Origin of the sequence: Mycobacterium sp. IDR2000157661, assembly GCF_022317005.1 — a bacterium.
Classification (GTDB): Bacteria; Actinomycetota; Actinomycetes; order Mycobacteriales; family Mycobacteriaceae; genus Mycobacterium.
Genome location: NZ_CP081006.1, coordinates 4498382 through 4553426 on the forward strand (window position 1 = coordinate 4498382; position 55045 = coordinate 4553426).

The window sequence follows — 55045 nt, forward strand, 5'->3', positions numbered from 1 at the left end:
AGGGCCGGCGAGGTTCGTCGCGTATGCGCGCGATCGTCGCGTCGTCCACCAGTCCGGCCAGTGCCGTCGGCTGCGCCGGAAGGCCCTGCAGCGTGCCTGCGGGCAGCGGGTGCAGCGCCGCCTGGCTGTAGATCAGCGGCCGCGCGCCCGTCGTCCCCACCTGCCTGTCCGCCAGCCCGAGTTCGGCCAGCAGCGCGGGCACCTCCGGTCGCCGCGCGACGAAAGCCTCCGCCCCGACGTCCATGGGCTGGCCGCCGATTCTCTCGGTGCGCAACACCCCGCCCAGCCGGTCGGCGGGGTCGAACAGCGTGATCGACGCGTCCGGTCCGGCGGCCACCCGCAGGCGATATGCGGCCACCAGACCCGAAATACCACCGCCCACAACGCAATAGGAGACAGTCATAGCGAGTGCACCAACGCCACCAGGTCGGTGATGATGTCGGGATCGGTGCCGGGCAGCACCCCGTGACCGAGGTTGAAGACGTGTCCGGCCGCACCGGCGTCGACCGCACGGCGACCCTCGTCGACGACGGTGCGCGCGGCCTTCTCGGCCACCGCCCAGCCGGCCAGCAGCACGACCGGATCGAGGTTGCCCTGAAGCGCCACGCCGGCCTGCACCCGGGCGGCGGCGTCGGGCAGCGCCGTGCGCCAGTCCACGCCGACGACGGCCGGGGCGCCGTGCCCGCAGGCGGCCTGCGACATCACGCCCAGCAGTTCGGCGGTACCCACCCCGAAGTGGGTCATCGGCACGCCCGCCGACGCCAACGAGGCGAACACCCTGGTGCTGTGCGGCAGCACATGGCTGCGGTAGTCGGCCAGCGAGAGCGTGCCGGCCCACGAGTCGAACAACTGGATCGCGTCGACTCCGGCGTCCACCTGGGTCTGCAGGAACGCGATCGTCACGTCGGTCAGCGCCGTCATCAGCGCGTGCCAGGTGTCGGGTTCGCCGAGCATCATCGCCTTGGTGCGCTCGTGGTTGCGGCTGGGCCCGCCCTCCACCAGATAGGAAGCCAGGGTGAACGGTGCCCCTGCGAACCCGATCAGCGGCACGGCGCCGAGTTCGGACACCAACATGCTCACCGCCTCGGCCACCGCCGCCACCTGCTCGCGCTGCAGCGGTTGCATCGCCTGCACATCGGCCAGGGTGCGAATCGGGTTCGCGATCACCGGGCCGACGTCGGGCACGATGTCGAGGTCGATTCCCGACGCGCGAAGCGGCACCACGATGTCGGAGAACAGGATCGCGGCGTCCACGCCGTGCCTACGGACGGGCTGCAGCGTGATCTCGGTGATCAACTCGGCGTCGAAGCAGGCCTGCATCATCGTGTTCTTGGCCCGCAAGGCGCGGTACTCGGGTAGCGAGCGGCCGGCCTGCCGCATGAACCACACCGGCACGCGGCCGGGTTTGCGGCCGCCTGCGGCGGCCAGGTAGGGCGACTCGGGCAGGTCACGGCGGGTGTTCATCGTCTTCAATGCTGCCATGCCGATGCGGCGGCCCCCGTCACGCCTCGGGCGATCGGATGCGGCGGAGAATCGGCGCGCCACGCGCACAGACCTGCCCGAATCCGCTAGCGTCAAATGTCGTGACCACCGCCGAACCGGCTCAGTTCCGCGAAGCGGTGGCGGCGATGAATGCCACCACCGTGCGACCGGAGATCGAGCTGGGTCCGATCCGCCCGCCGCAGCGGCTGGCACCGTACAGCTATGCGCTGGGCGCCGAGGTCCGCCACCCCGAGACGGCTATCGTCCCGGAGCGCTCGGAGGGTGACGCGTTCGGACGGCTCATCCTGTTGCACGATCCCGAAGGCGCCGAGGCGTGGGACGGCACCATGCGGCTCGTCGCCTACGTCCAGGCCGACCTGGACTCCAGCGAGGCCGTCGATCCCCTGCTGCCCGAGGTGGCATGGAGTTGGCTGGTGGACGCCCTCGAGCAGCGGGCCGAGCACGTCACCGCGCTTGGCGGCACCGTCACGGCCACCACGTCGGTGCGCTACGGCGACATCTCGGGTCCGCCGCGCGCCCACCAGCTCGAGCTGCGGGCGTCGTGGACCGCGACGACGCTCGAACTCGGGCCGCACGTCGAGGCGTTCTGCGAGGTGCTCGAACACGCGGCCGGCCTGCCGCCCACCGGGGTGACCGACCTGAGCTCCCGCACCCGCGCCTGACGATGCCCGAGGCAACCGAACCCGAGCACTCCCAGGCTGACCCGCCCGAACCCGCTGAACCCGAGGCCACACCGCTGCTGGCCCCGCGCGACGGCGTGCCCGCCCTGTCGGTCAGCTCCAGCGAGATCCACCGAGCCGCGGAGCTTCTCGACTCCGGGCACGGGCCCTTCGCGGTCGACGCCGAGCGCGCGTCGGGGTTCCGGTACTCCAACCGTGCCTACCTGGTGCAGATCCGGAGGGCCGGCGCAGGGACCGTCCTGATCGACCCGGTCAACCACGGCGGCGATCCCGTTGCCACCTTGGCACCGGTCGCCGAGGTGCTGGCCACCGACGAGTGGGTACTGCACGCCGCCGATCAGGATCTGCCGTGTCTGGCCGAACTCGGCATGCGGCCGACCAAGCTGTACGACACCGAGTTGGCCGGTCGGCTTGCCGGCTATGACAAGGTCAACCTCGCCGCGATGGTGCAGCGCCTGCTGGGCCTGCAGTTGACGAAGGGGCACGGCGCCGCCGACTGGTCCAAGCGGCCGCTGCCCGACGAGTGGCTGAACTACGCCGCTCTGGACGTCGAGGTGCTGATCGACCTGCGTCACGCCGTCGCGGCCGTGCTCGAGGAACAAGGCAAAACCGACTGGGCGGCACAGGAATTCGAGCACTTACGCACCTACGTGGCGCCACCGACCCGGCGCGACCGTTGGCGACGCACCTCGGGCATCCACAAGGTCCGCGACCAGCGTGCCCTTGCGGCGGTGCGCGAGATGTGGACCGCCCGCGACACCATCGCCCAGCGCCGTGACATCGCGCCGGGCCGAATCCTGCCCGACGCCGCGATAGTCAACGCCGCCACCGTCGACCCCGACACCGTCGAACAGCTGACCGCTCTGCCGGTCTTCGGCGGCTCCCGGCAGCGCCGCAGCGCCAGGGTGTGGCTCGACGCGCTGGCGCGGGCCCGGACCACGCCGGACCCGCCGACGATCCATGAGCCGCCGAACGGTCCGCCGCCTGCGTCCCGCTGGGCCCGACGCAAGCCGGAGGCGGCCGTCCGGCTCGAAGCGGCGCGTGCGGGACTTGTACAACTGTCGCAACGGGTTTCGACTCCCGCGGAAAATATTCTGGCGCCTGACACCGTGCGCCGGCTGTGCTGGGACTGGGAGCCCGTCGACGACCGTGCAGGCGTCGTCGAGGCGTTCCTACGCAATGCGGGCGCGCGTCAGTGGCAGCGCGAGTTGACGGTGCCGGTGCTGGCCGGTGCGCTGGCCGCTGCCGACGCGAAGGTCCAGACCGGCGAACAGACCTGAACCGAGCCGACACGCGCGCCGGCCGGGATCAGTCGAGGCGCTCGCTGATCTCGCTCTCGCTGGCCTCGCCGACGGAGCTGCCCTGTGCGGCCACCCAGCCGGTGATCTGACGGGCGATGTTGCGATCGGTGAGCCCGACCTCGGCCAGCACCTCACCGCGTGAGGCGTGCGCGAAGAACTCCTGCGGCAACCCGACGTCGCGACACGGCACATCGACCTCGGCGCGCCGCAGTGCCGCCGACACGGCGGACCCGACGCCCCCGTTGACGCCGTTGTCCTCGAGCGTCACCACGAGTTTGTGTGCGCGCGCAAGGCCGATCAGCGCCTCGGGGACGGGCAGCACCCAGCGCGGGTCGACGACAGTCACACCGATGCCCTGGTTGCGCAGCAGCTCGGCCACCGACAGTGCCATGGCCGCGAAGGGCCCGACCGCCACCAGCAGGACGTCGTCGGACAGGTCGTCGCCGGGGACGGCGAGCACGTCGACACCGCCGCGGCGTTCGACGGCCGAGATGTCCTCGCCCACGTCGCCTTTGGGGAAGCGGATTGCGGTCGGACCGTCGTTGACGTCGAGCGCCTCGCCGAGTTCCTCTCGCAGGCGCGCGCCGTCGCGCGGGGCGGCGACCCGCATGCCCGGCACGATGCTCAGCATCGACAGGTCCCACATGCCGTTGTGGCTGGCGCCGTCCGGGCCGGTGACACCGGAGCGGTCCAGCACCATGGTGACCGGCAGTCGGTGCAGCGCGACGTCCATCATCAGCTGGTCGAAAGCGCGGTTCAGGAACGTCGAGTAGATCGCCACGACCGGGTGCAGGCCGCCCATCGCCAGGCCGGCCGCTGAGGTCATCGCATGTTGTTCGGCGATGCCGACGTCGAAGAACCGGTCAGGGAAGCGGTCCCGGAACTTCGTCAGCCCCGTCGGACCCGGCATCGCGGCGGTGATCGCGACCACGTCTCGCCGCCGGGCCGCGTAGCCGATCAATGCGTCGGAGAAGGCCGAGGTCCACCCGGGTCCTGGAATGGACGTCGCCAGACCGGTCTCGGGGTCGATGACGCCGCACGCGTGCATCTGGTCGGCCTCGTCGTTCTCCGCGGGCGCGTATCCCATGCCCTTGCGGGTGACGACGTGCACGATCACCGGCATGTTGAAGCCACGGGCGTGTCGCAGCGCGGACTCGACCGCCTGCTCGTCGTGGCCGTCGATGGGGCCGACATACTTCAGGCCCAGGTCGGTGAACATCACCTGCGGCGACAGCGCGTCCTTGATGCCGGCCTTCATGCTGTGCATGAACTGGTAGCAGATCTCGCCGATGAGCGGGACCCCGCGCACGGCCTTACGGCCCTCTTCGAGAACGCGCTCGTATCCCGGCTGCAGCCGCAGCGCGGCCAGATGTTCGGCGAAACCGCCGATCGTGGGCGCATAGCTGCGGCCGTTGTCGTTGACGACGATGACGACCGGGCGGCGCGCCGCGGCGATGTTGTTGAGAGCCTCCCAACACATGCCGCCGGTCAACGCGCCGTCACCGACGACGGCGACCACGTGGCGGTTGCGGTGCCCGGACAGCTCGAAGGCCTTGGCCAGCCCGTCGGCGTAGGACAGCGCCGAACTGGCGTGGCTGGACTCCACCCAGTCGTGCTCGCTCTCCTCGCGGGAGGGATAGCCCGACAGACCGCCCTTCTTGCGTAGCGAGTCGAACTCGTGGCTGCGACCGGTGAGCATCTTGTGCACGTAGGACTGATGTCCGGTGTCGAAGATGATCGGATCGTGCGGCGAGTCGAACACCCGGTGCAGCGCGAGCGTGAGCTCGACGACGCCGAGGTTCGGGCCGAGATGCCCGCCGGTTGCAGCGACCTTGTGAATCAGGAACTCGCGAATTTCGCGCGCCAAATCGCTCAGCTGCGACTGTGTCAGGTGCTGCAGATCAGCGGGACCGCGGATCTGTTCAAGCATTCCGTCAGTCTACGCACGCATATCGTGGTCAGTCGTCTCGAGACTGGTAGACGTCGGGCACACCGTCGCGGTCCGAGTCGAGGGTCTCCTGCTCTTCGATGGCGCGATAGTGCCTGTTGCGCATGCGTAACAGCACTGCTGCGCAGGCGGCGGCGAGCAGCGAGCCGGCAAGCACTCCGACCTTCACGAATTCGTCACGTTCTGTGCCCTGCCCGTACGCCAGATCACCGATCAACAGCGACACCGTGAACCCGATGCCTGCCAGCATCGCGATGCCCAGCACGTCGACCCAGCGCAACGCCTGGTCCAGTTGGGCCCGCGTGACGGCGGACAGGATGCGGGTGGTGAGAAAGATGCCGACCGGCTTGCCCACCACCAGCCCGAGCACGATGCCGAGGGTGATCGGGTCCGTCATCGCCCGGGTGAGCCCGTCCAGCCCGCCGATGTGCACCCCGGCGGCGAAGAAGGCGAAGATCGGCACGGCCACGCCCGCCGACAGCGGACGCAGTCGGTGCTCGAAGTGCTCGGCGAGCCCGGGACCGGCCTCGGGACCGCCCGCGGCGGCCGAACGCAGCACCGGCACGGCGAACCCGAGCAGCACCCCTGCCACGGTCGCATGCACACCGGACTCGTGCATCAGCACCCACGTCGCGCCCGCCAGGGGCAGCAGCAACCACCAGGACTGAATCCGGCGCTGCACACAGAACGCGAATAGCGCCAGCGGGACGAAGGACAGCAACAGTGCCGTCGAATTGATGTCGTCGGTGTAGAAGACGGCGATCACGGTGACGGCGAGGAGGTCGTCGACGACGGCGAGGGTCAACAGGAAGGTGCGCAGCGCCGCCGGCAGGTGGGTCGAGATGACCGCGAGCACCGCGACGGCGAACGCGATGTCGGTAGCCGTCGGGATGGCCCACCCCCGCGTCGCGCCGTCACCGACGTGGGCCGTCACCGCAACGAAGATCAATGCGGGCGCCACCATTCCGCCGACAGCCGCCGCGATCGGCATGGCCGCGCGGCTGGGGTCGCGCAGATCGCCGGCGACGAATTCGCGCTTCAACTCCAGACCGACGACGAAGAAGAAGATCGCCAACAAGCCGTCGGCCGCCCACGTGCCCAGGCTCAGTTGCAGATGCAGACCGAACGGCTCACCGCCGACCTTCAGATCGCGCAGCGCGAAGTATGTCTCCGACCACGGCGAGTTCGCCCACACCAGGGCCACCGCCGACGCGACCAGCAGCACGGCGCCGCCGACGGTCTCCTTGCGCAGGATCGACGACACCCGCCGGGTCTCCGCCCACGAACCGCGGGCGAGCAGACCGCGCTGGGCGAGTCTGCGGATGGGGTTGTCGGTCATGGGCTGCCTTGGAGGAGTCGCGAATGTCGATCAGTACCCGCCGACCAGACTTCCCGGCACACCATTGGGCACCACCCTATTGCATCCGGGCCCGCTCGGCGCTGCGCTGTCGGTCAAGTACGCGCTCACCGGCGATCAACCATCGGCTAACATCTACGGCGGCGCGCCGGGAAGCCTGGTCGGCAACGGTCTGTCGTGCACCCGACTCGGGACGTGCGACAGAGGTCGTCGATCAGAGGGGCCGCCGGTGCACGCAGCCACATCACCGCAGCCAGGCTCGGTACGAGCGCGCGGACGAACACCCATTGAGCGCATCTATCTCGTCGCGCCGAGCGGCAACCCGAATTACGGCGACGAGTTCATCCTGCGCACCTGGCTGCGCCATCTGGCCGTGGTCCGGCCCGATGCCGACGTCGTGGTCGACTGCCACACCCCCGGTCAGGCGGCCGTTCTACTCCAGGGCAGTCATCCGCGGTTGACGTTCGTCGACACCATCTGGCGGATCTGTCTCGCGACCTCTCACCTCGCGTCGGCCGAGGCCGCGGTCGTCGCCGCCGACGTCGTCAACGATCCGGGCCGCATGCCTAGAATCGTCTCGGGCATCGAATTGCTTACCGCCGCCGATACCGTGCACCTCGTCGGCGGCGGCTACATCAACGCGGTGTGGCCCCACCACATGGCGTTGTTGGCGGCGGCGGCCGCAGCAGCCGAGCGGTCGGGCGGCCGGGTGCTGGCGACCGGGCAAGGCCTCGTCCCCGTCGGCGAGCCGGACCGGTTGGGGCTGCTGCGCGAATTGCAATCCCGCTTCGCGCTGTTCGACGTGCGAGACCGCCCGTCGTTCGCTTTCCTTGCCGGAGAGGAAGGTTCGGTCGAATTCACCGGCGACGACGCTTGGCTCGGCATCGGGCCCGACGCCTATGACGCCGGGTCGGAGGCGGCAAAGCGACCGATCGTCTTCTGTCTTCAGTCGGACCTGATGGATGACTTCGCCGACGGCCGGGGTATCGAGGGCCTCACCAGCGCCATCACCCGGCTGATCGAGCGGTGGAGGTTGAGTGGCCGAGACGTAGCGGTGATCGAGGGGATCCCCGGGGCGGACCGCATCGTGTTCGACCGGATCGCCCATCTTCTGACCGGCGCCGAGTTCGTCCCCTTCAGCGCGGTGTGGGCCTGTGGGCTGCCGGCCACAGCCGAACAGGTGTGGGTCAGCACCCGGTTCCACCCGCACCTGTTGGCCGCCGCAATCGGGGCGAGCGGTCTGGCGTTGTCCGGCCGCGCCGACTACTACCCGAACAAGCATCAGTCACTCGTCGAGGCGGGATCGAGGTGGCGGGTCGCCGATTCGACCGACCTGCCGGACACCCCGGTGCGTGACGGCGGATTCGCCGCGGAGGCAGTGCAGCTCCACCGCAGCAGAAAGGCGGCGCTGGCCGCCGAGATCTACCCACCCGCACCGTCGTTGCTCCACCGCGCGCGCAACAGCCTGCGGTTGACCGGAAGCCGGTGGGTGGACATGTCACCCCTGCGCCGGTGAGCGGCGGCGCCCATCCGATGCCCCATTCGATGCTCATCGTTCCCGTCGCGGCGTCACGTCGGGGGCGGGGCCGACGGCGATGCGTCGCGGCCGGTCGGAACCCGGCCAGACGTAGGGCAGGTCGTCGGGAACGTCGGGGAAGAAGCGTCGGTAGTGGTCGGGGTCCTTGCGTACCAGCACCGACTGGTGGCTGCGGTGAAACACCGGGTCGCCGAGCCAGGGTGGCAGTTCGCCGGCGTCGGCCAACTCCGCCTGGGTACGCGGGACGCCCAGACCGGTCGCCTCCGTGAGGTCGGCGAGCATCGTGGTCGCGCAGGTGTCGGCGTGCCCGAGTCGGCACCAGGCCGCGCACACGTCCAACCCGTAGCGCACCAGAGCCTCCTCGTAGCCGGCCCACATCGCCGCGGCCGGATGGTGGCGCCACCCGTAGCCGGGCCGCGTCAAGGCCCGTACCACCTGGATGGTCTCTACCCGTTGCTTGCCCAGCCGTCTGGTGTCGAGGACACGGGCCGAGTCGTCGAACGCCGGGCACGGCAGGAATGTCTGCATCGCGGGTGGGGATACCCGCTCCCGGGCTTTCACTCGGCACCGTCGCCGCGAAGTCAAGTCGACTCGAGAATCGCCTTCAACCGTTCGAGGTCCTTGGTGGTCGCCCGCTTCATCGCCCTGCCGATCACCGGGGCCGCCAGACCGGCGAAGCCCGACGGCTCGCCCTGGTTGCGCAGCGTCATCCTGGTTGCAGCCGCGTCGGCGTCATCCCACTCGTAGCTTGTCTGCATGGGGAACGGGCCTTCGGCGGTGCGCATGACGAACCGGCGCTCGGCGCAGTACTCGATGACCTCGTAGGTGTAGGCCAGCGTGCGTCCCAAGAAGCGCGCGACGAAGGCGAACCTCGACCCCACGGCCAGCGGCGGCGGCGTCTCCCGTCGCACGCTGACGATGTTGGCGTACCACGCTGTGGCGTTGCCGGGATCGGCGGCGTATGCGGCCACCACCGAACGCGGACGACGGATGATGATCTCGACGCTGACGTCGACTCGTGCCATCGGAACTCCCCTGCCGCGACAGGATTTTACGGCTCAGCGGGTGAGCACCGCCACGCATTCGACATGGTGGGTCAGCGGAAAGGAGTCGAAGACCCGGACGTCCTCGACCGTGTAGCCGTGGGCGCGGTAGAGCCCGACGTCGCGCGCGAACGACGCCGCCTCGCAGCCGATGTGCACGATCCGCGGTGTCGCCGCGGCGGCCAGCAGATCGACCACCTCGCGCCCGGCTCCCGACCGCGGCGGGTCGAGCACCGCCACGTCGGCGCGATCGCGCTGCGCAGACAGCGCCCGGCGCACGGAATCGGTGACCACCGACACCTGCGGCAGATCGGCCAGCGCGGCGCGTGCCGCACGCGAGGATGCACGCGACGTGTCGACGGTGAGGACCTGGCCACTCTCGCCGACCGCTTCGGCCAGCACGGCGGCGAACACCCCCGAGCCGCCATACAGGTCCCAGGCGGTCATCCCCGCCGACAGCTGCGCCCAGCCGGCGACCAGGTCGCTGTAGCAGCGGGTCGCGTCGCGGTGGGCCTGCCAGAACGCCGTCACCGGCACCCGCCAGCTCCGCCGCCCGATCCGCTGGACCGCCTCGTAGTCGCCCTCGACCACCCGGGTGGCGCCCCTGCGTGCGGCCCGCGGCCCCGTCTGCACGACGTGCCGCGCGCCGTCGTCGTCGAGGGCCACGTGCAGCTGCGCTCCGGGTAGCCATGTTCGGGCGTCCAATCCGTTGACCATGCCGTCGGGCAGCTGCGCACAGTTCAGGTCTGTGACGAGTTCGGCGCTGTGGAAGCGGTGGAAGCCGGCGCGGCCGTCGGCGGTGGTGTCCAGCCGGATCCGGGTGCGCCATCCCGTCGCGCCGACGTCGCCGACCGGCTCAGCAGCCGCGTCGGCCTCGTCGCACCAAAGGTAGCCGCCCAGCCGGGCCAGCTGATTGGCGACCACGGCGCCCTTGAGCCCGCGCACCGCGGCCGGTTCGGCGAACGCCATGTCGCAGCACCCGGCGCCGTCGAATCCCGCGATCGGACAGATGGACTCGACCCGGTCGGCGGACGGCTCCAGCACCTCGACGGCGTCGGCGTTCCAGTAGGAGCCGCGCTCGGCGACCACCCGGGCCCGGACCGTCTCCCCCGGCAACGCGTAGCGCACGAAGACCACGCGGCCCTCGTGTCGGGCCACGCAGCTGCCGCCGTTCGCGGGCGGGCCGACGGTCAACGTGAGTTCGGCCGCACCGCCGGCGGCGGGTACCCCGTCGGCGCTCAATCCAGGAAGCCCCTGCGCGCGTCACCCGGCGCCGACTGCGGTTGCAGGGTTCTGAGCCGTTCCGACGAATTCAGTTGCCACGGAACCGAAGTCACCATCACGTTCGGTTCGAACAGCAGCCGGCCCTTGAGCCGCAGCGCACTCTGGTTGTGCAGCACCTGTTCCCACCAGTGCCCGACGACGTACTCGGGGATGAACACGGTGACGACGGTGCGCGGCGAATTCTTCGTCGCTCGCTTGACATAATCGAGCACCGGACGGGTTATCTCGCGGTAGGGCGAGGCGACGACCTTGAGCGGCACGCTGATGTCGCTCTCCTCCCACCTGTGCACGAGTTCGCGTGTCTCGCCGTCGTCCACGCTGACCGTGATCGCCTCCAAGATGTCGGGGCGGGTCGCCCTGGCATAGGCGATCGCGCGCAGGGTGGGAAGGTGCATCTTCGACACCAGCACGATCGCGTGGTTACGGCTGGGCAGCACCATGCCGTCGTGCTCGGTTTCTTGCTCCTCGAGCTCACGAGCCACCGTGTCATAGTGGCGGCGGATCATCTTCATGAGTACGAAGAGGCCCCCCATGGCGAGCACGGCAATCCAGGCGCCGGCAATGAACTTCGTCAAGCCCACGACGATCAGAACCGAACCGGTCGCGATGAATCCGACGGTGTTGATCGCGCGCGAGCGCTGCATTCGGCTGCGTGCGTCGCCGTCGGTCTCGGTGCGAAGCAACCGCGTCCAGTGCCGCACCATGCCGATCTGGCTGAACGTGAACGACACGAACACCCCGACGATGTACAGGTGGATGAGCGCCGTCACCTCGGCGCGGAATGCGACGATGAATGCCATTGCGGCCAACGCGAGGAACACGATGCCGTTCGAGAAGGCCAGCCGGTCGCCGCGGGTGTGCAGTTGGCGCGGCAGGTAGCGGTCCTGCGCGAGGATCGAACCCAGAACCGGAAATCCGTTGAACGCGGTGTTGGCCGCCAGTACCAGTATCAGCGCCGTGACACCGGTGATCAGATAGAGACCCAGCGGGAAGCCGTGAAAGATCGTCTCGGCGAGTTGAGCGACCAATGTCTTCTGCTGGTAACCCTCGGGTGCGCCGATGAGTTGTTCATCCGGGCGCTCGGCGACCTTCACACCGGTTGCCATGGCCAACAGGATCATGCCCATGAACAGCGACACGGCGATGACGCCCAGCATGAGCAACGTCGTGGCGGCGTTACGGGACTTGGGCTTGCGGAAGGCCGGCACACCGTTACTGATCGCCTCGACTCCGGTCAGCGCGGCACAACCGGACGAGAAGGCGCGCGCCACCAAGAACACCATGGCCAGTCCGAACAGGTCGTCGTGCTCGGAAGTCAGTTCGAAGGCGGCGGATTCGGCTTGCAGCGGCTCACCCAGCACATAGAGCTGGATGACTCCCCAGCCGATCATTGCGTACATCCCGAACAAGAAGGCGTACGTCGGAATGGCGAAGGCCGTCCCCGACTCTCGGATCCCACGGAGGTTGATCGCCGTGAGCAATACCACCGCGGTCACCGCGAACATGACCTTGTGTGTGTCGACGAACGGCACGGCCGATCCGATGTTGGAAGCCGCCGACGAGATTGATACCGCCACCGTGAGGATGTAGTCGACCAGCAGAGCGCTGGCGACGGTCAAGCCCGCATTGGGCCCGAGGTTGGTGCTCACCACCTCGTAGTCCCCGCCGCCGGACGGGTAGGCGTGAACGTTCTGGCGGTAGCTGGCGATCACGATCAGCAGCACGACAGCCACCGCCACACCGATCCACGGCGCCATCGAATAGGCGGCAAGCCCGGCTACCGAGAGCATCAGGAAGATCTCCTCGGGCGCATAGGCGACCGAGGACATCGGGTCGGAGGCGAACACCGGTAGCGCTATGCGCTTCGGCAGCAGCTGGTGCGACAGCTTGTCACTGCGGAACGGCCGGCCGAGAACCAGTCGCCGTGCGGCGGTCGAAAGCTTGGACACGAGAGCCAAGATTAAGCGCAGGACGGCATGCTTGTAGCGTTCCGGGTGGGTGGTTACGACGAACACCGTGTGACACCGCCACGGTGAGAGCCCGCCAAGGAAAGGGGCCGTCAGATGCGTGTGGTCGTGATGGGGTGCGGCCGCGTCGGCGCGTCCCTGTCGGACAGTCTGGCGCGGATCGGCCACGACGTCGCGGTGATCGACCGCGACGGCACCGCCTTCCACCGGCTCTCACCGGAGTTCTCCGGTGAACGCGTCCTGGGCATGGGCTTTGACCGCGATGTGCTGCTGCGAGCCGGGATCGAGGAGGCGGGCGCGTTCGCGGCGGTGTCCTCCGGCGACAACTCCAACATCATCTCGGCAAGGGTGGCGCGCGAGACCTTCGGCGTGGAGCGCGTGGTTGCGCGCATCTATGACGCCAAGCGTGCAGCGGTCTATGAGCGGCTGGGCATTCCCACGGTGGCCACCGTGCCGTGGACCACCGACCGGCTGCTCAACGTGCTGACCCGCGAGACCGAGACCACCCGGTGGCGCGACCCCACCGGCAATGTCGGAGTGACCGAATTGGCATTGCACGAGGGGTGGGTAGGTCGGGGACTCAGCGAGTTGGAGGCCTCGACCGGCGGCAGGGTCGCATTTCTGATCCGGTTCGGGGCCGGTCTGCTGCCCGACGCCAAGACCGTCATCCAGGCGGGCGATCAGGTGTACATGGCCGCGATCGCAGGCCATATCTCCGAAGCGCTCGCCATCGCGGCGCTGCCGCCCAGCGAGGACCTCGAGAGCGCATGACCGGCGCCTGCGGCACTATCGGGTACATGGAGGAGCGACACCGATGAAGGTCGCCATCGCTGGAGCCGGCGCGGTAGGCCGGTCCATCGCGCGCGAGCTCGTCGACACCCACGAGGTGACGCTGCTCGAGCGCAGCCCCAGCCACATCGACGTCGACGCCATCCCCGCGGCGCAGTGGCGGCTCGGCGACGCATGTGAATTGAGCGTGCTGGAGTCGGTGCGGCTCGAGGAATTCGACGTGGTGATCGCCGCGACGGGCGACGACAAGGTCAATGTCGTGGTCAGCCTGCTGGCCAAGACGGAGTTTGCGGTGCCGCGGGTGGTCGCCCGCGTCAACGATCCACGCAACGAGTGGCTGTTCGACGAGAGCTGGGGCGTGGACGTCGCGGTGTCCACCCCCCGCATGCTGGCCTCACTGGTGGAGGAGGCCGTCGCGGTCGGTGACCTGGTGCGGTTGATGGAGTTCCGCAAGGGGCAGGCGAACCTCGTGGAGATCACGCTTCCCGACGACACGCCCTGGGGGGCCGCGCCGTCAAGCGGCTCGAGTTACCCCGGGACTGCACGCTGGTGACAATCCTGCGCGGGCCGCGGGTGATCGTGCCGGAAGCTGACGAGCCCTTGGAGGGCGGTGACGAACTGCTCTTCGTGGCGGTTGCCGAAGCCGAGGACGACTTGCGGCGATCGCTGCTCGACGGCGCGCGATAGGCGGCCGGACCGACACCGGACGTAGCATCTGCCAGTGGCCGGCAGCGCGGAGAGGTTCCACCCTGCACGGGTGATCGTCGTCGCTTTCGCGGCGGCGATCGCGCTCTGCACGGTCCTGCTGTTCCTACCGTTCGCCACCGAAACCGGACAACGAGCGCCGTTGTTGGATGCGGTGTTCACCTCAACCTCGGCCGTCTGCGTCACCGGCTTGGTCACCGTCGACACGGCGACCTATTGGTCGGCGTTCGGGGAAACGGTCATCCTGGTCGGGATTCAGCTCGGTGGGCTCGGAATCATGACGGTGGCGTCGCTGCTGGTGGTGCTGCTGTCCCGTCGACTCGGCCTGCGCGCCCGGTTGATCGCCCAGGCGCAGACCCGGACTCTCACCGTTCGGGACATCGGTCGGCTGATGCGCAATGTGACGCTCTTCAGCGTGGCGTGTGAGCTTGTCGTCGCAATCGTGCTCGTGACGCGCTTCGCCGGGCGTTACGGCATGCCTGTCTCAGATGCGTTGTGGCACGGCGTCTTTCACGCCGTATCAGCGTTCAACAACGCCGGGTTCGCACTGTATCCTGACAGCCTCGTCCGTTATGTCGACGACTCCGTGATCATGTTGACGATTGCTGCGGCGGTGATCATCGGCGGACTGGGGTTCCCGGTGGTCTTCGAATTGGCGAGGTCCTGGCGCCGTCCGCGCACCTGGTCGGTGACCACCAGGATCACTGTCGTTGTCACGTCCGTTCTTCTACTCGTCGGCACGCTGCTGATAGCGACCATCGAGCATGACAACCCGGGAACGCTCGGACCGCTCTCGATGGGTTCTCGCCTCGTCGCCGCCGTGTTCACGGCCACGATGCCGCGCACGGCCGGCTTCAACGCAGTCGACATCGCCGCGATGACTCCCGAGGGCCTCATGTTCACCGACGTGTTGATGTTCATCGGCGGCGGCAGCGCCAGCACGGCCGGTGGCGTCAAGGTGACCACCGTCGGACTGCTGGCCTTCGTGCTCTGGGCCGAGATGCGTGGCGAGAGCCGGGTCAACGTCGGAGTGCGGCAGGTTCCCGCGGACAACCAGAGGCAGGCGCTCGCCGTATTCATGCTGTTCGTCACGCTGTCCGGGCTGGGAACCTTCGCACTGCTGGCGATGAGCGATTACAGCCTCGACCAAGTGCTGTTCGAAGCGATATCCGCCCTGAGCACCGTCGGGCTGTCCACCGGAATCACTGCAGCTCTGCCTGATTCGGCGACGTGGTTGTTGGTGGTGATGATGTATGTCGGCCGGCTTGGCCCCCTCACTCTTGCCTCTGCCCTGGCACTACGCCAGCGAGAACACCGCTACGAGCGGCCTTCGGAAAGGACAATCATTGGCTGAGACGAGAAACGAACCGGTGGTGGTCATCGGTCTCGGTCGGTTCGGTAGCGCCATCGCCTTGGAACTGACCAGAAGGGGCACCGAGGTCCTGGCGATCGACGAGTCACCGAAGCTGGTTCAAAGCCTGTCCGGTCAGCTCACGCAGGTGGTGGCAGCCGATTGCACGGACATCGACGCGTTGCGGGAACTCGGTGTCGACGAGTTCTACCGCGCGGTGGTCGCAGTCGGCACGGGCATCGAAGCCAGCATTCTCATCACGTCACTACTCGTAGAGCTCGGCATCGAGGACATCTGGGCCAAGGCAATCACCGCCCACCACGGCCGCATACTCGAACGCGTGGGCGCCACCCATGTGGTGTTTCCCGAACGAGAGGCCGGCGAACGGGTCGCTCACCTGGTGTCCGGGCAATTGCTCGACTACCTGCAAGTCGATCAGGACTTCGCCATCGCCAAGATCGTGCCGCCCAAGGCCATGACAGGGCTACCGCTCGGTGGCACGAAGGTTCGCTCCAAGTACGGCATCACCGTGGTGGCGGTGAAAAGCGGCGAGAACGATTTCACCTACGCGTCGGCGGAGACCGAGCTGACCTACGACGACGTCATCCTGGTGACCGGCCGGCCACGGGACATCGAGAAGCTGGCACGCCTGGACTGACGCATGAGAGCGGTTGGCTCGGGCTCAGCGGGACTCCGGCTGAGTGACATCCCCGTACTCGGTGTGCAACTCGCCGTCGTGCTCGCCCGATTGCTCGTCGGCACGCATGGCGCGTTGCGCGGTGCGGATGGCCAGGTAGGTCACCAGCGCGGCGACGGCGGTCAGCGGCCAGCCCATGGCGATGCGGGCCACTCCCAGCCACCCGGTCTGGTCGGCGTCGTAGAGATGGTTCTGCACCAGGAAGCGGGAGGCGAACACCGCCACCCACACCAGCGTCGCGATGTCGAAGGCCGTCACGGCCTTGCGGACCCGTCGCCACCCTGGACCGTGCCCGCTGATCCAGCCCCACAGGTAACCCACCACCGGACGCCGCACGAGCACCGACAGCGCGAACACCGTCGCCCACAGCAGCGACATCCAGATGCCCCACAGGAAGTATCCTTTGGACTCCCCCGTCACATAGGCGATCAGGGCGCATATACCCACACCGAAGAACCCGGAGATCGCGGGCTGGGCGGATTCCCGCCGCGCCAGGCGCCACACCAACACCAGGGCGGCGACGCCCAAGGCGGCGGCGATGGCGGGCATCAGCCCGAAGAGCTGAGACACCGGGACGAACGCCACGATGGGCAGCGAGGAGTAGATCAGGCCACTGATGCCGCCCATCTGGTCGAGAATGGCGTGAGCCTTGGAGTTCGGCGTGGTGGGCTGCCCCGGTTCGGTTCCGGGTGCGCTCACTTCTGGATCTCGTAGTGCGGGTTGTAGATGGCCTTGGAGCCGTTGTCGAGTTTGCCGACACGGCCGTGCACTCGCAGCGTTCGGCCCGATTCGATGCCGGGGATGCGGCGTTGACCCAGCCACACCAGCATGACGGAGTCGGTGCCGTCGAACAGCTCGGCTTTCACGCCGCCGGCGCAACCCTTGCCGTTGCACTCGACTGTGCGCAGGGTGCCGACCATCGTGACTTCTTGGCCGCGTTGACAGTCGATCGCCTTCTGTGCGCCGGTCATCGCGGCTTCGTCGCTGAGCTGCTCCACGTCAAGTTGTTCGGGGTCTTCCGTCAGCCGCCGAGTGAGCCGACGCAGATACCCTTCGGCCGTTGCCATGGCCTCTCCTGACCTATCGCAGATCCACCATGGATCTACCCAATCCAACGCCACGTTAGACCTGTTGGTTCCGAACTGCCACGCAGGGTCGGGTCGGCGCGCCGGGCGGGTGCCGGGCCGGGCACGATCAACGTATGGCGGTCGATCTGCGCGGGGTTTCGGCGGTCCTTCTGCCCGGCACGGGTTCCGACGACGACTTCGTCTACCGGGCGTTCTCGGCGGCCCTGCACGACGCCGGCGCCGTCGTCGTCACCCCGGCGCCGCAGCCGCACCGCCTGGTCGCGGGCTACCGCGACGCGCTCGGCGAGGCGGCGCTGGCTGGGCCGATCGCGGTGGGCGGGGTGTCGATCGGCGCGGCCGTGGCCGTCGAGTGGGCGCTCGCCCATCCCGGCCGCGCTGTCGCGGTGCTCGCCGCGTTGCCGGCATGGACCGGCTCACCGCAGTGGGCGCCCGCCGCGGCAGCGGCGCGCCACTCGGCCCAGATGCTGCGCCGCCACGGGCTGGCCGCGGCAACGGCCGCGATGCGGGCTGGCAGCCCGCAGTGGCTGGCCGATGAACTGGCCCGCTCGTGGCTGGGCCAGTGGCCTGCGCTGCCCGAGGCGATGGAAGAGGCGGCCGGCTACGTCGCCCCCAGCTGTGCGGAACTGGCGCGCCTGGCGGCGCCGATGGGGGTGGTGGCGGCGATCGACGACCCGGTGCACCCGGCGGAAGTCGCGGCCGAGTGGGTGGCCGCGGCACCGCTGGCCGCGTTGCGCACCGTCACGCTCGCCGATCTGGGCGCAGATCCGGCAGTGCTGGGCGCCGCGTGCCTGGCGGCGCTGCGCGATGTGGCCGGCTAACCGCCGGTGATGGTACGCAATTGCTGCATCGCCGAACCCTGCGCGCTGCGGCGCGCGGCCGGTGCGGCGGGTGGCTGCTGGCCGGACTGCTGCGCCTGCTGGGCCGCGGCTTGTTCGGCCGCCGCGCGCAACTGGTTGGCCATCGCCTCCGGCAGCTCGACCGCCAGCGGCGTGCGCACCGGAAACGGCGTGTCCCCGCGGCGAACCACGGTGTCCGTCAGCGCCTTTCGCGCTTCGTCGGTGAGGGCGTCGATGTGGTCCTGCGGGCCGTTGACGACGCAGCGGATCATCCAGCGGTAGCCGTCGACGCCGATGAACCGGACGACACCCGGCTGGCCTGCCTGCTCGGGCGGGGCGGACGCCACTCCGACGACCTCGCGACCCCACGGGCCGTCCTTGATCGAGACCTGGGCGCCGTCCTTGCGCAGCGACTCGGCCAGTTCGGTGGCGATGTCGCGCCACAGCCCGCTGGTCTTGGGCGCGGCGTAGGCGGCGATGGTGAACCGGCCGTGCGCTGTGACGACCCAGATCGCGCTGGGCACGCCCTGCTGGGTGAGCTCGACCTGCACCTGTCCCGCCGGGGGCAGCGGAATCAGCACCGAGCCGAGGTCGAGCCGTCCGGTCGCGGCGACCGCCGGATCGTCGAAGTCCTCGATGTCGAACGGCCCGTCGAGGTCCCCGTCGCCGGGTTCCGCAGTGTCCTGCTTCGCCTGTTCGACGACCTCCTCGGCGGAGTCGCCGGGCTCGTCGTTGCCTTTACGCCTACTGAATGCCATCACAAACTCGCATGTCCGCCGGAGGAGCCGTGGCCGCCGTCGCCACGGGTTGTCATGCCCAGACCGGCTTCGTCGAACGACGTCACCTCGACCAGTTCGGGCAGTTCGACCCGCTGCACCAACAACTGTGCGATCCGGTCCCCCCGGTGCACGAGGATGGGTTGCTGCGGGTCGAGGTTGATCAGCGCCACCTTGATCTCGCCGCGGTAGCCGGCGTCGATCGTGCCGGGGCTGTTCACGATCGAAAGCCCAACGCGCGCAGCAAGACCCGAGCGCGGATGGATCAGGCCGACCATCCCGTACGGGATGGCCACCGCGATGCCGGTCGGCACCAGAGCGCGCTGACCCGGTGCCAGTTCCACGTCGAGCGCGCTGTAGAGGTCGACGCCGGCGTCGCCGTCATGGGCACGGCCCGGCATCGGCAGATCCCGGTCCAAGCGCACAACCGCAAGAGAGGTGGACACGACGTCAGAGATTACTCTTGGCCGCGTGTCCGACACGCGCGCCACGTCGCAATCCGTGCGCTACCGCGAACGGCTGTGGGTGCCGTGGTGGTGGTGGCCGCCCGGTCTCGGGCTCGGGGGCTTGATCTCACTTGAGGTCAATCAGGGTGTACCCGCCGTGCCGGTGTGGCTGCCCTACGCGGTGCTGTTACCGGTCGCCGTGGTCGTGCTGCTGTGGCTGGGCCGCACCGAGGTGCGGGTGGTGGGCGGTTCCGGCGCCACCGAACTGTGGGTGAATGCCGCCCATCTGCCCGTCGACGTGGTGTCGCGCTCGGCCGAGGTGCCCCGCAGCGCGAAGTCCGCCGCCCTGGGGCGCCAATTGGACCCGGCGGCCTACGTCGTGCACCGGGCCTGGGTCGGCCCGATGGTGCTGCTGGTGCTCGACGATCCCGACGACCCGACCCCGTACTGGTTGGTGAGCTGTCGGCACCCGGACAAGCTCCTGGCGGCGCTCCGCAGTTGAACTGCGAATCAAACTTGAGCAGTTGAACTGCGAATCAAACCTGAGCAGTTAAGCAGCGCAGTCCGAGCAGATCATCATGCCGTTCTTCTCGCTGGCCAGCCGGCTGCGGTGGTGAACCAGGAAGCAGCTCGAACAGGTGAACTCGTCGGCCTGCTTCGGGATGACCCGCACCGAGAGCTCTTCTCCCGACAGGTCGGCACCGGGCAGCTCGAAGTTCTCGGCGGTCTCGGATTCGTCGACGTCGACGACGGCAGACTGCGCCTCGTTGCGCCGTGCCTTCAGTTCCTCGAGCGAATCTTCGGAGACGTCGTCGGTCTCACTACGCCGTGGGGCGTCGTAATCGGTAGCCATCCTCGTCCCCTCCGATATAAAGCTGTGCAGCAGAGGTTTGTACCAGCGTGGAACGCATCCACCAAATGATTCGTGCCCGCATAGGTAGGCGGTTCACTGTGATTTACGTCACATTAGCGATCATGCCACCCGAACTCCGCTGCAACTGGGGCTTTAGAGTGCACTCGTGGTCACGCAAATCACAGAGGGCACGGCGTTCGACAAGCACGGTCGGCCCTTCCGTCGGCGCAACTTCCTGCCTGCGGCGCTGCTGTTCGCCGCGCTGTCGGTGGTGACCCTGCTGGTTTGGGCCATCGTGCTGAATCAGCCGGCCGATGTCGAGGAGTTGGCCGCGTGCAATCCGCCGCCCGCACCGGCGGATCCGAACGCGCCGGCGCCCACGCTCGGCGAGCAGGTCTCCCGCGCCGACATGCGCGAGGTGGAACCTGCCCCGCTCGCCGACACCACGATCCGGGTGCTCAATGCCAGCGGGCAGGGCGGGCAAGCCGCCGAGGTCGCCGGCGCGCTGAAAGACCTGGGTTTCGCCGAACCGACCGCAGCCAACGATCCCCTCTACGAGACCGCCCGCCTACAGTGTCAGGGACAGATCCGGTTCGGCGAGTCCGGGCGGGCTGCGGCCGCCGCGGTCTGGCTTGTCGCGCCGTGCACCGAGTTGTATCAGGACGAGCGCCCCGACGACACCGTCGACTTGGCCCTTGGCACCGACTTCTCCGAACTGGCCAGCAACGACGACATCGAGGCGGTGCTCTCCAGCCTGCGCCCGGACGCCACTCAGACCGCCGATCAGGCGCTGGTGGTGCAGGCCCACAGCGCTGCGTGCTGAGCGAAAGGGCCAGCGGCGCAGCGTAACTCGCTAGACGGCGCCGGCCCGCCGGAGTGCCGTGTCCAGTGCGGCGGCCACCCCCGGCGCGGCGGCCGCGATGAAACCGGGACCGCCGGCCGCCCCGTCACCGGACGGCAGCCGCAGCACCGCGCCGGCCTCGGCGGCGATCAGGGCGCCCGCGGCCCAGTCCCAGACGTGAACACCGTCCTCGTAGTAGGCGTCCAGTTGGCCTGCGGCGACCATGCACAGGTCGAGCGCGCACGAACCCATGCGGCGCACGTCGCGGACCGCCGGCAGCATCATGGTGAGAATCTCGGCCTGCCGTTGCCGCTGGTCCCGGGCATACGAGAAGCCGGTGCCCACCAGCGCCATCGACAGGTCGTCGGCCGCGCTGGCGTGCAGCGCTGACACCACGCCGCCGCGCACCACACGGGCGCCGTGGCCGGCGGCCGCGGAATACAACGCGCCAGTGGGCACGTTGGCGACCGCGCCGGCCACCGATACCCTGCCGCGCTGCACCGCGACGGACACGGCGTAGGTGTCGAGGCCGTAGACGAAGTTGACCGTCCCGTCGATCGGGTCGAGCACCCAGGTGAGTTCCCCGTCCCGTGCGGGATGCGTGCCGCCCTCCTCCTCGCCCATGACGTGGTCCCCCGGGCGCAGCACGGCCAGGCGCTCGCGGATCAGTCGTTCGGTCTCGGTGTCGACCACGGTGACCGGGTCGGTAGGGGTGCTCTTGGCCCGGACCTCGGGCGTGTCGGAGGTCGTCTCGCTGAAAACCTCCGCGCGCCGTCTGAGCACGAAGCCGGCCGCTTCGGCGGCCAATTGTTCGGCGACCGACCGCAGCTCGGCGGGATCGGTGTCGGTTCCGCTCACCGCTCCATCGCAGCACACTGCCGCAGGTACCACCCGGCCACCTGTTGGGCGACAGCCCCGCATGACGTTTCCCGAGCCACTAATGTGGGGCGCGCCGCACCTGCCGGCCTTTTGTGAGGAGCGTTATGACCGCCACCGATTCCCCCACCGCGGACCCGCGCGCCGACGGCGGCATGCCACGGCGCGGGTTCGGCGTCGACGTCGGTGGCAGCGGCGTCAAGGGCGGCATCGTCGATCTGGAAACCGGGCAGCTGGTCGGTGAGCGGTTCAAGCTGCTCACCCCGCAGCCGGCAACCCCCGATGCGGTCGCCAAGACCATCGCCGAAGTCGTCGCGCACTTCGGCTGGGAGGGCCCGCTCGGCGTGACGTACCCGGGAGTGGTCACCGAGGGAGTTGTGCGCACGGCCGCCAACGTCGACAAGGACTGGATCGGCGCCAACGCCGTCGAGGTAATCGGCGGCGCCCTCAATGGGCAGCGCGTGACCGTGCTCAATGACGCGGATGCCGCCGGGCTGGCCGAGGAGAAGTACGGGGCGGGTCGCGAGAACACAGGCGTCATCGTGCTGCTGACCTTCGGAACCGGCATCGGCTCGGCGGTGATCCACAACGGCGTGCTGCTGCCCAACACCGAATTCGGCCACATCGAGGTCGGCGGCAAGGAGGCCGAGCACCGGGCCGCGTCGTCGGTCAAGGAACGCAAGGACTGGAGCTACCAGCGCTGGACCGTCGAGGTGACGAAAGTGCTGGTGGCGATCGAGAACGCGATCTGGCCTGACCTGTTCATCGCCGGCGGCGGCATCAGCCGCAAGGCCGACAAGTGGATACCGCTGCTCAAGAACCGCACCCCCGTGGTGGCCGCCGCACTGCAGAACACCGCCGGGATCGTCGGTGCGGCGATGGCCGCCGAGGTCGACGTCACGGCTACCGCCAAGTAGCCACGCCCGGGCCGGTTGAATTTGCCGCTCAGGGCGGCTTCCCCCCACACTGTCGTTACAATGGTCGACGGCGGACACGCAGCCGGATAGCGGCGATCATCACCGCCAATATTCGACAGCCGACGCGTTTCGACGGGGCACACCCATGCCCGCGATGAGTTTCAAGACGAAAGGGTGTACGTGGCAGCGACAAAGGCAAGCCCGGCGACCGATGAGCCGGTGAAGCGCACCGCCACCAAGGCCCCCGCAAAGAAGGCCGCGGCGAGCCGCGAATCGCGCACCGCCAACGGATCGGCGCCGGCGAAGAAGGCCGCCAAGAGCACGCGGGCGACGAAGTCCGACAACGCCGCCGCGCCGGCCAAGAAGGCCGCCAAGGCAGCCGCGAAGGCGCCCGCCAAGAAGGCCCCCGCGGCGAGCCGCGAATCCGGTGCGGCGAAGAAGGCCGCCGGACCCGCCCCGCGCGGGCGCGCCAAGAAGGGCGCCGCCACCGAGGCGGACGCGACGAAGACCGACACCGACAGCGCCGACCTCGCCACCGACGACGACCTGGAAACCGAACCCGGCGAGGACCTGGAGGTCGAGGACACCGATCTGGACCTCGACGATCTTGAGGTCAGCGACGAGGCCGTCGAGGGGTCCGGCGACGAGGCCGAGGATGGCGAGGAGGTGGCCGAGGGCGACGCGCCCGCTGCGGCCCCCGCCAAGGACGCTGCCGCCGAGGACGACGAGCATCCCGAACCGTCCGAGAAGGACAAGGCCTCGGGTGACTTCGTGTGGGACGAGGAGGAGTCCGAGGCGCTACGGCAGGCCCGCAAGGACGCCGAGCTCACCGCGTCGGCCGATTCGGTCCGCGCCTACCTCAAGCAGATCGGCAAGGTGGCGCTGCTCAACGCCGAAGAAGAGGTCGAGCTCGCCAAGCGCATCGAGGCCGGCCTGTACGCCACCCAGCTGATGAACGAGCTCGCCGAGAAGGGCGAGAAGCTGCCCGCCGCGCAGCGCCGCGACATGATGTGGATCTGTCGCGACGGTGACCGTGCGAAGAACCATCTCCTGGAAGCCAACCTGCGGCTGGTGGTGTCGCTGGCCAAGCGTTACACCGGCCGCGGCATGGCGTTCCTCGACTTGATCCAGGAAGGCAACCTCGGCCTGATCCGTGCGGTGGAGAAGTTCGACTACACCAAGGGTTACAAGTTCTCGACGTACGCCACGTGGTGGATCCGCCAGGCGATCACCCGCGCGATGGCCGACCAGGCCCGCACCATCCGCATCCCGGTGCACATGGTGGAGGTCATCAACAAGCTCGGCCGTATCCAGCGTGAGCTGCTGCAGGACCTGGGCCGCGAGCCCACGCCCGAGGAACTGGCCAAGGAGATGGACATCACGCCGGAGAAGGTGCTGGAGATCCAGCAGTACGCACGTGAGCCGATCTCTCTGGACCAGACCATCGGCGATGAGGGTGATTCGCAACTCGGCGATTTCATCGAGGACTCCGAGGCCGTGGTGGCCGTCGACGCGGTGAGCTTCACCCTGTTGCAGGATCAGTTGCAATCGGTGCTGGAGACGTTGTCCGAGCGTGAAGCCGGTGTGGTGCGGCTGCGATTCGGGCTCACCGATGGTCAGCCCCGCACGCTCGACGAGATCGGTCAGGTGTACGGCGTGACCCGCGAGCGCATCCGCCAGATCGAGTCCAAGACGATGTCGAAACTGCGCCACCCCAGCCGTTCTCAGGTGCTGCGCGACTACCTGGACTGAGGGTCGCGTCGGCTCGCTTGAGCAGACGCGACGCGCCCTGCCGCCTCGGCGTGGCGGGCATTGCTCGTGTGGTCGCGACGAAGGATTCCCATGTGGTCGCAGTGGTGGTCGATTCCGCTGGGCGTCGCCGCGGGCGTGCTGACGGTGTGGCTGGCGCTGCTCGGGGTGCTGTGGTTCACCCGGCCGGACGCCACCGGGTTGCGCGACGCGCTGCGCCTGCTTCCCGACATCCTGCGCCTGCTCAAGCGGCTGGCCGCCGACCCGACGCTGCCCCGGCGCGTTCGACTTCAACTGGCCGTGCTGCTCGGCTATCTCGCGCTGCCGATCGACCTGATCCCCGACTTCGTCCCGGTCCTCGGCTACGCCGACGACGCCGTGGTCGTCGCGGTGGTGCTGCGGTCTGTGACACGCAGCGCCGGAGCCGACGCGCTTGCCCGGCACTGGCCCGGCACGCCGGACGGTCTCGACGCACTGCACAGACTGTGTCGCCTGCCGAACCGGTAGTGTCTGCGCCCGTGCCCGAGAAGCCCGTAGCCGTCCCACCCATGTTCGTCGTCCGCGCCGTCGGCCGGTTGCGCGCGGGGCTGCAGAGCGCGCACCGTTCGACGGTGCCGCCGAGTGTCGCCGTACTCGAGATGGCCACCGGCGCCTGGACCACTCAGACGATGTACGTCGCTGCCAAGCTGGGCATCGCCGACGAGTTGGCCGACGGGGCGGCCCGGGCGGCCGATATCGCCCCACGAGTGGGTGCCGATCCCGATGCGCTCTACCGGCTGATGCGGGCGCTTGCGTCCAAAGGCCTGCTGCGCCACCGCCGCAACGGGTCCTTCGCGCTCACCAAAGTGGGACAAGCGCTGCGCTCCGACGTACCGGGATCGATGCGCGACATGATCCTGTTCGTCGGGCACCGGGCGCGCTGGGAGGACTGGGGAAACCTGCTGCACTCCGTGCAGACCGGCGAGCCGTCGGTGCTCAAGTTGCGCGGCATGCCGTATTGGGACTACCTCGAGACCGATCGGGAGCTGGCGCAGGTCTTCAACGCCGCGATGACCGCAACCAGCGGCATGACCAATGAAATCGCGCTCGCTGCCTATGATTTCACTGATTTCAAGCTCGTCGTGGATGTCGGCGGCGGCCAGGGCCGGCTGCTGTCGACCATCCTGCACCGCGCTCCGGGCGCTCGCGGGTTGCTCTACGACCTGCCCGCCGTAGTCGCGGGCGCCGACCCGGTGTTCGCCGCCGCCGGGGTCGCCGATCGCTGCACAGCCGAGGGCGGCTCGTTTCTCGAGCGCGTGCCCGGCGGGGGCGACGCCTATGTGATGAAGAACATCATCCACGACTGGGACGACGAGTCGTCGCTGACCATCCTGCGCAACATCCGCACGGCCATTACGCCGCAGGGCAAGCTGCTGATGCTGGAGATGGTGCTGCCGGAGCGCACCACGCCGTTCGTCGGATACCAGCTCGACCTCGAGATGCTGGTGACCGTCGGCGGCCGCGAGCGCACCCGCGCCGAGTATTCGGAACTGCTGAGCCGCGCCGGGTTCCGGTTGGATCGGGTCGTCGAGACGGTGACCCCGGTGTCGATCGTGGAGGCCTCGCCGGTCTGAGCCCCCGCAGCCTCACCGCTTCTTGTCGCGCACCTTGTACGTCGACGGCCACGATTCGCGCGTCTCGTCGCCGGTCAGCGGGACGCCCTTGCTGCCGATCTTGATGTCGTAGGCCTCCTTACCAGGGCCCACCTCGCGGTTGGCGTGCTCGGTGGCCAGGTAGATCAACTGGTCGATCTCCGCTTCGGCGAACGCCACGAACGAGGTCTTGCGGACGATGTCGTCGGCGCCGGCGGCGATGCGGTCGGGCAGCACACGCGTAGCGAAGGCCGCGCCGGCCAACAACACGAACGGGACGACCCAGTAGCAGATGAACGACAGCGGGGTTCTGGTGTCGAGGATCGTCGCGTCGCCGTAGACGATCGGCGGGATCGCCGACGACACCGTCATGCCGGCGAATGCGGCGACCCAGATCCACGTCAGCAGGTTGGTGATCCTGGCGAACAGTTCGCTCTTGACGACGTGGGGCGGCTGACCGACCTCGGCGAACTCGCGCACGAAGGGCCTGCCGATCAGCACACCGACCACAGCCACCAGAAATATGCCGGCGGTGCTCAGCGGCTGCAGCCACTGTTCGAGAAACGACTGGTCGAGCGTGAAGGTCAACACGGTCAGCACCAGAAATGTTGCAAGAGCGCCGATTTCGAGCGTGCGACCCGGACCGCCACGGATTCGCCCGAGCGTGAACGCCGCGACGGCGACCGCCAATGCGATGAGCACGGCAACCGGAAACGGCACATTGCCGACGAGCACCCAGTACACGATCCACGGTGCGAGACCTAACAAAATGCCCACGATCTGTAAGTGTACGTAGAGGCGAGTGCCCCATTGGAGTGACCTAGGTGCGAGCGGGCGGAGCGAACCGACCGTCGGACCCGGGTCGATACGGAGTGACGCGGATCACAGCCGTTATCGGCAGGGGGCCATACAGATGTGGGAACACCATGTCATCGGGATCGGTGGGCACACCGGCTTCCCAGCGGACGGGAGAGGATAGTTGTGCGGCGTCGATGTGGAGCAGCACCAGGTCGGTCCGGCCGGAGAACAGCCGGTTGGCCGGCAGGTGCACCTGCTCGGCGGTCGACAGGTGCACGAAGCCGTTCGCGCGAAGCGAATCGGGGCGGTGCTCGCCGAGCGATACAGCGGTCCGCCACTCCTCTTTGCTGCACAAGTGGACCAGCACTTCGGGCTGCGGACGCATATCGCCAGCCTGCCGTGCCGGCAACTCGGCGTAACGGTGAGACACGACACACCGGTGAAGGGCTTGGGAACAAGGCCGAAAGCCAAAACGTCTGAGACAGTGGATGCACGCGAACAGTACGGAGGTCGCCATGACGAACGCAACGCTCACCAGTCCCCCGCTGACCCGGGCTGACCGCTGCGACCGTTGCGGCGCCGCCGCGCGTGTCCGCGCCAAGCTGCCCTCGGGTTCCGAGTTGCTGTTCTGCCAGCACCATGCCAACGAGCACGAGGCCAAACTGATCGAACTGGCCGCGGTCATCGAAGTCAGCCCGGTGGAGGCATAGCACCCGACACGGAGATCGACCGCTTCGGGCTGGACGGCTTTCCGTCAGGAATGCTGGACTGGTCATGACCGACCAGTCCCAGCCGCTGCCGACGAGGCCATCGCGCCATCACGTCCGCCACATCGTGCGGCGCACCTTGTCGAAGAGCTGGGACGATTCGATCTTCTCAGAGTCTGCGCAGGCCGCGTTCTGGTGTGCGCTGTCCCTGCCGCCACTGCTGCTCGGCATGCTCGGCAGCCTGGCCTACATCGCGCCGCTGTTCGGCCCGGCGACTCTTCCGACGATCGAGAGCCAGATCATCAGCACGGCGAACAGCTTCTTCTCGTCGGATGTGGTCCGCGAGATCATCGAGCCCACCGTCCGCGACATCGTCCGTGGCGCCCGCGGCGAGGTGGTCTCGCTGGGGTTCGTCATCTCCCTGTGGGCCGGGTCGTCGGCCATCTCCGCATTCGTCGACTCGATCGTCGAGGCCCACGACCAGACGCCGCTGCGACACCCCGTGCGGCAGCGGTTCTACGCGCTGGGGCTCTATGTGGTGATGCTGGTGGTCGCGATCGCGACGGCGCCGTTCGTCGCGCTCGGCCCGATCAGGGTCGCCGCCACCATCCCGGACAGCTGGGACGTCGTGCTGCGGTTCGGGTACTACCCCGCGGTGTTCATCGGGCTGGGTGTCGCGGTGCTGGTGCTGTATCGGGTGTCGCTGCCCAAGCCGTTGCCGACCCACCGGCTGCTGTTGGGCTCGATCCTCGCCGCAGTGGTCTTCCTGTTGGCGACGTTGGGCCTGCGCGTGTATCTGACGTGGATCACCGCGACCGGCTACACGTACGGCGCGCTGGCGACGCCGATCGCGTTTCTGCTGTTCGCGTACTTCCTCGGGTTCGCGATCATGATCGGCGCTGAACTCAACGCCGCCATCGAGGAGGAGTGGCCGGCGCCCGTCACGCACGCAAGGCGGTTGCGGTGGTGGCTTAAGGAGAAGGCGGGATCGCGCAACGGCGCCGTTGCCGAGCAGTCGCCATCACCGCATCCGACACGTGACCCCGCCGGCGACGGCGCTACTTCCTGAGCTGCTCGTAGATCCGCTTGCAGTCCGGGCACACCGGCGATCCGGGCTTGGCGGACTTGGTCACCGGGAACACCTCACCGCACAGCGCGACGACGTGCGTGCCCATCACCGCGCTCTCGGCGATCTTGTCCTTCTTGACGTAGTGGAAGTACTTGGGGGCGTCGTCGTCGGTCCCGTCGTCGACGCGTTCGTCGGTCTCGGTGCGCTCGATCGTCTGGGTCTGCATCGTCCTATTGTGCTCCTCACGTCCGCGCGCCCCATTCTGCCCGTAAGAAATCCGACCCGTACAGGGGCGCACAATTGTGGAACAGTGGAGGTATGAAACAAAGCCCCGAGCTGAGTTTCGACGACGACGGCCGGCCCGTCCTGATCACGCGCGCCGCTCCTGCCTACGAGGAACAGCACCGCCAGCGGGTCCGTAAGTACCTGACCATCATGTCGTTTCGAATTCCGGCTCTCGTACTGGCCGCGATCGCGTACGGCATCTGGCACAACGGTCTCATCTCGTTGGCCATATTGGTGGCCTCGATCCCCCTGCCGTGGATCGCCGTTCTCATCGCCAACGACCGTCCACCGCGACGCCCCGAGGAGCCGCGCCGTTACGACGCGCGCCGCATTCCGCTATTTCCGACGGCCGAGCGCCCCGCCCTGGAAAGTCGCGTCGTGGTGTCGCCGCAACCGGACGGCGACGCCGCGCGACGCGATGTTCCCAGCTGAGGCGACTCCAGTCGGTTTTCTAAGGACATTCTCAGGTCGACGGCGAAAAACCGCTGATCAGAAGGTGTGAACCAGGGAACGGCCGGGAACTCTTCTGACCTCATGGGCGTTGAAGCTCATGACCGTTGGATTTGATCAGGAGGCCGTCATGGCAAATGCCACCACCATCCGCGTCGACCACGACCTGGACGCTCAGAGCCCGGCCGCTGATCTCGTGCGGGTGTACCTGAATGGCATTGGCAAGACGGCCTTGCTGAACGCGGCGGACGAGGTGGAACTCGCAAAGCGCATCGAGGCAGGGCTCTACGCCAAGCATGTGCTCGAGACCCGAAAGCGTCTGGGCGAGAACCGCAAACGTGATCTCGCGGCAGTGGTGCGCGACGGTGAGGCCGCGCGGCGCCACCTGCTGGAGGCCAATCTACGACTGGTCGTGTCGCTCGCCAAGCGTTACACCGGCCGCGGGATGCCGCTGCTGGACCTCATCCAGGAAGGCAACCTGGGCCTCATCCGGGCGATGGAAAAGTTCGACTACACCAAGGGTTTCAAGTTCTCGACGTACGCCACGTGGTGGATTCGCCAGGCGATCACGCGCGGCATGGCCGACCAAAGCCGCACCATCCGCTTGCCCGTCCACCTCGTCGAGCAGGTGAACAAGCTGGCCCGGATCAAGCGCGAGATGCACCAGAACCTCGGGCGCGAGGCCACCGACGAGGAGCTGGCCGAAGAGTCGGGCATCCCGGTGGAGAAGATCACCGACCTGCTCGAGCACAGCCGTGACCCGGTGAGTCTGGACATGCCCGTCGGCAGCGACGAGGAGGCACCGCTCGGCGACTTCATCGAGGACGCCGAAGCGATGTCGGCCGAGAACGCGGTGATCTCCGAGCTGCTGCACACCGACATCCGTCACGTGCTGGCCACGCTCGACGAGCGTGAGCAGCAGGTGATCCGGCTGCGTTTCGGGCTCGACGACGGTCAGCCGCGCACGCTCGACCAGATCGGCAAGCTGTTCGGGCTCTCCCGCGAGCGGGTCCGCCAGATCGAGCGCGAGGTCATGTCCAAGCTGCGCAACGGCGAGCGCGCCGATCGCCTGCGCTCCTACGCCAGCTAGACCAGCAAGCCCCACTCGACACGATCCCCCGGCCGCCCGGGGGATCGTCTCGTGTTGCGGCCGGGCCGTGTCGGCAACGTAACAACGCAGTTCAGACCCTCAGGCCGGTAGACTCGGCCCAGACGAAGGGTGACGGAATGAACGATCTGGTCGACACCACCGAGATGTACCTGCGGACCATTTACGACCTCGAGGAAGAGGGCGTGGTGCCGCTGCGTGCGCGGATCGCCGAGCGGCTCGACCAGAGCGGGCCCACTGTCAGCCAGACCGTCTCCCGGATGGAGCGCGACGGCCTGCTGCACGTCGCCGGTGACCGCCATCTCGAGCTCACCGAGAAGGGCCGCGCGCTGGCGGTGGCCGTCATGCGCAAACACCGCCTCGCCGAGCGCCTGCTGGTCGACGTCATCGGGCTCCCGTGGGAGGAAGTGCACGCCGAGGCGTGCCGCTGGGAGCATGTGATGAGCGAGGACGTCGAGCGCCGCTTGGTGCAGGTTCTCAACAACCCGACCACCTCGCCGTTCGGCAATCCGATTCCGGGCTTGTCCGAGCTCGGCCTGATCAGCACCGGCAGCGCCGATGCGCTCAACCTGGTGCGGCTGACCGAGGTTCCCGCAGGCATGCCCGTCGCGGTCGTGGTGCGCCAACTGACCGAACACGTCCAGGGTGACGCCGAGCTGATCAGCAAGCTCAAGGACGCCGGCGTGGTGCCCAACGCTCGCGTGACCGTGCAGACAAACGACCACGGCGGCGTGATGATCGTGATTCCCGGCCACGAGCAGGTCGAGCTGCCCCACCATATGGCGCATGCCGTGAAGGTCGAGAAGGTCTGACTGGGCGACATCGACCGCCCGGTTCATCCGGCCCGACGGCCGAACACCCGGCGCGGCGGCAGCCGCACACCGAGCCGGTCGGCCAGCCGGTAGCCGGTAGCGGCAAGGTCCCGGATCTGCTCCGGGCGCAGCCCCGACTGGAGTGCGGTGTCCAGCATCCCCGCCATGCGGTGAGTGCCGTCGCACCGCAGCGCCGCCTCCAGCGACACCCCCGCCAGCGGACCGTCGCCCCGCACATAGGCCGAGAAGGCCAGTAGCACCAGCGCCTCGACCCGCCAGCGGTCGGGCAGGCGCCGCGAGAGTTCGGCCCACAGCGCCTCGGCCTGGGCGGCGGCCTCACCCACAGCGAGGGCGTAGAGCGTGTCGCGGACCTGCACATCGGTCAGCGCGCGGGCGAGCTGCGCCACCTCGTCATCGGTCAACCGTTCGCCGGCGGCGACCCGCGCGGCGAATGCCAGGGCGGCCTCGATGCCGCCCCGTGCGTCGGCGTCCGTGCGCGTCGCCGGCACGTCCTCGACCAGTACGCCCACCGCGGCGGCGTGGGCCGGATCAGCGACCGCGATCACCTCCTGCAGTTCGGACCGGCGGCTGTAGAGCCGGCGTCCGTCGAGAACGGCCGCCATCGCCAGCGGTGATGCCGAGGGGTCTTCGATGGTGCCACCGTCACCGCAGCCGTCGACGCAGTGCCAACGCCCGCCGACCGCGACCCGGTCCACGACGTGCGCGGCGAGCAGTCGTATCCCCCGTTCGGCCAGCATGCCCGCGAACGTGGCCACCAGCTCCCGGTACTCCTCGTTGCACAGCCGGCAGCCCGCCCCCGCCTCATCGACCACGACGACGATGGCGGCATCGGGCCGTCCCGCGGCGGCCACATCGGCCATCTGCCCGACGGTGTCAGCCAGCTCGTCGGAGAGGTCCACGCGCATGACGCAGCCCAGCGAGCCGCCTTCGACGGTCACGAGCACGAGCGAGTTCTCCGGGACGAAGCCCAGCACGGCGGGCAGGGCGGCGATCAGTACGCCTGGGCGGTTGAGCTGGAAGTCGGGGGTATGCGAAGTGGCCATGGCACGACCATGTCGGCAGCCGGTGACGGTGAGCCGCACGTCGGCGGCGGCGGCGCCCGCGTTGTGAATCGATTCGCGGTTGGGGACAACCCCGTGGACAACCCCGCCGCGCCACACGCCCGAGACGAACGCCCGATCAATTCGGCCGCCGGTGATGCCTGTCGGCGTGCGGATCGGCGCAGTCGACGTACACAATGTTGCTATGAGTGCCGTGGGCCCAACGCTCGAGTACGACCTCGTCGTCATCGGTTCGGGCCCGGGCGGCCAGAAAGCCGCGATCGCAGCGGCCAAGCTCGGTAAGACGGTCGCCATCATCGAGCGCGGACGGATGCTGGGCGGTGTTTGCGTGACCACCGGAACCATCCCGTCCAAGACGCTGCGAGAAGCCGTGCTCTACCTCACCGGCATGAATCAGCGCGAGCTCTACGGGGCCAGCTACCGCGTCAAGGACAAGATCACCCCGGCCGACCTGCTGGCACGCACCACCCACGTCATCACCAAAGAGCAGGACGTCGTGCGTTCGCAGTTGATGCGCAACCGCATCGACCTCGTCCAGGGGCACGGCCGGTTCATCGACGCACACACGGTTCTGGTCGAGGAGCCGACGCGCGGTGAGCGCACCACCGTCAGCGGGGATCACATCGTGATCGCCACCGGAACCAAGCCCGCGCGGCCGGCCGGCGTCGAGTTCGATGAGTGCCGGGTGCTCGACTCCGACGGAATACTCGACCTCAAGACGCTGCCCGCGACGATGGTTGTGGTCGGCGCGGGGGTGATCGGTATCGAGTACGCATCGATGTTCGCCGCGCTGGGCACCAAGGTCACCGTCGTCGAGAAGCGCGACAGCATGCTCGACTTCTGCGACCCGGAGATCGTCGAGGCGCTGAAGTTCCACCTGCGCGACCTGGCGGTGACGTTCCGGTTCGGCGAGGAGGTGACCGCGGTGGACGTCGGTTCCGCGGGCACCGTCACCACGCTGGCCAGCGGTAAGCAGATCCCGGCCGAGACGGTGATGTACTCGGCCGGCCGCCAGGGTCAGACCGAGCATCTCGATCTCGCCAACTCCGGGCTGGAAACCGACCGGCGCGGGCGCATCACGGTCGACAGCAACTTCCAGACCAGGGTCGACCACATCTACGCCGTCGGGGACGTGATCGGCTTTCCCGCGTTGGCCGCCACATCGATGGAGCAGGGCCGGCTGGCCGCCTACCACGCCTTCGGCGAGCCGGCCAAGGGCATGACCGACCTCCAGCCGATCGGTATCTACTCCATCCCCGAGGTGTCCTACGTCGGGGCCACCGAGGTGGAGCTCACGCGCAACGCCATCCCGTACGAGGTGGGCGTGTCGCGCTATCGCGAGCTGGCCCGGGGCCAGATCGCCGGAGATTCCTACGGCATGCTCAAGCTGCTGGTCTCCACCGACGACCTGAAGCTGCTGGGCGTGCACATCTTCGGCACCAGCGCCACCGAAATGGTGCACATCGGGCAGGCGGTGATGGGCTGCGGGGGCACCGTCGAGTACCTGGTCGACGCGGTCTTCAACTACCCGACGTTCTCCGAGGCCTACAAGGTTGCCGCGCTCGACGTGATGAACAAGCTGCGCGCGCTCAGCCAGTTCCGCAGCTGACAACCCGTCAGCCGCCGTCCCGCCGCCCAGTTCCTACCGGTGCGCCCGGCGGTGATGTGCGCCGCGAGCGAACATCACGGCCAACGGGTATGGGTAGCACGGCAGTGGGAACGCACCATGGGCGAGACTAGTTGTCACTGGTATGCCGGACTGAACGGTCCCGGCACCACCGCAAGGAGGCAAGACAGATGGCTGACGACGCTGGCAATCCCGATCAGCACTACCGGCCCGAGCAGTCCGGTATGTACGAGCTGGAGTTCCCCGCTCCCCAGCTGTCAGCCTCCGACGGTCGCGGTCCGGTGCTGATCCACGCACTCGAGGGGTTCTCCGACGCCGGACACGCCATCCGGCTGGCCGCCCGACATCTGCGCGACTCCCTCGACACCGAACTGGTGGCGTCCTTCGCCATCGACGAGCTGCTCGACTACCGCTCACGGCGCCCGCTGATGACGTTCAAGACCGACCACTTCACGAACTACGAGGATCCTGAGCTAAATCTTTATGCATTGCGGGACAGCGTCGGCACGCCGTTCCTGCTGCTCGCCGGACTGGAACCGGACCTGCGGTGGGAGCGGTTCGTCACCGCGGTTCGGTTGCTCGCCGAGCGGCTGGGGGTGCGCCGGACCATCGGCATGGGCACCATCCCGATGGCCGTGCCGCACACCCGCCCGATCACGATGACCGCGCACTCCAACGATCGGGGACTCATCGCCGACCACACTCCGTGGGTCGGCGAGGTTCAGGTGCCCGGCAGCGCGTCGAACCTACTCGAATACCGGTTGTCGCAGCACGGCCAAGAGGTCGTCGGCTTCACGGTGCACGTGCCGCACTACCTGGCTCAGACCGACTATCCCGCCGCGGCCGAAGCTCTGCTGGCCGAGGTGGCCCGCAATGCCTCGCTGCAGATCCCGCTCGACGCGCTGGTCGCGGCGGGTGCCGAGGTGTTGACGAAGGTCAACGAGCAAGTGGAGGCCAGCGTGGAGGTCGCCCAGGTGGTGACTGCGCTCGAGCGTCAGTACGACGCGTTCGTCGCCGCCCAGGAGAACCGGTCGCTACTGGCCAGCGACGAGAAGCTGCCGAGCGGTGAGGAGCTCGGCGCCGAGTTCGAGCGGTTCCTGGCCCAGCAGTCCAAGGACAAGGACCGATTCTCCGACGGCGACGACACCCGATAGCTTTCGCGCCGGAACCGCTCGGTGTCGACAATTCGCGCCGGTCCCGAAGGTTGGCTACGTTGTCGCAATGGCAGTGCGAACGAACCTGCGCCCGGTGCGGGAGCTCACCCCGTCGTTGCAGTTCCGCACCATCCACGGCTATCGGCGCGCCTACCGGGTGGTGGGCTCGGGCCCGGTCATCCTGCTGATCCACGGCATCGGCGACAACTCCACGACGTGGGACACAGTGCAGTCGCGACTGGCCCAGCGGTTCACCGTCATCGCCCCCGACCTGCTGGGTCATGGCAAGTCCGACAAGCCCAGGGCGGACTACTCGGTGGCCGCGTACGCCAACGGCATGCGCGACCTGCTCAGCGTGCTCGACATCGACCGGGTGACGGTCGTCGGCCACTCCCTCGGTGGCGGGGTGGCGATGCAGTTCGCCTACCAGTTTCCTCAGTTGGTCGACCGGCTGATCCTGGTCGGCGCCGGCGGGGTCACCAAAGACGTCAACATCGCGTTGCGGTTCGCCTCGCTGCCGATGGGTAGCGAGGCAATGGCACTGCTTCGGCTGCCGTTCGTGTTGCCTGCGCTGCAGATGTTGGGCCGCGGGGTGGGCGGGCTGTTCGGTTCGACCGGGCTGGGCCGCGACATCCCACAGATGCTGCGCATCCTGACCGATTTGCCCGAGCCGACGGCCAATTCGGCCTTCGCCCGCACCCTGCGGGCCGTCGTCGACTGGCGCGGTCAGGTGGTGACGATGCTGGACCGCTGTTACCTCACGCAATCCGTTCCGGTGCAACTCATCTGGGGCAGCGGTGACTCGGTGATACCGGTGAGCCACGCGCAACTGGCGCACGCGGCGATGCCCGGCTCGCAGCTGGAGATCTTCGACGATTCCGGCCATTTCCCGTTTCATGACGATCCGGACCGCTTTGTCGAGGTCGTCGAGAAATTCATCGACTCGACCGAACCCGCGGTCTACGACCAGGATTACCTGCGCGGACTGCTGCGTACGGGTGTTCGCGAGGGCACGATCGGCGGACCGGTCGGCACCCGGGTTGCGGTGCTCGACGCGCTGGACCACGACGAGCGCAGCGCCACCTGAGCAGGCGCGCGCGGGCGCACCGCCGCACCGGCACCACGAAGTAGCATCGGCGGCATGGCTATCGACGTGACGGTGCTGCGCGTTTTCACCGATCCTGACGGCAATCACGGCAACCCGCTCGGCGTCGTCGACGCCGGCACCGTCGGTGCAGGCGATCGCCAGCGGATCGCCACGCAATTGGGTTACAGCGAAACCATTTTCGTCGACCTCCCGGCCCCCGGCGCCAGCACCGCGCATGCCCGAATCCATACGCCGGCCGTCGAACTGCCCTTCGCGGGGCACCCGACCGTCGGTGCGTCGTGGTGGTTGCGCGAGCGGGGCACCCCCGTCCACACGCTGCGCGTGCCTGCGGGCGTGGTGCAGGTCGGCTACTCCGACGAGTTGACGACGGTCAGCGCGCGTGCGGAGTGGGCGCCGGAGTTCGCCATCCATGACCTGACCTCGACCGACGACTTGTTCGCCGCCGACCCCGACGACTTTCCCGACGACGTCAACCACTACCTGTGGACCTGGACCGATCGCGAGCGTGGCGGTATCCGATCGCGCATGTTCGCCGCCGACCTCGGCGTGCCAGAGGACGAGGCCACCGGAGCCGCCGCGGTGCGCATCACCGACTACCTCAGCCGCGACCTTGCGATCGTTCAGGGCAAGGGGTCCCACATCCACACGCAGTGGAGCGCTGATGGCTGGGTACGCATCTCCGGTCGCGTCGTCAGCGACGGCACCAGACAGGTCGAGTGACCCGTCTCGGCTCAGGCGGCCTAGTTCGGCGTCGGCTGCGGCGACCGGCGGTGCTCTCGAAGCGCCTCGATCTCGCGCTCGAAATCCTCGGCCGAGGTGAAACCTCGGTAGACAGAGGCGAACCGCAGATACGCCACCTCGTCGAGGTCGCGCAGCGGGCCCAATATCGCCAGCCCGACCTCATGGCTGGGCACCTCGGGCGACCCGGCGGCGCGCACGGCATCCTCCACCTGCTGCGCCAGCAGATTCAACGCGTCGTCGTCCACCTGCCTGCCCTGGCACGCCCGCCGCACGCCCTTGATGACCTTCTCCCGGCTGAACGGCTCGGTCACGCCGCTGCGCTTGACCACTGCCAGCACCGCCGTCTCCACGGTGGTGAAGCGCCTACCGCATTCGGGGCATGAGCGGCGGCGCCGGATGGCCTGGCCTTCATCGGTTTCGCGCGAGTCGACCACGCGGGAATCGGGGTGACGGCAGAACGGACAGTGCATCACCGCTCCTTCGCCACGCCAACGTATGACCGCCTCGAACGGCTTCGAGCCTACCTGCGCAGGCCGCGAGCGGCCCAGCGCCGGTCCGAATCGCGCGTATCCGAGCGACTTGTCGCTGAACATGACTGTGCAACAGGACTTCTCACCACCAGCCGGGGATCAGCCGATCGGTGCGATGAGGGTCTGGCCGGCGTCGAGGGCAACCGATTCCAGTTGGTTCAGCTCGCGGATCCGCTCTGCCACCTCCCCGACAGGAGCGTCGGGGGCGACGCGCTGCGCGACCTGGTTCAGCGTTTCGCCGGTCTGCACCTGCACCACGGCCAGCCGGTCCGGCACCGCGGCCGGCGTAGCTCCTACCACCCCGCCGAACTGTGCCACCAGCCCGAGCCACACCGTGATGCCGCCGGCGACGAGTGCAAGGAAAACGGTGGTGGCGGGCGTGATGGGCCGGCGCCGGTGCGATGCCCGTGACATGAGCACGCCGGTACCGCGGTGGTGAAGCGGCGCCCCACCGGGCCGGTTCGACCGCGGCCGACGTGCGCCCACCTGCCGGCGAGGGGGCCTGACCTGCTGCCGCGGGGCCTCGGTGATCTCGAATTCCCGAGTGTCGAGGATCGTCATGTCTTCCTGCCTCTCAGTCGCTGTTATCGCTCTTGTGTTCGAACGATACTCGATCATGTGTTCGATTGATAGAACGTGTGATCGAACCGTTGCGAACGATTCCGTACGATAAAGCACCCCACCGACAGGGAGTGGGCACCGCGAGCCGACCCCTCGAACCACCCCCCGGTCGGACGCGACACGCGTCGAACACATGTTTGATTAATCGCGCGTGGCGGGTTACATTCGGCACCATGGACCACAGCAGCGACGCCCCGGGCAACACCGGCGGGAGCCGAGGACTCGACACGGGTCTCACGGAACGTCAGCGCACCATCCTCGACGTCATTCGCGCCTCGGTCACCAGCCGTGGCTATCCCCCCAGCATCAGAGAGATAGGTGACGCGGTGGGTCTGACATCGACATCGTCGGTGGCCCACCAACTGCGGACCCTCGAACGCAAAGGTTATCTGCGTCGAGATCCCAACCGCCCGCGCGCGGTCGACGTGCGCGGCACCGACGAGCACGTGACGCCGATCGTCGCCACCGACGTGGCCGGTTCCGATGCGCTACCGGAGCCCACCTTCGTGCCGGTGCTGGGCCGCATCGCCGCCGGCGGGCCCATCCTCGCCGAAGAGGCCGTCGAGGACGTTTTCCCGCTGCCCCGCGAACTGGTCGGCGAGGGTTCGCTGTTCCTGCTGAAGGTCGTGGGTGACTCGATGGTGGACGCGGCGATCTGCGACGGCGACTGGGTGGTGGTGCGTCAGCAGAATGTCGCCGACAATGGCGACATCGTGGCGGCGATGATCGACGGCGAAGCGACGGTCAAGACGTTCAAGCGCACCCGCGGGCAGGTTTGGCTGATGCCGCACAACCCGGCGTTCGACCCGATTCCAGGCAACGAGGCCGCGGTGCTCGGCAAGGTCGTCACCGTCATCCGCAAGATCTAGTCCCCGCGGACGAACCCGTTCGTGACGGCGAATTCCTCGCTGGAGAACCATATTTCGGCGCGAACGTCGTCGTACCCCGCGCTTCCTGGCGACCAGTACCGACCCGTCTGAGTGTCGGCCTTCACCGGGTAGCCCTCCGGGGCCTCATCGGAGTCGCCCAGCGGTAAGCGAAACGCAGGCTGCGCCACTTCCGGTTCGTCGATCTCGATGCGCGCATGCCTGCCGGTGTCGGTGAGCGGATCGTGTTCGATCATGGGCTCGGCACCGGTCACCACGGGCGTCGGTGCGGTGTCCACGGCGTCGGGGTCCTCCTCGTCGGTGCCCTGGTCCGTAGGCGGCTGTGACGGTTCGTCCTCGACATCGCGCGGGGCTTCCCATGGATTCGGCGAGGCCGCGGACCCCGCGAAGGCGCCCATCCCCTCGCTGGCATACCGATCGCCGAACATCGCGGCCGAGTAGTCGTCGGCCGGTTCGGACGTCTCCCGGGGCCCCACCGCGCTGTAGACCCGATCGACGTCACTGGCGAAGCCGTCGTCGAACTCCTCACCGCCGAAGGGATCCCGGTCCGACCCGCGGCCGTCGTCGTCTCCGCCGCGTCGGCTGCGCACCGCCGCGAAGACCACGAGGCCGATGAGCATCAGCACTGGCACGAGAGCCAGCAGCCACCACCAGCTGAACTCGAACCATCCGCGGTCGGAATCGGAGGCCTGCGGGCTCGCGGGCGCCTCCCCGGGCGCCTGCTCACCTGGCACCTGCAGGTCGGACAACTGGGCGGCGAGATCCGGCGGCTCGGTGGTGAATTCGCGGGTGGACCTGTCCCAATTGATCACCCCGCCGCTGAACCGCTGCGTGACGACGTCACCGCTCTCGCTCTGGTCGGCAACCGGCGCGCCGAGCGGCCCCGCGGCTCCGTCCAGCTCGGCCCAAGCGGCCTTCATGGCGCCGCGCACGATGACGGCGCCGTAGTCGGGCGTCCAGAAGATGACCGGCTTGTCCTCGGCGGCGAAGGTGACCATTCGGCTCTCCGTGGCCAGGCCACCGTCGACCTCACTGGTGGCCGGGAAACCGAGATCGCCCTCCGGTCCGCCAACGCTCTCGTACTTGGCGAGCACCTGGCCGGTGACCACCCTGGCGCCGGTGGCCGGACTGTAGAAGATCTTGCCGCCCGCGAAGTCCTGCGCGAGCCCGTCCTTGCCGATGGGATACGGCGGCCCCTCCGCGGCTCCCAGCGGACCGAGGGGACCGCCGGCGGCGCGGCGGGCCGCGTTGATCGCGGAGGTCGGGTCATCGGGCACCGCGAGGTCGCCCAGCTGTCCCGCCAGGTCGGGCGGCACGGTGGTGAAGGTCTTGTCGCGCATGTTGTACGACAGCTCACCGCCGGTGAACGTCTGGGAGACGACGTCACCGCGGAAGGTCTCGTCGCTGGTGGGCACTCCCAACACTCCCGACGATCCGCCCAGCGCGTCCCATGCCGCGTTGATCGCACCGCGGACGACGTGGGCGCCGGTGGCCGGGGTCCAGAAGATGACCGGGTTGTCGCTCGCGCTGAACGTGCTGTTGCGGCTCTGCGGCGCGCGGCCGGGGCCCTCATCGATGGTGGGGAAACCGAGGTCGCTGTCGGCCGGGCCGCCCAGCGACTCGTACTTCTCCAGGATCGCGCCCTGCACGTAGTGCGCGCCCGTCGCCGGGGTGAAGAACATCTTGCCGCCGGTGTAGTTCTGCGCGAAGCCCTCGCCGGCCCGGTACACGTCGCCCTGCTTGGGTCCCAGCGGTCCGCCGGCGCCGCCGCTGGCCTCCCATGCCGCGGTGATGGCGGCGTTGGCGTCGGCTTCCGGCTGCGCTGCGGCTACGGGCGCCAGCACCAGGGCAGCCGCAATCACCACCAGACCGGTCGCCAGCCGGCCCAGCACCGTCGTGCGCCGGGTGTCACGCCCGCTCATTCGCCCTCCCGGGGTCGGCGGGAAATCCCGCACAGATTCTGCGCCTGGCAACTATCCGTCAGCGGATGCCGATAACCGACGAATTCGCGAATCTTGGAGAGAAACTACCCGCCGCCACCCCCGCCGCTGCAGATAACCCGCGCGCCGCGCCGAATCCGGGTGATCAAACGCCCATGCTGCGGCCGATGATCTCCTTCATGATCTCGGTGGTCCCACCGTAAATGGTCTGCACACGAGCATCGAGATAAGCCCGCGCGACGGGATATTCCCGCATATAGCCATAGCCGCCGTGCAATTGCAGACAGCGGTCGATCAAATGGACCTGTTTCTCGGTCGAATACCATTTCGCCATCGCGGCCTGCTCGGCGGTGAGCTTGCCGTCGAGATGGAGCCGGATGAACCCGTCGACCATCATGCGCACCACGGTCGCCTCGGTCGCCAGCTCGGCCAGCAGGAACCGGCTGTTCTGCTGGCTGCCGATCGGGCGCCCGAATGCCTTGCGCTCCTTGGTGTATTCGAGCGTCGACTCGAGCACCGACTCCATCGCAGTCGCCGCCATCACCGCGATCCCGATCCGCTCCTGCGGAAGGTTCTGCATCAGATAGATGAAGCCCTGGCCCTCCTCGCCGAGGAGATTCTCCGCGGGCACCTTCACGTCGGTGAACGACAGCTCGGCGGTGTCCTGAGCGTCCAGGCCGATCTTGTCGAGTTTGCGGCCGCGCTCGAAGCCATCCATGCCCCGCTCCACGACGAGCAGCGAGAAGCCCAGCGCGCCCTTGTCCGGATCGGTGCAGGCGACCACGATCACCAGGTCGGCGTTGATGCCGTTGGTGATGAAGGTCTTCGCGCCGTTGAGGATGTATTGGTCCCCCTGCTTGACCGCCCGGGTCTTGATCGCCTGCAGGTCGCTACCGGTGCCGGGCTCGGTCATGGCGATCGCCGTGATCAGCTCTCCGCTGCAGAACTTCGGCAGCCAGCGCTGTTTCTGCTCCTCGGTGGTCAGGCGTAGCAGGTAGGGCGCCACGACGTCGTTGTGCAGCGTGTACCCGATGCCGCTGTATCGGCCCGCGGTCGTCTCCTCGGTGACGATCACGTTGTACCGGAAGTCGGGGTTTCCGCCGCCGCCGTACTCCTCCGGCACGGCCATCCCGAGGAAGCCCTGCTTGCCGGCCTCGAGCCAGACGTCGCGATCGACGATCTTGTCTCGTTCCCATTGCTCGTGGTGCGGCGCGACGTGACGCTCGAGGAAGGCGCGATAGGACTCCCGGAAGAGATCGTGCTCGGGCTCGAACAGGGTGCGCTCGTAGTGGACGACTCCGCCCATGACATGACCTCCGCGGTTGGTCTGACAAGTTTCCGGCCAAGGTACCCCATCAACCGGATGGTTGGTCGACGGTGGAGGCACCGGTCACCTCCCCGTCATCGCCCGTGCGGCCCGTTCCGGTGTGAAGTACCGCACCTTTCGTTTGCCGGATATCTCCGACAGGGAACACCCCAGCCATCACCGAACCGAGTGGAGGACATTGATGTCGAACGACAACAAGAACAACAGCGGCCCCGAAGAGGGCATCAAGGGCGTCGTCGAAGGCGTGAAGGGCAAGGCCAAAGAGGTGATCGGTGCCGTCGCCGGTCGCGACGACCTCTACCGCGAGGGCCAGGCGCAACAGGACAAGGCCGACGCGCAGCGCAATGCCGCGCAGAAGGAAGCCGAGGCCGAGAGCGCTCGGGCGGCGGCCAAGACCGCCGAGAAGAAGCAGGAGTCCGAACAGCAGTAATCCGGCTCATCGCGAAAAGCCCCGCACCGTGTGGTGCGGGGCTTTTCGCCTGTCCGGGGTCAGAAGGTCGCGTAGTCGCGCAGGCTGGCCGCCAGCGCGAGGGGCACCCTGGCCTTGATCCGGGTGCCGTCGGCGGTGTGCTCGGTCGCGTCGACCCGGCCGTCGGCGTGCACGCGGTTGACCAGATCACCGCGGTCGTACGGGATCGTCACGTCCACCGCGGTGTCGGTGGGTGTGATCAACTCGGCCATCCGCTGCTGCAACCGCTCCAGGCCGTCACCGGTGCGCGCGGAGACGAACACCGCGTCGGGCAACGCCCCGCGCAGGTGCGCCAGCGTCAGGCCGCCGGCAGCGTCGATCTTGTTGACCACCAGCAACTCCGGGGCACGGCTGCCCGCACGGTCGGCGATCACGTCGTTGACCACTTCGCGAACGGCGTTGATCTGCGCCAGTGGGTTCGCATCGGACCCGTCGACGACGTGCACCAGCAGGTCGGCGTCGACGACCTCCTCCAACGTGGAACGGAACGCCTCCACCAACTGGGTGGGCAGGTGCCGCACGAACCCAACGGTGTCGGTCAGCACGAACGGCCGTCCATCGCTGAATTCGCCTCGCCGCGTTGTCGGTTCGAGGGTGGCGAACAATGCGTTCTCCACCAGGACCCCGGCTCCGGTCAAGGCGTTGAGCAGACTGGACTTACCCGCGTTGGTGTAGCCGACGATGGCGATCGACGGGATCTCGCTGCGCCGCCTGCCGCCGCGCTGCGTGTCGCGGATCTTCTTCATGTCCCTGATGTCCCGGCGCAGCTTGGCCATGCGCTCGCGGATGCGGCGGCGGTCGGTCTCGATCTTCGTCTCGCCGGGACCGCGGGTGCCCACTCCCCCGCCTGCACCACCGGCACGTCCACCGGCCTGCCGCGACATCGACTCGCCCCATCCGCGCAGCCGCGGGAGCATGTACTCCATCTGCGCGAGAGTGACTTGCGCCTTGCCCTCCCGACTTGTCGCATGCTGGGCGAAGATGTCGAGGATCAGCGCGGTGCGGTCGATGACCTTCACCTTCACCGCCTTCTCCAGCGCAGTCAGCTGGGCCGGGCTGAGCTCGCCGTCGCAGATCACGGTGTCGGCGCCGGTGGCGAGCACGATCTCGCGCAGTTCGGCGGCTTTGCCGGAGCCGATGTAGGTCGACGCGTCCGGCTTGTCGCGCCGCTGGATGAGCCCCTCGAACACCTCCGAGCCCGCGGTTTCGGCGAGGGCGGCGAGTTCGGCCAAGCTGGCTTCGGCGTCGGCCGCGCTGCCCTCGGTCCAAACACCCACCAGCACAACGCGTTCCAGGCGCAGCTGGCGGTACTCGACCTCGGAGACGTCGGCGAGTTCGGTCGACAGACCGGCCACGCGGCGCAGCGCCGTGCGGTCTTCGAGCGCCAGTTCACCCGCACTCGGGGTATCGCGGAGGGGATCGGGATACGTCATAGGCGAATAGACATTCGCACGCAGATCACTTTTCATGCACCCCAATTAACGTTGCGCAGCATTCCACCATTCCTCCGCGAGCTCTCCGTGTGCCACCAGCACTGACGGACCACGCAGGAAGCTGGTGGCTTCGGTGACGGAGACGTCGACCTCACCGCCCGGGACGCACACGGTGACGGTGCCGGTCGTGGCACCGGAAAAGGCCAGCGCCGCGACCGCCGCCGCCACGGTGCCCGTGCCGCACGACCGGGTCTCGCCGACGCCGCGCTCGTGCACGCGCATGAACACGCGGTCCTCGATCGGCGCCGTGAGCACCTCGACGTTCACGCCGTCGGGAAACTGCGCGCGGTCGAACGACACCGGTGCTCCGACGTCGAGCGCGGCGAGCTCTTTGTCGGTCATGTCCGGGTCGACGCAGGCCAGGTGCGGATTGCCGACGTCGATCGCCAGCCCCGAGAACGGGCGCCCACCAACGATCGCCTCACCGATGCCGACCCGGTTCGTCTTGCCCATCTCGACCGTCACGTGCGCGTTGGTGGCGTCCCAGTAGTGCAGCGTGACCGGCCGGGGTCCGGCCAGCGAGCCGACGACGAACTGGTCGCGGCTCTCCAACCCGCTGGCGCGCAGATAGTGCGCGAAGACCCGCAAGCCGTTGCCGCACATCTGGGCGATCGATCCGTCGGCGTTGCGGTAGTCCATGTACCAGTCGCCGGGCGACACGCCCTCCGGCAGCCGCCCGAACACCCCCAGCCGCTGCGCGCCCTCGGCGGTGATCACCCGCAGCACGCCGTCGGCGCCCAGCCCCCGGTGCCGGTCGCACAGCGCGGACACGGCGGCAGGCGACAGACTCAGCCGGGCGTCCGGGTCGGGCAGCAGCACGAAGTCGTTCTCCGTGCCGTGACCCTTGGCGAACCTCATTGGCTCAGGATACGTGCCGCCATACCCGCAGCGTCCCGGCGACGAGACCCGGTTCGGCGCCGTTCAGCCAACTGATCCGGTGGTCGCGGCGGAACCAGGATCGTTGCCTGCGCACGTAGCGCCGGGTCCCGACGAACGTCGGTTCACGGGCGGCCGATCCGTCCCCGCCCGCATCGAGGTCGGCGATCACCTGGGCGTAGCCCAGCGCGCGCGACGCGGTGACGCCCTCACGGAGTCCGCGGCCCAGCAACGTGCGTACCTCGCCGACCAGCCCGTCGGCGAACATCGTGTCAGTCCGCTCGGCCACCCGCGCGTCGAGAGTGGTTGTGTGCCAGTCCAGCCCGATGATCGCAGTGTCCCAGCGCGGGGTCCCGATCGCCGGCGACGACGCCGCGAACGGCCGGCCGGTCAGCTCGACCACCTCGAGCGCGCGCACGATGCGCCGGCCGTCGCCGGGCCGGATCGCCGCCGCGGCGGCGGCGTCGACGCGGGCCAGCTCGCCGTGCAGGCCGGCAGCGCCGACCTCGGCAAGGCGCTGCTCCCATCGGGCCCGCACCGCCGGGTCGGTGGCCGGGAACGTCCACTCGTCGAGTAGCGATTGGACGTACATCATCGAGCCGCCGACCACGATCGGCACCGCGCCGCGGGCCATGATCGCCTCCACGTCGGCGGCGGCATCCTGCTGGTAGCGCGCGACGCTGGCGGTCTCGTTCACGTCGAGCACGTCCAGCTGATGGTGCGGGATCCCGCGCCGCTCGTGGACCGGGAGCTTCGCCGTGCCGATGTCCATGCCGCGGTAGAGCTGCATCGCGTCGGCGTTGACGATCTCGACGCCGATCTCGCCGCTCAGCTCTTCGGCGACCGCAAGCGCCAGCGCCGACTTGCCGGTGCCGGTCGGGCCGATGATCGCGATCGGCCGCGTCATGTCCGCCAGACGCCGGCGAAGTAGCCGACGCCGTAGGGCGCGCCGCGGTACAGCTGTGTGGCCGCGCGCGGTGCCTCGGCCAGCCCGGCCAGGACCTGGTAGGCCACCCGGCCGACGACGTCGTCGAGCAGCCGGGTCAGCGCCGCGGCATCGCCGGTGGCGAGCGCATCGTCGAGCGCGTCCTGCCGGGGCGCCGCATCGGGGTTGTATCCGCCCGGCGCGGTATCACTCAACGTGTGCAGGCCGTCGGCGACGACGAGCGCGCCCACCTCGCCGCCCGCCCCGTCGATCTCGGCGCGCAGCGCTCGGCCGCGGGCCAGCGCGGTGTCGACGTCGTGCGCGTCGGCGTAGACCCGCATTTCCGCGTCGGCCCCGGGCGTCGCCTCGCCGCGTACCCATCCGGCGATCAGCGCGCACAGCGGCAGCGGCGCCGGTGGGTCGTCGGCACCGGGCGACAGCGCGACGCGCACGTCGACGCCGTAGCCGGCGAACGTACCGACGGCTCGCGGACCGATCACCGCATCGGAGACACCGGCGCCGATGCCGATCCAGCGCATCGGCAGTTCTCCGGCCGCCGAGATCACTGCCGTGCGCAGGTCAGCCAGCTCCGCGGCGGCGCCGGATGACAATTCAGGCACCATGACCGGCGCCGAGGGGATTATGGCGATGGCGCTCAGCACATCGACCACGCTAATGCGGTGCGACGGCCTCGTCGGCGGAGGCCGCCTGGCCGCGCGCCAGCGCCGCGGTGGCGACGACCATGACGGCCACGGCGGCGACCAGCGTCACCCAACCCGCCTCCCCCGGCCGCAGCGCCTCGCCGAGCAGGAAGACGCCAAGCACAGAAGCCACCACGGGTTCGGTCACGGTCATGGTCGGCAGCGAGGCGGTCAGCGCCCCGGACCGGAACGACGCCTGCTGCCACGCGGTGCCCCCGACGGCGACCAGCGCCCACACGTACAGTTCCGGCGTTCGCAGCAGCGCCCAGAGGCCGTCGTCGAGTCGGTCCACCACCCCCTTCGTCAGCACTGCGAAGACGCCCCAGAGCGCACCGGACACCAGGGCCAGCAACACTGCGCTCGCCGGCCCGCGCAGCATTTTGGCGCCCACCACGCACAGCACCAGTGCCGGTCCGAGCACCAGGATCACCACGGTCCACGTCTCCAGCGAGGCCCGCGCCTGGCCGGCCGTGGGGTTGCCGACGGTCACGATGACGGCGACCGACACGGCGAGCAGCACGGCCCATACCCATTCCCAGCGCGTCACCCGCCGCCGCGACACCCGCGCGTTGATGGGCAGCGCGAACAGCAGCGACGTCACCAGCAGCGCCTGCACCAGCAGAACCGAGCCGAGACCCAGTGCGGCGGCCTGGAACACGAACCCGACCGCAGCGACGAGGCTGCCGATCCACCACTGCCGGTCCCTGAGCAGACGGGTGAACAGGGCGATATGGCTGACCGGTTCGGCGGTCACCTCGTGGGCCTGACGTTGGTGGATGACGTCGCCGAACGCGATGAACAGCGCGGCGCCGAGCGCGAGCAGGGCCGCGAGATCTGCCCGGGCCATCGCGGTCCTCCCCTCGTCGTCCGGCAAGAGCCTAAGCAGGTCATCGCGAAAGGCGTGCGCACACACGGCGACGACCTGTTTCAATAGCGTTCGACAGCGATCAGGCGCCGCGTCGCGCGGCAGGTGCGCGGATCCGCGCGCGGAGGGCACGAGGTACGACAAATGACGACCAGCGAGCCGGGAGGGCAGTCTCCCCCGCCCAAACCCGCCCCGCGGCCAGGACCGCCGCGTCCCGTGCCCCGGCCCGGCCGGCCCGCTCCGGTCGTCGCCGCGTTACCGTCCAGCGATCCGCACCGGTTCGGGCGCGTCGACGCCGACGGCACCGTGTGGCTGATCACCGGTTCGGGTGAGCGGGTCATCGGCTCGTGGCAGGCCGGCGACACCGAGGCGGCGTTCGCCCACTTCGGCAGGCGCTTCGACGACCTGCACACCGAGGTGGTGCTGATGGAGAGCCGCCTGGAGTCCGGCACCGGCGACGCCCGCAAGATCAAGTCCGCGGCCCAGGCCCTTGCCGACACCTTGCCGGATGCGCACGTGCTCGGCGACGTCGACGCGCTGGCCGCGCGCCTGCAGGTGATCATCAACCACGCCGACGAGACCGCCCAGGCCGAGAAGGCCAGGCGCGAGGAACACCGGGCCGCGCAGACCGCGCGCAAGGAGGCGCTGGCCGCCGAGGCCGAGGACTTGGCGGCCAATTCCACGCAATGGAAGGCCGCAGGCGACCGGTTGCGCGAGATCCTCGACGAATGGCGCACCATCACCGGCCTGGACCGCAGGACCGACGACGCCCTGTGGAAGCGGTACTCGGCGGCGCGAGAGCAGTTCAACCGAAGGCGCGGTTCGCATTTCGCCGAGCTCGACCGGGAACGGGTGGGCGCCCGGCAGGCCAAGGAGGCGTTGTGTGAGCGCGCCGAGGCGCTGGCGGACTCGACGGATTGGGGACCGACGGCTGCGGCATTCCGCGAGTTGCTCAACGAATGGAAGGCCGCAGGCCGGGCGGCCAAGGACGTCGACGACGCGCTGTGGCAGCGCTTCAAGGGCGCCCAGGACAAGTTCTTCTCGGCCCGAAACGCCGTCACCGCCGAACGCGATGCCGAGTTCCGGGCCAACGCCGAGGCCAAAGAGAGGCTGCTGGCCGAGGCGGAGAAGATCGACACCTCCGACCTCGACGCGGCGCGCGTCGCCCTGCGGGCGATCGGCGAGAAGTGGGACGCCATCGGCAAAGTTCCCCGCGAGCGGGGCGCGGAGTTGGAGCGCCGACTGCGGGTGATCGAGAGGAAGATCCGCGAGGCTCCCACCCACGGTGTGGATCCCGAAGCCCAGGCCCGCGCCGACCAGTTCCGCGTGCGGGCGGAGCAGTACGAGCGCCAGGCCGAGAAGGCTGCGGCGGCCGGTCGGGACAAGGACGCCGCCGAGGCCAGGGCCAACGCCGCGCAATGGCGACAGTGGGCCGACGCGGCCGCCCAAGCACTGGGCAAGGGTCGCTAGCAGTTGTCGTTGACTCTGCGGCCACGGCGCGCAGCCCCGCGCTTCTGCGCCCTGAGCGCAGAGTCAGCGGATCAGCTTTCCGTCGAACCGTCGTCGTCGAGACCGTCGAGCAGGCCCTTCTTGTTCCGCTTCGCGACCGCGCGTTTGCGCTCCTCCTCGGCGGCCAACTGCAACGCCGTGCGCGCCCACACTGCGCGCGCCCAGTGGAAGGTCACCACGGCGATGGCGATCCAGGCGAGGATGAGGCCCAGGCCGGGTCCCGGGTACTGCTCGGCCGCGGTTTGACGGGACCACACGGCCAGCAAACCCAGCAGCGTCGCCACCGTCGACCCGGCCAGGGCGATCCACGCCAGCGCCCACCGCCGGGTCAGCAACGCCAACATGGAGAAGCCGACGCCGAAAACCAATACGAGCCACATGAATACGCGCGAGGGCAGGGTTATGCCGGCCGCGGAGGCGGCGTCACTGCCGATGAGCACGTCCAGGCCGCGCGCGGCGCCGCTGTGCGGCAGCACGAACGACACCAGCAGGACGAACACGCCGATGGCGATCACCAGGGCGCGTGCGCCCGGGTCGATCTCGCCGGCCACGCGGCGTTCGGCGGCCTCGATGTCACCCTTGAAGTCGTCGAATCCGTTGTCGGGAACGCTCATCGGCAGCACTCGCTCGATGTGGAGGTCTGGGCGGGCGCTCCGATGCCGGGCATCCCGAGGCCGACACCCGTGCGAGGCCGGCGGCCGGCGGCGTGTGCGTCGCCGGCGCGTGTGCGCCGATGCGACTGAACCCCGGAGTCGGCGATCAGGTGGTGCGGTGCGGCGGTCGTGACGGTGGCGGTGACGATGTCGCCGGGGCGGATGTCGAGCCTCGCCGGGTCGAAGTGCACCAGCCTGCCGTCGCGGGCACGGCCCGACATGCGTGCGGTGCTGGCATCCTTGCGGCCTTCCCCGGCGGCGACGAGCACCTCGACGACGCGGCCGATCTGTGCGCGGTTCTCCTCAAGAGAGATCCGTTCCTGCAACTCGATGAGGCGCTGATAACGCTCGGCGACAACGGCTTTGGGCACCTGGTCGGCCAGCTCGGCGGCCGGTGTGCCGGGCCGCTTCGAGTACTGGAAGGTGAAGGCACTCGCGAATCGCGCCCGTTCCACCACGTCGAGTGTGGCCTGGAAGTCGTCCTCGGTCTCACCCGGGAACCCGACGATGAGGTCGGTGGTGATCGCCGCGTGCGGAATGGCGGCGCGCACGCGGTCGATGATGCCCAGGTAGCGTTCGGCGCGGTAGGACCGGCGCATCGCGCGCAGGATGCGGTCGGACCCGGACTGCAGCGGCATGTGCAGTGTTGGGCACACATTCGGCGTCTCGGCCATCGCCTCGATGACGTCGTCGGTGAACTCGGCCGGATGCGGTGAGGTGAAGCGCACCCGCTCCAGGCCGTCGATGCGCCCGCAGTCACCGAGCAGCTTGGCGAAGGCGCCGCGGTCGCGGGGTTGGGACGGGTCGGCGAACGAGACCCCGTACGCGTTGACGTTCTGGCCGAGCAGCGTGACCTCCACCACACCCTGGTCCACCAGCGACCGCACCTCGGCCAGCACGTCGGCCGGACTGCGGTCGACCTCCTTGCCGCGCAGCGCGGGCACGATGCAGAACGTGCACGTGTTGTTGCAGCCGACGGAGACGGATACCCAAGCCGCGTAGGCTGATTCGCGCGCCGCCGGCAACGCCGACGGAAATTCCTGCAGCGCCTCGACGATCTCGACCTGCGCCGCCCGGTTGTGACGGGCGCGGTCCAGCAGCGCGGGCAACGCGCCGATGTTGTGGGTACCGAACACTACGTCGACCCACGGCGCACGGCGTAGCACCGCATCGCGGTCCTTCTGCGCCAGGCACCCGCCGACGGCGATCTGCATGTCGGGGTCAGTCTGCTTGCGCGGGGCGAGGTGGCTCAGATTGCCGTAGAGCTTGTTGTCGGCGTTCTCCCGTACCGCGCAGGTGTTGAACACCACGACGTCGGCGTCCTCGCCGTCACCGGCCTTGAGGTAGCCGGCGGCCTCCAGCAACCCTGCGAGCCGCTCGGAGTCGTGCACATTCATCTGGCAGCCATAGGTGCGGACCTGATAGGTGCGACGAGGCGGGCGAACGCGCGTCGATGAGCGCTCGCGCGAAGTGCAGAGATCGGCTTCTGCATCCGCGGTTCGGGCCACCATCGACGTCACGCGCACCATCGTACGGACGGTGTGGGCAGGCGATCCGGGCGGATTGGCGAGTTCCGGGCACTCCGGTCGTTGTCTGGGTAAGGTCTCACGCCATGGAGACCACCGGGTCGGAGACAGGACAGGTCCATCCGACTCAGTCGACGGCGCCCATGATCTCGATGCAGGCGGTCAACAAACACTTCGGCAGCCTCCATGTCCTCAAGGACATCGACCTCGAAGTCGATCGCGGTCAGGTGATCGTCGTGCTGGGCCCGTCGGGGTCGGGCAAGTCGACGTTGTGCCGCACGATCAATCGGCTCGAAACCATCGACTCGGGGACCATCGCGATCGACGGGGAGGTGCTGCCCGCCGAGGGTAAGAAGCTGGCACAGTTGCGCTCCGATGTCGGCATGGTGTTCCAGTCCTTCAACCTCTTCGCGCACAAGACGATCCTGGACAACGTGACGCTGGCGCCGATGAAGGTGCGCAAGTTGTCCAAGCAGCAGGCGCGCGAAGCCGCGATGGCGCTGCTGGACCGCGTCGGCGTGGCCAACCAGGCCGACAAATACCCGGCTCAGCTGTCCGGTGGCCAGCAACAGCGGGTCGCCATCGCCAGGTCGCTGGCGATGAACCCGAAAGTGATGCTGTTCGACGAGCCGACCAGCGCGCTGGATCCCGAGATGATCAACGAGGTGCTCAACGTGATGACCTCGTTGGCCAAGGAGGGGATGACCATGTTGGTCGTGACACACGAGATGGGATTCGCCCGCGGCGCCGCCGACCGGGTGGTGTTCATGGCCGACGGGGCGATCGTCGAATCGGCCGAACCGACCGAGTTCTTCACCAATCCGAAGTCCGAGCGGGCCAAGGACTTTCTCGGCAAGATCCTGCACCACTGAGAGTCGAAAGGAACGACACATGTCAGCTCTTTGCAGGCGCGTCATCGGAGCGATCGCGCTCGCCGTCGCGCTGCCGTTGGCGGTGACCGCATGCGGTGGTGACAGCGGTGGCGGCGACTCCATCGTCGTCGGTACCAAGTTCGATCAGCCCGGACTGGGTCTGCGAAACCCCGACGGCACGATGAGCGGGTTCGACGTCGACGTCGCGAAATACGTGGCCAAGGAACTGGGCTACAGCGAGGACCAGATCGAGTGGAAGGAGGCGCCGTCCGCGCAACGCGAGACCCTGATTCAGAACGACCAGGTCGAGTTCGTCGCCGCCACATACTCCATCACCGATTCCCGCAAGGAGAAGGTGTCGTTCGCGGGCCCGTACCTGATCACCGGTCAGAGCCTGCTGGTGCGCGAGGACAACACCGACATCACCGGTGAGGCGTCACTGCAGAACAACAAGAAGCTCTGCTCGGTGACGGGATCGACGCCGGCGCAGCGCATCAAGGACAAGTACCCGGGTGTGCAGCTGCAGCAGTACGACACCTATTCGGCGTGCATCGAGGCGTTGCGGAACGGCGCCATCGACGCGGTCACCACCGACGAGGTCATCCTGGCCGGCTATGCCGCCCAGACACCTGGTGAGTTCAAGCTCGTCGGCGGCACGTTCTCCGAGGAGCGCTACGGCATCGGCCTGAAGAAGGGCGACACCGAGCTGCAGACCAAGATCAACGACGCGCTCGTGAAGATGGAGCAGGAGGGCGCGTGGAAGGAGGCTTGGGACAAGAACCTCGGCCCGGCCGGCCTTCCGGCTCCCCGGCCACCGAAGATCGACCAGACCTAGGCCGTCGCCGCGGACGTGGAACTGTTCGATGACAATCCCGGCCTCGTCGGCCAGCTACTCGAGGCGTTCTGGACGACGATCCAGCTGACGGTCTTCTCCGCCATCGGAGCGCTGATTCTCGGCACGGTGCTTGCCGCTATGCGACTGTCGCCGGTGCCGGTGCTCAGCTGGCTCGGGACCGCCTACGTCAACGTCATCCGGAACACCCCGCTGACGCTGATCATCTTGTTCTGTTCGTTCGGCATCTCGCAAACGCTTGGGATCACGCTCGTCGACCCGGATTCGCTGACCTCGATCGAGGACAGCAACTTCCGGCTCGCCGTGCTCGGACTGACGGTCTACACCGCTTCGTTCGTCTGTGAGACGGTGCGCTCGGGGGTCAACACGGTGCCCCTCGGCCAGGCCGAGGCGGCGCGATCACTCGGCCTGACGTTCGCCCAGAACCTGCGAATGATCCTGCTGCCGCAGGCGTTTCGGTCGGTGATCATCCCGCTGGGCTCGGTGTTGATCGCGCTGACCAAGAACACGACGATCGCCTCGGCCATCGGGGTGGCCGAGGCGGCGTTGTGGATGAAGGAGACCATCGAGAACACTGCGGCGCTGTTCACCATCAGCGTCGTCATCGCGGTCGGCTTCGTGATCCTCACGCTTCCGCTCGGGTTGTTCATGGGTTGGCTGGGCAAGCGGTTGGCGGTGGCCCGGTGACGAGCGCTTGCGCGAGGAACAGACAACAGGTGACGAGCGCTTGCGCGTGGGGGCACCTCCCGCCCGAAGGGCAGGGGGAGAACAGACAACAGGTGACGAGCGCTTGCGCGAGGAGTGCGGCGTCATGAGCGGTTCGGTTCTCTTCGACGCGCCCGGTCCCCGAGCGCGGGTGCGCAATGGGATGGCCACCGCGCTGACCGTCGTCGTGATCGCCGCGGTGGCATGGTGGGTCTATTCCGCCCTCGACGCCAGGGGCCAGTTCGACGCCGCGAAGTGGGAGCCGTTCCTGACGGCCAACCTGTGGCAGACCTATCTGCTGCCGGGCATCCGGGGCACGTTGACAGCGGCTGCGGTGTCGATCGTCCTGGCGTTGATGCTGGGTTTCGCGTTGGGTGTCGGCAGGCTCTCGGCACTCCCGCTGATCCGCTGGCCCTGCGCGGTGTTCGTCGAGTTCTTCCGCGCCGTGCCGGTGCTGGTCATGATGATCTTCGCCTACGGCCTGTATGCGCTCTACGACGTCTTCCCCGGCAAGTATCTGGCGCTGGCCGGCGTGATCACGGGACTGACCCTTTACAACGGCGCGGTCATCGCCGAAATCGTGCGGGCCGGCGTGCACGCGTTGCCCCGCGGCCAGTCCGAAGCCGCCATGGCGCTGGGAATGCGTTCGAATCAGACCATGCGGTCCATCCTGCTGCCACAGGCGATCACCTCGATGCTGCCGGTGCTGATCTCGCAACTGGTCGTTGTGCTCAAGGACACCGCGATCGGCTACCAGATCACGTTCCTCGAAACGGTGCGCCAGGGCACCAATGTCGGCGCGGCCTACAGCAATTACATCCCGGCGCTGATCGTGGTCGCGCTGCTGATGATCAGCGTCAACTTTGCGTTGTCGTGGCTTGCCACCAGGGTCGAGGCGCGAATGCGGCGGTCCCGCCGCGGCCCTGCGCCCCTCGAGGGCGAGGTCGAACAGGAAGGGGCACCGGGCGCCCGTGCGGTGTAGTCGCAGCGGGCGACCATGCGGCTATACCCGTCGGCGCTCGCGCTCGGCGGCCATCGCGACCTTGACGACGTCGAACGCCATGGACTCGGGGTATCCGCGCCGGGCCAGCATGCCGACCAGCCGACGGGTCACCTTCATGTCGTCACCGTCGTCGAGTTTGTGGCGGCGCAGACGCTCGGCGACCAGTTGTTCGGC

The 55045-nt window shown here is 68.4% G+C and carries 59 protein-coding genes and 1 pseudogene (2 of these 60 cut by a window edge); 30 read left to right on the forward strand and 30 right to left on the reverse strand.

Going from position 1 to position 55045, the window contains the following annotated elements; all coding sequences use genetic code 11:
* Positions 1 to 403, reverse strand: the 5' end (the start) of a protein-coding gene (locus tag K3G64_RS23080; protein ID WP_238887594.1) for a protoporphyrinogen oxidase. 962 nt of this gene lie to the left of the window's left edge; only the first 403 of its 1365 coding nucleotides appear in the window; its start codon is at positions 401 to 403; its stop codon lies beyond the left edge, outside the window.
* Positions 400 to 1464, reverse strand: coding sequence for a uroporphyrinogen decarboxylase (hemE, locus tag K3G64_RS23085; protein ID WP_238887596.1), 1065 nt, complete (start codon positions 1462 to 1464; stop codon positions 400 to 402). Before hemE ends, K3G64_RS23080 begins: the two co-directional genes overlap by 4 nt.
* A gap of 164 nt (positions 1465 to 1628) precedes the next feature.
* Between hemE and K3G64_RS23090 the strand changes: the two genes are divergently transcribed.
* Complete coding sequence (locus K3G64_RS23090) at positions 1629 to 2165, forward strand: DUF3000 domain-containing protein (protein WP_238950952.1); 537 nt, start codon at positions 1629 to 1631, stop codon at positions 2163 to 2165.
* A 2-nt stretch (positions 2166 to 2167) separates the two neighbouring features.
* A complete protein-coding gene (locus K3G64_RS23095; protein ID WP_238887598.1) occupies positions 2168 to 3463 on the forward strand; it encodes a ribonuclease D in 1296 nt (431 codons plus the stop codon).
* Positions 3464 to 3491: 28 nt separating this feature from the next.
* On the opposite strand, the gene dxs is transcribed toward K3G64_RS23095, so the two are convergent.
* The gene (dxs, locus tag K3G64_RS23100; RefSeq protein ID WP_238887599.1) at positions 3492 to 5414 is read right to left on the reverse strand and encodes a 1-deoxy-D-xylulose-5-phosphate synthase; all 1923 of its coding nucleotides are present in this window, start codon (positions 5412 to 5414) and stop codon (positions 3492 to 3494) included.
* A 28-nt stretch (positions 5415 to 5442) separates the two neighbouring features.
* Entirely contained in the window at positions 5443 to 6771 is a 1329-nt protein-coding gene (gene nhaA, locus K3G64_RS23105; RefSeq protein ID WP_238887601.1) for a Na+/H+ antiporter NhaA, read from the reverse strand.
* A 247-nt stretch (positions 6772 to 7018) separates the two neighbouring features.
* On the opposite strand from nhaA, the gene K3G64_RS23110 reads away from it, so the two are divergent.
* Complete coding sequence (locus tag K3G64_RS23110; RefSeq protein WP_238887603.1) at positions 7019 to 8305, forward strand: polysaccharide pyruvyl transferase family protein; 1287 nt, start codon at positions 7019 to 7021, stop codon at positions 8303 to 8305.
* Positions 8306 to 8338: 33 nt separating this feature from the next.
* Here the strand turns inward: K3G64_RS23110 and K3G64_RS23115 are convergent, their stop codons facing one another.
* Genes K3G64_RS23115 through K3G64_RS23130 form a run of 4 tightly spaced genes read right to left on the reverse strand, consistent with a single transcriptional unit; the run spans position 8339 to position 12602 of the window.
* The gene (locus K3G64_RS23115; RefSeq protein ID WP_238887605.1) at positions 8339 to 8854 is read right to left on the reverse strand and encodes an MSMEG_6728 family protein; all 516 of its coding nucleotides are present in this window, start codon (positions 8852 to 8854) and stop codon (positions 8339 to 8341) included.
* A 53-nt stretch (positions 8855 to 8907) separates the two neighbouring features.
* On the reverse strand, positions 8908 to 9351 hold the full coding sequence (locus K3G64_RS23120; protein WP_238887606.1) for an SRPBCC family protein: 444 nt from the start codon (positions 9349 to 9351) through the stop codon (positions 8908 to 8910).
* Between the two features lie 33 nt (positions 9352 to 9384).
* Positions 9385 to 10611, reverse strand: a complete 1227-nt coding sequence (locus tag K3G64_RS23125; RefSeq protein ID WP_238887608.1) for a class I SAM-dependent RNA methyltransferase — start codon at positions 10609 to 10611, stop codon at positions 9385 to 9387.
* Positions 10608 to 12602 (reverse strand): APC family permease, encoded by a 1995-nt coding sequence (locus K3G64_RS23130; protein ID WP_238887610.1) that lies wholly within the window; start codon positions 12600 to 12602, stop codon positions 10608 to 10610. Before K3G64_RS23130 ends, K3G64_RS23125 begins: the two co-directional genes overlap by 4 nt.
* 114 nt (positions 12603 to 12716) lie before the next feature.
* Here K3G64_RS23130 and K3G64_RS23135 point away from each other — a divergent pair, with 114 nt between their 5' ends.
* The 4 genes and pseudogenes from K3G64_RS23135 to K3G64_RS23150 all read left to right on the forward strand — a co-directional run bounded on the left by K3G64_RS23135 (position 12717) and on the right by K3G64_RS23150 (position 16123).
* A complete protein-coding gene (locus K3G64_RS23135) occupies positions 12717 to 13391 on the forward strand; it encodes a potassium channel family protein (RefSeq protein ID WP_238887612.1) in 675 nt (224 codons plus the stop codon).
* A 43-nt stretch (positions 13392 to 13434) separates the two neighbouring features.
* Positions 13435 to 14096, forward strand: a pseudogene (locus tag K3G64_RS23140) (potassium channel family protein).
* 34 nt (positions 14097 to 14130) lie between these two features.
* A complete protein-coding gene (locus K3G64_RS23145) occupies positions 14131 to 15468 on the forward strand; it encodes a TrkH family potassium uptake protein (protein WP_238887614.1) in 1338 nt (445 codons plus the stop codon).
* Positions 15461 to 16123, forward strand: coding sequence for a potassium channel family protein (locus K3G64_RS23150; protein ID WP_238887615.1), 663 nt, complete (start codon positions 15461 to 15463; stop codon positions 16121 to 16123). Before K3G64_RS23145 ends, K3G64_RS23150 begins: the two co-directional genes overlap by 8 nt.
* Positions 16124 to 16147: 24 nt before the next feature.
* Here the strand turns inward: K3G64_RS23150 and K3G64_RS23155 are convergent, their stop codons facing one another.
* Complete coding sequence (locus K3G64_RS23155; RefSeq protein WP_238887617.1) at positions 16148 to 16861, reverse strand: DUF3159 domain-containing protein; 714 nt, start codon at positions 16859 to 16861, stop codon at positions 16148 to 16150.
* Positions 16858 to 17229, reverse strand: a complete 372-nt coding sequence (locus K3G64_RS23160) for an OB-fold nucleic acid binding domain-containing protein (RefSeq protein WP_238887619.1) — start codon at positions 17227 to 17229, stop codon at positions 16858 to 16860. Before K3G64_RS23160 ends, K3G64_RS23155 begins: the two co-directional genes overlap by 4 nt.
* 134 nt (positions 17230 to 17363) lie before the next feature.
* On the opposite strand from K3G64_RS23160, the gene K3G64_RS23165 reads away from it, so the two are divergent.
* A complete protein-coding gene (locus tag K3G64_RS23165; RefSeq protein WP_238887621.1) occupies positions 17364 to 18068 on the forward strand; it encodes an alpha/beta hydrolase in 705 nt (234 codons plus the stop codon).
* On the opposite strand, the gene K3G64_RS23170 is transcribed toward K3G64_RS23165, so the two are convergent.
* Positions 18065 to 18844, reverse strand: coding sequence for a DUF3710 domain-containing protein (locus K3G64_RS23170; RefSeq protein ID WP_238887622.1), 780 nt, complete (start codon positions 18842 to 18844; stop codon positions 18065 to 18067). The two genes, K3G64_RS23165 and K3G64_RS23170, sit on opposite strands and share 4 nt — an antisense overlap.
* Positions 18844 to 19308, reverse strand: a complete 465-nt coding sequence (gene dut, locus K3G64_RS23175; protein ID WP_238887624.1) for a dUTP diphosphatase — start codon at positions 19306 to 19308, stop codon at positions 18844 to 18846. Before dut ends, K3G64_RS23170 begins: the two co-directional genes overlap by 1 nt.
* A 25-nt stretch (positions 19309 to 19333) precedes the next feature.
* On the opposite strand from dut, the gene K3G64_RS23180 reads away from it, so the two are divergent.
* Positions 19334 to 19810, forward strand: coding sequence for a DUF3093 domain-containing protein (locus K3G64_RS23180; protein WP_238887626.1), 477 nt, complete (start codon positions 19334 to 19336; stop codon positions 19808 to 19810).
* A 48-nt stretch (positions 19811 to 19858) separates the two neighbouring features.
* On the opposite strand, the gene K3G64_RS23185 is transcribed toward K3G64_RS23180, so the two are convergent.
* The gene (locus tag K3G64_RS23185) at positions 19859 to 20161 is read right to left on the reverse strand and encodes a DUF4193 domain-containing protein (protein WP_238887641.1); all 303 of its coding nucleotides are present in this window, start codon (positions 20159 to 20161) and stop codon (positions 19859 to 19861) included.
* A 166-nt stretch (positions 20162 to 20327) separates the two neighbouring features.
* On the opposite strand from K3G64_RS23185, the gene cei reads away from it, so the two are divergent.
* Complete coding sequence (cei, locus tag K3G64_RS23190) at positions 20328 to 20984, forward strand: envelope integrity protein Cei (RefSeq protein ID WP_238887643.1); 657 nt, start codon at positions 20328 to 20330, stop codon at positions 20982 to 20984.
* 30 nt (positions 20985 to 21014) lie between these two features.
* Here the strand turns inward: cei and K3G64_RS23195 are convergent, their stop codons facing one another.
* Positions 21015 to 21860 (reverse strand): inositol monophosphatase family protein, encoded by an 846-nt coding sequence (locus K3G64_RS23195; RefSeq protein ID WP_238887644.1) that lies wholly within the window; start codon positions 21858 to 21860, stop codon positions 21015 to 21017.
* A 125-nt stretch (positions 21861 to 21985) separates the two neighbouring features.
* On the opposite strand from K3G64_RS23195, the gene ppgK reads away from it, so the two are divergent.
* From ppgK to K3G64_RS23215, 4 genes are all read left to right on the forward strand, one after another.
* Positions 21986 to 22795, forward strand: coding sequence for a polyphosphate--glucose phosphotransferase (ppgK, locus tag K3G64_RS23200; protein WP_238887645.1), 810 nt, complete (start codon positions 21986 to 21988; stop codon positions 22793 to 22795).
* 180 nt (positions 22796 to 22975) lie between these two features.
* Positions 22976 to 24547, forward strand: coding sequence for an RNA polymerase sigma factor (locus K3G64_RS23205; RefSeq protein ID WP_238887646.1), 1572 nt, complete (start codon positions 22976 to 22978; stop codon positions 24545 to 24547).
* A 90-nt stretch (positions 24548 to 24637) separates the two neighbouring features.
* Positions 24638 to 25051 (forward strand): YkvA family protein, encoded by a 414-nt coding sequence (locus tag K3G64_RS23210; RefSeq protein ID WP_238887647.1) that lies wholly within the window; start codon positions 24638 to 24640, stop codon positions 25049 to 25051.
* 41 nt (positions 25052 to 25092) lie between these two features.
* A complete protein-coding gene (locus K3G64_RS23215) occupies positions 25093 to 26157 on the forward strand; it encodes an acetylserotonin O-methyltransferase (protein WP_238950954.1) in 1065 nt (354 codons plus the stop codon).
* 12 nt (positions 26158 to 26169) lie between these two features.
* Here the strand turns inward: K3G64_RS23215 and K3G64_RS23220 are convergent, their stop codons facing one another.
* Positions 26170 to 26952: a hypothetical protein gene (locus K3G64_RS23220; protein ID WP_238887649.1), complete on the reverse strand. Its 783-nt coding sequence runs from the start codon at positions 26950 to 26952 to the stop codon at positions 26170 to 26172.
* Between the two features lie 43 nt (positions 26953 to 26995).
* Positions 26996 to 27358: a DUF952 domain-containing protein gene (locus tag K3G64_RS23225; protein ID WP_238887650.1), complete on the reverse strand. Its 363-nt coding sequence runs from the start codon at positions 27356 to 27358 to the stop codon at positions 26996 to 26998.
* A 130-nt stretch (positions 27359 to 27488) separates the two neighbouring features.
* Here K3G64_RS23225 and K3G64_RS23230 point away from each other — a divergent pair, with 130 nt between their 5' ends.
* Positions 27489 to 27683, forward strand: a complete 195-nt coding sequence (locus K3G64_RS23230; RefSeq protein ID WP_238887652.1) for a DUF7455 domain-containing protein — start codon at positions 27489 to 27491, stop codon at positions 27681 to 27683.
* A 64-nt stretch (positions 27684 to 27747) separates the two neighbouring features.
* A complete protein-coding gene (locus K3G64_RS23235) occupies positions 27748 to 28749 on the forward strand; it encodes a YihY/virulence factor BrkB family protein (RefSeq protein WP_238887653.1) in 1002 nt (333 codons plus the stop codon).
* Here the strand turns inward: K3G64_RS23235 and K3G64_RS23240 are convergent.
* Positions 28739 to 28975 (reverse strand): DUF3039 domain-containing protein, encoded by a 237-nt coding sequence (locus K3G64_RS23240; protein WP_238887661.1) that lies wholly within the window; start codon positions 28973 to 28975, stop codon positions 28739 to 28741. The genes K3G64_RS23235 and K3G64_RS23240 overlap by 11 nt on opposite strands.
* 92 nt (positions 28976 to 29067) lie before the next feature.
* Here K3G64_RS23240 and K3G64_RS23245 point away from each other — a divergent pair, with 92 nt between their 5' ends.
* The 3 genes from K3G64_RS23245 to K3G64_RS23255 all read left to right on the forward strand — a co-directional run bounded on the left by K3G64_RS23245 (position 29068) and on the right by K3G64_RS23255 (position 31404).
* A complete protein-coding gene (locus K3G64_RS23245; protein ID WP_238887663.1) occupies positions 29068 to 29466 on the forward strand; it encodes a DUF3099 domain-containing protein in 399 nt (132 codons plus the stop codon).
* Positions 29467 to 29614: 148 nt separating this feature from the next.
* The gene (gene sigB / locus K3G64_RS23250) at positions 29615 to 30574 is read left to right on the forward strand and encodes a sigma-70 family RNA polymerase sigma factor SigB (RefSeq protein ID WP_238950956.1); all 960 of its coding nucleotides are present in this window, start codon (positions 29615 to 29617) and stop codon (positions 30572 to 30574) included.
* A 137-nt stretch (positions 30575 to 30711) separates the two neighbouring features.
* Positions 30712 to 31404, forward strand: a complete 693-nt coding sequence (locus K3G64_RS23255) for a metal-dependent transcriptional regulator (protein ID WP_238887665.1) — start codon at positions 30712 to 30714, stop codon at positions 31402 to 31404.
* 23 nt (positions 31405 to 31427) lie between these two features.
* Here K3G64_RS23255 and K3G64_RS23260 read toward each other — a convergent pair whose 3' ends face one another.
* Positions 31428 to 32468, reverse strand: a complete 1041-nt coding sequence (locus K3G64_RS23260; protein ID WP_238887667.1) for a DUF4192 domain-containing protein — start codon at positions 32466 to 32468, stop codon at positions 31428 to 31430.
* Positions 32469 to 32670: 202 nt separating this feature from the next.
* Here K3G64_RS23260 and sthA point away from each other — a divergent pair, with 202 nt between their 5' ends.
* The 4 genes from sthA (at position 32671) to K3G64_RS23280 (ending at position 37095) form a co-directional block, all read left to right on the forward strand.
* Entirely contained in the window at positions 32671 to 34095 is a 1425-nt protein-coding gene (sthA, locus tag K3G64_RS23265; protein WP_238887668.1) for a Si-specific NAD(P)(+) transhydrogenase, read from the forward strand.
* Between the two features lie 188 nt (positions 34096 to 34283).
* Positions 34284 to 35267 carry a proteasome assembly chaperone family protein gene (locus K3G64_RS23270; RefSeq protein WP_238887670.1) on the forward strand — a complete coding sequence of 328 codons (984 nt, stop codon included), beginning with the start codon at positions 34284 to 34286 and terminating at the stop codon, positions 35265 to 35267.
* A 67-nt stretch (positions 35268 to 35334) separates the two neighbouring features.
* The gene (locus K3G64_RS23275; protein WP_238887672.1) at positions 35335 to 36354 is read left to right on the forward strand and encodes an alpha/beta fold hydrolase; all 1020 of its coding nucleotides are present in this window, start codon (positions 35335 to 35337) and stop codon (positions 36352 to 36354) included.
* Between the two features lie 54 nt (positions 36355 to 36408).
* Positions 36409 to 37095 (forward strand): PhzF family phenazine biosynthesis protein, encoded by a 687-nt coding sequence (locus K3G64_RS23280; protein WP_238887674.1) that lies wholly within the window; start codon positions 36409 to 36411, stop codon positions 37093 to 37095.
* A 20-nt stretch (positions 37096 to 37115) separates the two neighbouring features.
* On the opposite strand, the gene nrdR is transcribed toward K3G64_RS23280, so the two are convergent.
* The gene (gene nrdR / locus K3G64_RS23285; RefSeq protein WP_238887676.1) at positions 37116 to 37586 is read right to left on the reverse strand and encodes a transcriptional regulator NrdR; all 471 of its coding nucleotides are present in this window, start codon (positions 37584 to 37586) and stop codon (positions 37116 to 37118) included.
* A gap of 159 nt (positions 37587 to 37745) precedes the next feature.
* Positions 37746 to 38207 carry a LysM peptidoglycan-binding domain-containing protein gene (locus K3G64_RS23290; RefSeq protein WP_238887677.1) on the reverse strand — a complete coding sequence of 154 codons (462 nt, stop codon included), beginning with the start codon at positions 38205 to 38207 and terminating at the stop codon, positions 37746 to 37748.
* A 233-nt stretch (positions 38208 to 38440) separates the two neighbouring features.
* On the opposite strand from K3G64_RS23290, the gene lexA reads away from it, so the two are divergent.
* Positions 38441 to 39136: a transcriptional repressor LexA gene (gene lexA, locus K3G64_RS23295; protein ID WP_238887679.1), complete on the forward strand. Its 696-nt coding sequence runs from the start codon at positions 38441 to 38443 to the stop codon at positions 39134 to 39136.
* Here the strand turns inward: lexA and K3G64_RS23300 are convergent.
* Positions 39133 to 41076: an LGFP repeat-containing protein gene (locus tag K3G64_RS23300; RefSeq protein ID WP_238887681.1), complete on the reverse strand. Its 1944-nt coding sequence runs from the start codon at positions 41074 to 41076 to the stop codon at positions 39133 to 39135. The genes lexA and K3G64_RS23300 overlap by 4 nt on opposite strands.
* A gap of 163 nt (positions 41077 to 41239) precedes the next feature.
* Positions 41240 to 42400 (reverse strand): acyl-CoA dehydrogenase family protein, encoded by a 1161-nt coding sequence (locus K3G64_RS23305; protein WP_238887683.1) that lies wholly within the window; start codon positions 42398 to 42400, stop codon positions 41240 to 41242.
* A gap of 202 nt (positions 42401 to 42602) precedes the next feature.
* Here K3G64_RS23305 and mbp1 point away from each other — a divergent pair, with 202 nt between their 5' ends.
* Positions 42603 to 42851, forward strand: coding sequence for a microaggregate-binding protein 1 (mbp1, locus tag K3G64_RS23310; RefSeq protein WP_238887685.1), 249 nt, complete (start codon positions 42603 to 42605; stop codon positions 42849 to 42851).
* Positions 42852 to 42910: 59 nt separating this feature from the next.
* On the opposite strand, the gene hflX is transcribed toward mbp1, so the two are convergent.
* The 5 genes from hflX to K3G64_RS23335 are packed head-to-tail and all read right to left on the reverse strand — an operon-like array spanning position 42911 to position 47732.
* Entirely contained in the window at positions 42911 to 44323 is a 1413-nt protein-coding gene (gene hflX / locus K3G64_RS23315; RefSeq protein ID WP_238887687.1) for a GTPase HflX, read from the reverse strand.
* Positions 44324 to 44368: 45 nt separating this feature from the next.
* Positions 44369 to 45241: a diaminopimelate epimerase gene (gene dapF / locus K3G64_RS23320; protein WP_238887689.1), complete on the reverse strand. Its 873-nt coding sequence runs from the start codon at positions 45239 to 45241 to the stop codon at positions 44369 to 44371.
* Positions 45242 to 45245: 4 nt separating this feature from the next.
* The gene (gene miaA / locus K3G64_RS23325; RefSeq protein WP_238887690.1) at positions 45246 to 46166 is read right to left on the reverse strand and encodes a tRNA (adenosine(37)-N6)-dimethylallyltransferase MiaA; all 921 of its coding nucleotides are present in this window, start codon (positions 46164 to 46166) and stop codon (positions 45246 to 45248) included.
* Positions 46163 to 46846 (reverse strand): hypothetical protein, encoded by a 684-nt coding sequence (locus K3G64_RS23330; RefSeq protein ID WP_238887692.1) that lies wholly within the window; start codon positions 46844 to 46846, stop codon positions 46163 to 46165. Before K3G64_RS23330 ends, miaA begins: the two co-directional genes overlap by 4 nt.
* 10 nt (positions 46847 to 46856) lie before the next feature.
* The gene (locus K3G64_RS23335; protein ID WP_238887693.1) at positions 46857 to 47732 is read right to left on the reverse strand and encodes a DMT family transporter; all 876 of its coding nucleotides are present in this window, start codon (positions 47730 to 47732) and stop codon (positions 46857 to 46859) included.
* Positions 47733 to 47894: 162 nt separating this feature from the next.
* Between K3G64_RS23335 and K3G64_RS23340 the strand changes: the two genes are divergently transcribed.
* Positions 47895 to 49220 carry a DUF349 domain-containing protein gene (locus K3G64_RS23340; protein WP_238887695.1) on the forward strand — a complete coding sequence of 442 codons (1326 nt, stop codon included), beginning with the start codon at positions 47895 to 47897 and terminating at the stop codon, positions 49218 to 49220.
* Between the two features lie 71 nt (positions 49221 to 49291).
* On the opposite strand, the gene K3G64_RS23345 is transcribed toward K3G64_RS23340, so the two are convergent.
* A complete protein-coding gene (locus K3G64_RS23345) occupies positions 49292 to 49873 on the reverse strand; it encodes an Rv2732c family membrane protein (protein WP_238887696.1) in 582 nt (193 codons plus the stop codon).
* Complete coding sequence (gene miaB / locus K3G64_RS23350) at positions 49870 to 51309, reverse strand: tRNA (N6-isopentenyl adenosine(37)-C2)-methylthiotransferase MiaB (RefSeq protein ID WP_238887698.1); 1440 nt, start codon at positions 51307 to 51309, stop codon at positions 49870 to 49872. Before miaB ends, K3G64_RS23345 begins: the two co-directional genes overlap by 4 nt.
* A gap of 272 nt (positions 51310 to 51581) precedes the next feature.
* Here miaB and K3G64_RS23355 point away from each other — a divergent pair, with 272 nt between their 5' ends.
* The 4 genes from K3G64_RS23355 to K3G64_RS23370 all read left to right on the forward strand — a co-directional run bounded on the left by K3G64_RS23355 (position 51582) and on the right by K3G64_RS23370 (position 54850).
* A complete protein-coding gene (locus tag K3G64_RS23355) occupies positions 51582 to 52310 on the forward strand; it encodes an amino acid ABC transporter ATP-binding protein (protein ID WP_238950958.1) in 729 nt (242 codons plus the stop codon).
* A 19-nt stretch (positions 52311 to 52329) separates the two neighbouring features.
* Positions 52330 to 53145 carry a glutamate ABC transporter substrate-binding protein gene (locus tag K3G64_RS23360; protein WP_238887700.1) on the forward strand — a complete coding sequence of 272 codons (816 nt, stop codon included), beginning with the start codon at positions 52330 to 52332 and terminating at the stop codon, positions 53143 to 53145.
* A gap of 21 nt (positions 53146 to 53166) precedes the next feature.
* The gene (locus K3G64_RS23365; RefSeq protein ID WP_238950960.1) at positions 53167 to 53850 is read left to right on the forward strand and encodes an amino acid ABC transporter permease; all 684 of its coding nucleotides are present in this window, start codon (positions 53167 to 53169) and stop codon (positions 53848 to 53850) included.
* A gap of 124 nt (positions 53851 to 53974) precedes the next feature.
* The gene (locus K3G64_RS23370) at positions 53975 to 54850 is read left to right on the forward strand and encodes an amino acid ABC transporter permease (RefSeq protein WP_238887702.1); all 876 of its coding nucleotides are present in this window, start codon (positions 53975 to 53977) and stop codon (positions 54848 to 54850) included.
* Positions 54851 to 54871: 21 nt separating this feature from the next.
* On the opposite strand, the gene recX is transcribed toward K3G64_RS23370, so the two are convergent.
* Positions 54872 to 55045: the 3' portion of a recombination regulator RecX gene (gene recX, locus K3G64_RS23375; RefSeq protein ID WP_238887703.1), read on the reverse strand. The gene runs 351 nt beyond the window's last position; 174 of the gene's 525 nt are visible here — the last part of the coding sequence; its start codon lies beyond the right edge, outside the window; its stop codon occupies positions 54872 to 54874.

Bases quoted from the DNA above. Each gene is read 5' to 3' on its own strand.
- hemE (WP_238887596.1), bottom strand. From the start codon at position 1,464: ATGAACACCCGCCGTGACCTGCCCGAGTCGCCCTACCTGGCCGCCGCA.
- K3G64_RS23090 (WP_238950952.1), top strand. From the start codon at position 1,629: ATGAATGCCACCACCGTGCGACCGGAGATCGAGCTGGGTCCGATCCGC.
- K3G64_RS23095 (WP_238887598.1), top strand. From the start codon at position 2,168: ATGCCCGAGGCAACCGAACCCGAGCACTCCCAGGCTGACCCGCCCGAA.
- dxs (WP_238887599.1), bottom strand. From the start codon at position 5,414: ATGCTTGAACAGATCCGCGGTCCCGCTGATCTGCAGCACCTGACACAG.
- nhaA (WP_238887601.1), bottom strand. From the start codon at position 6,771: ATGACCGACAACCCCATCCGCAGACTCGCCCAGCGCGGTCTGCTCGCC.
- K3G64_RS23115 (WP_238887605.1), bottom strand. From the start codon at position 8,854: ATGCAGACATTCCTGCCGTGCCCGGCGTTCGACGACTCGGCCCGTGTC.
- K3G64_RS23120 (WP_238887606.1), bottom strand. From the start codon at position 9,351: ATGGCACGAGTCGACGTCAGCGTCGAGATCATCATCCGTCGTCCGCGT.
- K3G64_RS23135 (WP_238887612.1), top strand. From the start codon at position 12,717: ATGCGTGTGGTCGTGATGGGGTGCGGCCGCGTCGGCGCGTCCCTGTCG.
- K3G64_RS23160 (WP_238887619.1), bottom strand. From the start codon at position 17,229: ATGGCAACGGCCGAAGGGTATCTGCGTCGGCTCACTCGGCGGCTGACG.
- K3G64_RS23165 (WP_238887621.1), top strand. From the start codon at position 17,364: ATGGCGGTCGATCTGCGCGGGGTTTCGGCGGTCCTTCTGCCCGGCACG.
- K3G64_RS23170 (WP_238887622.1), bottom strand. From the start codon at position 18,844: ATGGCATTCAGTAGGCGTAAAGGCAACGACGAGCCCGGCGACTCCGCC.
- K3G64_RS23185 (WP_238887641.1), bottom strand. From the start codon at position 20,161: ATGGCTACCGATTACGACGCCCCACGGCGTAGTGAGACCGACGACGTC.
- ppgK (WP_238887645.1), top strand. From the start codon at position 21,986: ATGACCGCCACCGATTCCCCCACCGCGGACCCGCGCGCCGACGGCGGC.
- K3G64_RS23210 (WP_238887647.1), top strand. From the start codon at position 24,638: ATGTGGTCGCAGTGGTGGTCGATTCCGCTGGGCGTCGCCGCGGGCGTG.
- K3G64_RS23215 (WP_238950954.1), top strand. From the start codon at position 25,093: ATGTTCGTCGTCCGCGCCGTCGGCCGGTTGCGCGCGGGGCTGCAGAGC.
- K3G64_RS23225 (WP_238887650.1), bottom strand. From the start codon at position 27,358: ATGCGTCCGCAGCCCGAAGTGCTGGTCCACTTGTGCAGCAAAGAGGAG.
- K3G64_RS23230 (WP_238887652.1), top strand. From the start codon at position 27,489: ATGACGAACGCAACGCTCACCAGTCCCCCGCTGACCCGGGCTGACCGC.
- K3G64_RS23235 (WP_238887653.1), top strand. From the start codon at position 27,748: ATGACCGACCAGTCCCAGCCGCTGCCGACGAGGCCATCGCGCCATCAC.
- K3G64_RS23240 (WP_238887661.1), bottom strand. From the start codon at position 28,975: ATGCAGACCCAGACGATCGAGCGCACCGAGACCGACGAACGCGTCGAC.
- K3G64_RS23245 (WP_238887663.1), top strand. From the start codon at position 29,068: ATGAAACAAAGCCCCGAGCTGAGTTTCGACGACGACGGCCGGCCCGTC.
- sigB (WP_238950956.1), top strand. From the start codon at position 29,615: ATGGCAAATGCCACCACCATCCGCGTCGACCACGACCTGGACGCTCAG.
- K3G64_RS23255 (WP_238887665.1), top strand. From the start codon at position 30,712: ATGAACGATCTGGTCGACACCACCGAGATGTACCTGCGGACCATTTAC.
- K3G64_RS23260 (WP_238887667.1), bottom strand. From the start codon at position 32,468: ATGGCCACTTCGCATACCCCCGACTTCCAGCTCAACCGCCCAGGCGTA.
- sthA (WP_238887668.1), top strand. From the start codon at position 32,671: ATGAGTGCCGTGGGCCCAACGCTCGAGTACGACCTCGTCGTCATCGGT.
- K3G64_RS23270 (WP_238887670.1), top strand. From the start codon at position 34,284: ATGGCTGACGACGCTGGCAATCCCGATCAGCACTACCGGCCCGAGCAG.
- K3G64_RS23275 (WP_238887672.1), top strand. From the start codon at position 35,335: ATGGCAGTGCGAACGAACCTGCGCCCGGTGCGGGAGCTCACCCCGTCG.
- K3G64_RS23280 (WP_238887674.1), top strand. From the start codon at position 36,409: ATGGCTATCGACGTGACGGTGCTGCGCGTTTTCACCGATCCTGACGGC.
- nrdR (WP_238887676.1), bottom strand. From the start codon at position 37,586: ATGCACTGTCCGTTCTGCCGTCACCCCGATTCCCGCGTGGTCGACTCG.
- K3G64_RS23290 (WP_238887677.1), bottom strand. From the start codon at position 38,207: ATGACGATCCTCGACACTCGGGAATTCGAGATCACCGAGGCCCCGCGG.
- lexA (WP_238887679.1), top strand. From the start codon at position 38,441: ATGGACCACAGCAGCGACGCCCCGGGCAACACCGGCGGGAGCCGAGGA.
- K3G64_RS23300 (WP_238887681.1), bottom strand. From the start codon at position 41,076: ATGAGCGGGCGTGACACCCGGCGCACGACGGTGCTGGGCCGGCTGGCG.
- K3G64_RS23305 (WP_238887683.1), bottom strand. From the start codon at position 42,400: ATGGGCGGAGTCGTCCACTACGAGCGCACCCTGTTCGAGCCCGAGCAC.
- mbp1 (WP_238887685.1), top strand. From the start codon at position 42,603: ATGTCGAACGACAACAAGAACAACAGCGGCCCCGAAGAGGGCATCAAG.
- hflX (WP_238887687.1), bottom strand. From the start codon at position 44,323: ATGACGTATCCCGATCCCCTCCGCGATACCCCGAGTGCGGGTGAACTG.
- dapF (WP_238887689.1), bottom strand. From the start codon at position 45,241: ATGAGGTTCGCCAAGGGTCACGGCACGGAGAACGACTTCGTGCTGCTG.
- miaA (WP_238887690.1), bottom strand. From the start codon at position 46,166: ATGACGCGGCCGATCGCGATCATCGGCCCGACCGGCACCGGCAAGTCG.
- K3G64_RS23335 (WP_238887693.1), bottom strand. From the start codon at position 47,732: ATGGCCCGGGCAGATCTCGCGGCCCTGCTCGCGCTCGGCGCCGCGCTG.
- K3G64_RS23340 (WP_238887695.1), top strand. From the start codon at position 47,895: ATGACGACCAGCGAGCCGGGAGGGCAGTCTCCCCCGCCCAAACCCGCC.
- K3G64_RS23345 (WP_238887696.1), bottom strand. From the start codon at position 49,873: ATGAGCGTTCCCGACAACGGATTCGACGACTTCAAGGGTGACATCGAG.
- miaB (WP_238887698.1), bottom strand. From the start codon at position 51,309: ATGAATGTGCACGACTCCGAGCGGCTCGCAGGGTTGCTGGAGGCCGCC.
- K3G64_RS23355 (WP_238950958.1), top strand. From the start codon at position 51,582: ATGATCTCGATGCAGGCGGTCAACAAACACTTCGGCAGCCTCCATGTC.
- K3G64_RS23360 (WP_238887700.1), top strand. From the start codon at position 52,330: ATGTCAGCTCTTTGCAGGCGCGTCATCGGAGCGATCGCGCTCGCCGTC.
- K3G64_RS23370 (WP_238887702.1), top strand. From the start codon at position 53,975: ATGAGCGGTTCGGTTCTCTTCGACGCGCCCGGTCCCCGAGCGCGGGTG.